We start from the raw sequence: 54,903 nt of genomic DNA on the forward strand, positions 1-54,903 counted from the left end.
GTCGCATCTCGGCCATCGGCAGGCCGCGCAGGCCGTCGTTGGCGCCCAGCTCCAGCACCAGCACGTCGGGTTTGTGGCGGGACAGCGCATCTGGCAGCCGGGACAGGCCGCCGGCGCTGGTTTCACCGGAGATGCTGGCGTTGACCACCTTATGGCGCGGCGCCAGCTCGCGCGACAGCAGCGTGACCCAGCCTTGATTCGGCGCCAGGCCATAGCCGGCCGACAGGCTGTCGCCGAATACCAGCACGGTGGCGGCGAGGGCGGGCAGCTGCCATAGCAGCAACAAGGGGAAAAGCATCTTGCAGACGATTGAACGCATGAACGATCCAGTGAAAAAGACGGCGGTGCTGGCCGCCAATGGTTTGGCCAAGCAAGTCCACTTTCGCGGCGATGTGCTGCACATCCTGCGCAGCGCGACGCTGACATTGTATCCCGGCGAGAGCGTGGCCATCGTCGGCACTTCCGGTTCCGGCAAGTCCACGCTGCTGTCCTTGCTGGCCGGGCTGGATCATCCCAGCGATGGCGAGGTGGCGCTGTTCGGCAAGCCGTTGTCGCGGCTCAGCGAGGATGCTCGCGCGCTGCTGCGGCGCGACAAAGTCGGCTTCGTGTTCCAGAACTTCCAGCTGATGCCGCAACTGACGGCGCTGGAAAACGTCATGCTGCCACTGGAGCTGGCCGGACGCAACGACGCGCGCGAGGCTGCGCGGCAGATGCTGGAGCGGGTGGGGCTGGCGGCGCGGCTGGGCCACTATCCGCGCCATCTGTCCGGCGGCGAGCAGCAGCGCGTGGCGCTGGCGCGCGCCTTCGTCATCCATCCCGGACTGCTGTTCGCCGACGAACCCACCGGCAACCTCGATCCGCAAACCGGCCGCCAGATCATCGACCTGCTGTTCCAGTTGAATGCCGAGCAGGGCACCGCGCTGGTGCTGGTGACGCACGACAACGAGCTGGCCAGCCGCTGCGACGCCATCTACCGGCTGGTGGACGGCAAGCTGAACGGAGCGCGCGCGGCATGACCCTGCTCGGACGCTTCCGCCTGGTGACCCGCTTCATCCGCCGCGAACTGGCCGCCGGCGAGCTGACGATACTCGGCCTGGCCCTGCTAGTGGCGGTGGCGGCGATGAGCAGCGTCGCCTTTTTCTCCGACCGGGTGGAGAAAGCGCTGACCACACAGGCTACCCAGCTGCTGGCGGCCGACCTGGTGCTCAGCGGCAATCAGCCGGCGTCGGACGCGATACGCGCCGAAGCGCGGCGGCGCGGCCTGCAGACGGCCGACAACATCACCTTCCCGTCCATGGCCTTCGCCGGCGGCCAGGCCACGCTGGCGCAGTACAAGGCAGTCAGCGCCGGCTACCCCTTGCGCGGCGAGACCACCGTGAGGCTGGCGGACGGCAGTGAACAGAGCGGCCAGCTGCAGCCGGCGCCGGGCAGCGCCTGGGCCGACGCGCGGCTGATCGGGCGGCTCAAGCTGAAGCTCGGCGATGAGATCGGCGTCGGCAATGCCCGGCTCAAGCTGTCCGGCGTCATCGTGCGCGAGCCGGACGGCAGCATGGATATCTACAACTTCATTCCACGGCTGATCTTCAACAGCGCGGATCTGCCGGCCACCGGACTGGTGCAGGAAGGCAGCCGCATCCGCTGGCGCCTGCTGTTTGCCGGCGAGGATCGCCAGATCGCCGATTTCCGCGGCTGGCTGCGCCAGCACAAGCCCAAGGGCACGCGGCTGGAGAATGTGGAAGAAATGCGGCCGGAAATCCGCACTGGCCTGGAGCGCGCGCGCCGCTTCCTGGGCCTGACCGCCATGCTGACGGTGGCGCTGGCCGCGGCGGCGGTCGCCCTGGTGGTGCGCCGCTATCTGCAGCGGCACTGGCAGCAGGTGGCGGTGCTGCGCTGTCTGGGCCTGGGCTCCGGAGAGGTGTGGGGGCTGTTCGTCAGCCTGTTCCTGCTGCTGGGCGCGCTGGCTGGCCTGCTGGGCACGCTGGCGGGCTTTGCCGTGCAGCTGGGCCTGATGCGGCTGTTCAGCGGCTATGTCGGCGAGGTGTTGCCGGACCCGGGCTGGCTGCCATGGCTGATCGGTCCGCTGGCCTCGCTGCTGTTGCTGGCAGGCCTGGCGCTGCCGCCTCTGATGGGCATACGCGATGTTTCCCCGGCCGCCGTGCTGCGCAATGAGTTGCCGCCGACGCGGCAAGGCGTGGTGGCGCCGGTGCTGGCGCTGGCCACGCTGCTGGGGCTGGCGTCGTGGCAGGTGGGCGAATGGACGCTGGCCGCCTGGCTGCTGTTGGCGATGCTGGGTTTCCTCGCCGTGTCCGGCGGGCTGGCGATGGGGCTGGTGCTGCTGATGCGCCGGCTGCCGCGCGGCGGCCAGATAGGCTGGCGCTTCGGCATCGCCAATATGGCGCGGCGGCGCTGGCTGGCCGTGCTGCAAATCGCCTCGCTATCGGTGGGGCTGATGGCCTTGCTGACGCTGACCGTGGTGCGCGACGACCTGATCGGCGCCTGGCAGCGCAGCGTGCCGGCGGACGCGCCCAACAAGTTTGTCATCAATATTCAGGGCAATCAGCTGGATGACGTGCGCGACGCTTTTGCCGTGGAAGGCCGGCCGCAGCCGGAGCTGTCGCCCATGGTGCGCGCGCGGCTGATCGCCATCAATGAGCAGCCGGTGCGGCCGGCCGCGTATGATAGCGAGCAGGCGCGCCGTCTGGCCGAGCGCGAGTTCAATCTGTCCTGGCGCGCCGAGCTGCCGCCGGGCAACCAGGTGGTGTCCGGCAAATGGTGGGAAGACGGCAAGCGGGTGAAGCCGCAGTTCTCAGTGGAGCGCGGCCTGGCCAATACCCTGGGCATCCGGCTGGGCGACACGCTGGCCTTTGATCTGGCCGGCACTACCTACCGCGCCAAGGTGACCAGCCTGCGCGAAGTGCCGTGGGACAGCTTCCGCGTCAATTTCTTCGTGATCGGCACGCCGGGGCAGTTCCGCCAGCAGCCGGCCAGCTGGATCACCAGCTTCCGGCTGGCGCCCGCCGACGAGGCCTTTGCCGACCGGCTGGTGCAGCGCTTCCCCAATTTGACGGTGATCGACGTCGGCAGCATCCTGGCCGAAGTCCGGGCGATGGTGGACAAGCTGACGCGGGCCATCGAGGCGATGTTCCTGTTGGCGCTGGCGGCCGGCGTGCTGGTGCTGTGGGCCTCCTTGACCGCGACCCGCGACGAGCGGCTGGCCGACATCGGCCTGATGCGGGCTCTTGGCGCGTCGCGCGCGCAGGTACGACGCGTGGTGCTGGCCGAATTGATCTGGCTGGGCGCGGTGTCCGGCCTGCTGGCGGCGCTGGGCGCGATGGGCATAGGCGTGCTGGCGGCGGTCAAGCTGTTTTCCTTGCCGCTGTTGTTGAACTGGTGGCTGCTGCCGATAGGCATGGCCAGCGGCGTGCTGGTGGTGACGCTGGCGGGGTGGCCGCTGGTGGGCAAGGTGACGCGCACGCCGCCGCTGACGGTTTTGCGGGCCATTGCTTAAGCAGCTGGTAAACCACCGCTGCTTGGGGCTGTTGACGTTTGGTGAGCGGTCGCGCCGGGATGCATTTTGCGACGAATCGAGGCGTTTCGCGCGCCGCATAGTCATTCTCTGCCAGCGCGGAACAACGAAGAGTCGGCGCGAAAGGCGCCCGGCCCTGCGGGTTTGGCGGAGCGCAAACGCGATCCACTCACAAAACGTCAACAGCCCCTAGGGCAAACGATGGATAATGAACAAGCGGGGCCACCCGCGGGAGGAGAACGATGGACGCAATAGTATTGGCCGCAATGGCCAAATGGCCCAATGTGCCGGCGGTATTCGGCTGGCTTAGGCTGGACGCGCGCGGGCAGTGGTGGATCAAGGATGAGCGGCTGCAGCACGAGGGCATGGCGGAGTTCTTCAACCGCAACTACAGCCGCGACGGGCAGGGGCGCTGCTATGTGCAGAACGGCCCGCAGAAAGTGTACGTGACGCTGGACGCCGCTCCGCTGGTTGCCAGGCGCACGCCCAAGGGATGGAGCACGCAGCCCTACGACGACGATGTGCCGGCGCGCTCGGCCTGGCTGACGCCGGATGGCGTGCTGCTGCTGGAAATCGGCGGCGAGCTGGCCGTGGTGGACGATCGCGATCTGCCGTCGCTGCTGGATGAAGGCTTGCCGGGCTGGGATGGCGACATGGCGGCGCTGCCTACGACGCTGAAGCTGGCCGAAGCCGTGCTGCCGCTGGCGAGCGAAACCTTGCCGGTGCTGCAATCGCGCTATGGCATCGTCGCGCGGCCCAAGTGAGGGGATGGCCGCCGCAAGACAAAGCCCGCCTGATGGCGGGCTTTGTCATGGCGGGATCGCTCCGGTCAGATGGGCTCGGCTTTGACGCCCACCAGCCGCTTGCGGCCGGCCATCATGCCCACGCTGAACGCCGCCGCGGCGATCAGGCTGAACAGCAGCGCCAGCGGCCACGTCGCATGGCTATGGCTGCGGATCAGGCCGACGGCGAACGGGCCAAGCGAGGCCAGCATATAACCTATGCCCTGCGCCATGCCGGACAGGTGAGCCGCCACATGTTGATCCGGCGAGCGGTGCGCAAGCAGGCTCAGCGCGGTGCTGAACAGGCCGCCTTGGCCGAAGCCGAGCAGCACCGCCCACAAAACCAGGCTGTCGGTGGGCGCGTACAGCATGCCCAAGAGGCCGCTGATCACCATCAGCAGGGTGGCGACAATGGGCGGGCGCTGGTTGCGGCAGCGATGCGCCAGCATCGGCACTAACAGCGAGGCCGGCACCTGCACCATGGTGGACAGCGACAGCATCAGGCCGCCCTGCATCGGCGTCAGGCCGCGGTCGATCAGAATGGACGGCAGCCAGCCGAACACGATATAGGCCAGCGACGATTGCAGGCCCATGAACAAGGTAACCTGCCAGGCCAGCGGATCGCGCAACAGGCCGCGCACCTGCCACTGGCCCTGTGCCGCGGCGTGGCGGGTATTCAGCTGCGGCCACCATACCGCCAGCGCCAGCACGGCCGGCAGCGCCCACAGCGCCAGCGCCGGCCGCCAGTCATGGTCGAAATGCTCGGCCACCGGCACAGTGAAGCCGGCCGCCAGCGCCGCGCCCAGGCACAAGGCCATGGTGTAGACGCCGGTCATCAAGCCGGCGCGGCTGGCGAAGTCGCGCTTGACGATGCCCGGCAGCAGCACGCCTATCACGCCGATGGCGGCGCCGGCCAAAGCCGAGCCGGCAAACAGGCCGAAGGTGCCAAACACGGTGCGCAGCACGATGCCGGCGGCCAGCGCCATCAGCACCAGCGCGATGGTTTTCTCGCTGCCCAGCCTGCGGGCCAGGTGCGGCGCCAGCGGGCCGAACAGCCCTAAGCAGGCCACCGGCAGCGTGGTCAGCAGGCCGGCCAGCGTCGGCGTCAGGCCAGTGTCGCGGCTGACCATGCCCAGCACCGGCGCCAGGCTGGACAGCGCCGGGCGCAGGTTGAGGCCTACCAGCACCAATCCCAACAGCAGCAACAGCGTGCGGACGCGGCTGCCCTCCAGTGCGGCGGCAGGCGTGTCGTCGTCGATCAGCAGTTCATCGGCGATCGGTTTGGACCGATTCGTGTTCTCTTGCATGGTGCTTCCTTATCGTTGCTTGTGCAGCAGCCGGTCCAGCGTGGCCAGCAGCGGACGGGTGATGGCGGCGGCGGCCTGGCCGGCATGTTCCGGCTTGCGGTCGCGTATGGCCTCATAGATGGCGGCATGGGCGGCGAAGCCCGGGTCGGGCAGGGCCTCGTCGCGTATCGAGTCCTGCACGCTCTGCAGCACCGCGTCGGAGAAGTAGCGGTACAGGCTGGCCAGCGCCTGGTTGCCGCAGGCGTCGGCGATGGCAACGTGGAATTCCAGGTCGCGCTCGGCATAGCGTTCCGGCGTTTCGCCATCCTGCGGCCGCAGCTGCTCCAGCGTAGCGGCGATTCGGGCCAGTTCGCCTGGTCCGGCGCGTTCCGCCGCCAGTCTGGCCGCGCTTTCTTCCAGCAGGCAGCGCACCTCCAGGTGTTCGCGCAGGCTGGCGCGGCTGATGGAGCGCATCGCCTCGCCGGGATTGATCACGGCGCGCACATAAGTGCCATCGCCCTGTCGCACTTCCAGCAGGCCTGCGTACAGCAGCACGCGAATCGCTTCGCGCACGGTGTTGCGGCTGATGCCGAGTTCCTCGGCCAGCTCAGGCTCCGTTGGCATGCGGCTGCCCAGCGGCCAGCGGCCGGCGGCGAGTTGTTGGCTCAGATTTTCCAACGCGATGTCGACTAGCGAGCGTTTGGCGGCGGCGGGGAGCATAGGGCGTGTCCAATACATCCAATCATCCGATGAATTGTAACGCGAAAAACGCCGTCGATGAAAGCGGGGGGAACTCAGGCAGTGGCGGAGAAACTACCGGATGTGGACAGGCCCAGCCCTTGGCCGACCAGCAGCGACTCCAGCGCGTAAGGCGCGCCGATCGAGTAAATCAAAGCATAGGTGGCAAGGCCGCTGATCTGCTGGGCCGTCAGAGCTGAATTGCTGGAGGGGTAGCTCAGCAGGTTTTGCAGATTGTAGGGGAAGGTGTTGTTGGGCAAGGGGGATTGCGCGCTCAACTGGTTGCTAATGTCCTGGTCCTGCAGCGAGTTCATTTCCTGCACGATGGAGCCATTGCCGTAAGAGGCGAAGCTGTTGGACAGCGTGTTCAAGGCCTGGGCAGCGGTGTATACCAGATTGGCGGTGCCGGTGGAGTCGCTATTGTAGGCGGTTTGCAGCGAGTTGACGTCAAGAGTCAGCGAACCGCCCAGGCCGTACTGGCTGGGGGATTGGTAGTTCAGGCCGATCTGGCTGAGACTCGTCAGCAGCGAGCTGCCATTGCTGAAAGTGTTTTGTACTTCCTGGTTCAGCAGCAGGGGCAATTGCGTGGCAATCGGATCCGTTTGCAGGGTGGCGCCGTTGCCTAGCAACCCATTAATGCCGTTCTGCACGGTATTGAAAGCATTGGATAGTGCCTGCGCGTTGCTGTTGAGCTGCCCAAAGTCCACATTGACCGAAATAGTGCTGCTGCCGGTGGTCAGTAGATTGGCCGACACGTTGCTACCGAGCTGAATGCCCAGGTTGCTGCTGCTGGAGGCCGATGCGCCATTGACCGTATAGCTGGCATTCAGAGCGCTTTGGGTTTGCGTCAGATTCTGGCCGCTGCCGACTGCCAGCGTCTGGTCGAATGCCAACCTAGACAGGCCGTTCTGGTCTGTGTTGTTGCCGTCGTTGTCGCTGACCGTGATGCGGAAATCGTTACCGGTTCCCGTGTTGGCTGAGCTGAACTGCAACTGGTAGGCGCCCGATGCGTTCTGGATCACATTGGCCACTACGCCGGTATTGGCGCCGTTGACGGCGCTGGCGATGCCGGACAGGGTGCCGTTGGTGATGCTGACCGTCACCGGGGTGTCGTTCGGGGTGAAGCCGGTGGCCGAGGTGGGGCTGGTGTAGGCATAGCTGCCGGTGGTGATGGTCAGGCTGCCGGTGCCCACCGAGGTGCTGCTGGTGTCGGGCAAGGTAAAGCTGGTAATGGCGCTTTGGGATTGCGCCAGTTGCGATACCGTCAGCTGATAATTGGCGTTCTGCGCGCCGGTGGAGGTGCTGACGCTGGCTACAGCAGGATTGCTGCTGGTGGCGGTGCCGCCGCCATACTGGATGGCTGGGGCATAAATCTGCTGCAGGCTGCTTTGGAAAGTGTTCAGCACGGATAATAACTGGCCCAGGCCCGATAGCTCGACCTGGATGGGGTCGGTGGAGCTGGCGCCATTGGCCGCGCTGCTGCTGGCATTGCTTGCCGAGCCAAGTAGCAGGCCGCCAGACAATAAACTGCTCAAGTTCGGCAGCAAACTGTCGAAAGACGAGAGAGTAGAGTTGTATCCTGACAGGGAGTTCATCGCCAATACGCGCAAGCCATGCCTTGTACAAGTGTAGACCATTGTCGCCAAGTCATTGGCGACTAAGTGGTTTTTTGCGTGCCGCCCGTGGTTTGCTTGCTTGGCGCAGTAAAAACGGCATGGCCTTGGCCATGCCGTTTCGATTGTGGCGGGGGCTTACTTGGCCATCGCATCCTTCACGCATTTCTTGGTAAAACTTTGCTTGGCGGCGCCGGCCAGTTTTTTGTCGGCGGCCTTGGCGTCGCAGCTGGCCTGTGCGGCGGCGGTGTCTTTCTCGCACTTCTTCAGGAAGCTTTGTTTGGCGGCGCCGGCCAATTTCTTTTCGGCGGCCTTGGCGTCGCAGGCGGCGTCGGCCAGCGCTAGGTTGGCGCTGAACAGGGCGAGGACGGCAAGAAGCAGGGGTTTGCGCATGTTTCTATCTCCGGAGTGAATGCCCGTTTCAAGGGCTAAGTCTAGGGGCTGTTGACGTTTGGTGAGCGGTCGCGCCGGGATGCATTTTGCACCGAATCGAGGCGTTTCGCGCGCCGCATAGTCATTCTCTGCCAGCGCGGAACAACGAAGAGTCGGCGCGAAAGGCGCCCGGCCCTGCGGGTTTGGCGTAGCTCAAACGCGATCCACTCACCAAACGTCAACAGCCCCTAGTGTTCCGCGTTTTTCTGTCTGGCGTTCAGCCAGTAGACCAGCGACAGGGCCGCCAGCGAGAACAGCAACAGCATCAGCGCCAATTGATGGGCTGAGGCGTAGTCGGCTTGCTCAACCTGATTGTACAGCGCGATCGATATCACCCGGGTTACGCCGTCAATATTGCCGCCTATCATCAGCACCACGCCGAACTCGCCTACGGTATGGGCAAAACCCAGGCAGGCGGCGCTGAGCACGCCGGTGCGGCAGGATGGCAGGATCACGTGGCGCATCCGCTGCCAGGCCCCGGCGCCCAATAGCAGGGCGCTTTCCAGCTCTTCCTGCCGCACCGCGCGGAAGCTGGCCAGCAGCGGTTGCAGCACGAAGGGCAGCGAGTACAGCACCGAAGCGATCACCAGGCCGGCAAAGGTGAAGGCCAGGCCGGGCAGGCCTAGCGACGAGGTCAGCCAGCCTACCGGCCCATGAGGGCCGAAGGCCAGCAGCAGATAGAAGCCCAGCACGGTGGGGGGCAGCACCAGGGGCAGCATGGCTGCCGCCTCCGCCAGCGGCCGCAGCCGCGAACTGCCGCGCGCCAGCCACCAGGCAAGCGGGATGCACAACGCCAGCAGCAGCAAGGTGCTGATGCCGGCCAGGCGCAAAGTCAGCGCGATGGCGCTCCAGTCTTGCGAGGTCACGGTTTGAAGCGGTAGCCGGCCTGAGCCATCAACGCGCGCGCCTGTTCGCCCTTCAGGAAAGCCATCAGCGCGCCGGCTGCCGGCGTGGGCTTGATCTGCAGCGCATCCTGGCGGATGGGTTGATGCAGTTTTTCCGGCACCAGCCAGTAATGGCTGTGTATGCCTTGTTCCAATAGTTGCGAATAGGCGACAAAGGCGAAGTCGGCCCCGCCGACCTGGGCGAACTGCATGGTCTGGCCGATATTGTCGCCGGTCAGCAGCTTGGGCTTGACCGCGGCGTCCAGCTTCAGCGCGGCCAAGGTTTCCATCGCGGCGCGGCCATATGGCGCGGTGGTTGGGTTGGCCACCGCCAGCTTGTTGAAGTCGCCGCGGCGCAGCGCGCCCTCGCCGGCGTCGTCGCGCTGCTTGCTCCACAGCGCCAGCTGGCCATAGGCATAAGTGAACTGGCTGGACGGCACGCCTACGCCGGCTTTCGCCAGCTCGGTCGGCCGCTCGTCGTCGGCGGACAGAAACACGTCGAATGGCGCGCCTTGGCGAATCTGCGCCGCCAGCTTGCCGGAGGCGCCCGCGCTGACCTTGATGTCATGGCCGGTGGCGGCCTTGAAGGCGACGGCGATCTTGTCCAGCGTTTGCTGGAAATTGCTGGCCACCGCCACCGTGACCGTATCGGCCAGGACGATGGGGGAGAGGAACAGGCAAAGCACGGCGAGGCGAAGGCGCGGCATGGCGGATTCCAAGGTTTCTGTTGAGCTGCCTGTCATTATGCCGCCAAGCAGCGCATGCTAGCCAGCGGCCAAGGCGCTTTCGCCCGCTTGCAGCAAGCGCGGCCAGTCGCAGGCCAGCAAGGCCTGCCAGCTGCCGGCTTGCGATGGTTCCGGCGGCAGCCGCACGTCCAGCAGATTGACGCCGCCGCCCAGCAGTTCTCCGCTTTGCGCATCGGACAGCTGAACCACGCTGGCCACTTGTTCCAGATAGGGCGCGATGCCGCTCAGCAAGGGCGAGCGGGCATCGATGGTGCGCGGCGGGCGCAGGAAGGGCGGCGGCGCGCCGATGTCGACCAGATAGCCGCGCACCGCGAGGCGCATCCGCATGACACCCGGCCCGGCTTCCTGCGCCAGCGGCATCTCCGGCAGCCAGGCGTGCAGCAGCGTCTGCAGCCGCAGGTTCAGCCCGTTGCCCAGCGCGGTGGCTGTCAATTGCCAGCGGCCATTGACGTTATGGTTCAGCAACCAGATCGGCTCCAGCAGCAGCGAACCGTAGCTCGCCAGCCGCGGCGCGGTTTCGTGGCAGATGAATTGCCGTTTGTCCCGTCCTTGCTGGAATGGCAGCGGCGTGGCGCCTTCCGGACGGCCGCGGGTCCGGCTGATCCGGCACAATTCGTTCCAGGCGACCAGCGCGCATCCTAGATTGAAGAAAGGTTTCATTTCGGGCCGTGCTCGCAGTGGTTAAGATGGCCGGTCGTGGGGGCGACGCGGCGGCGCCTGCCGAAACGGCATGCTGTCAGCTGGAAAATAGGCAAAACCGCGGCGCTTGCTGTTGATGTGGGACAAACTATGAGAATTCCGGCGCGATGGGCCTGTCATGTCGGACAGGGCTGCTTGCTGGTATGATTCCGCCTTTGCCGCCTGGACGGCTGTGAAACCGATCATCGTTGCTGAGCCTTATGAAAAGATTACCCGGCATTCTGTTGTTGCTCCTGTTGTGCGCCATCGGCTGGCTGGGCTGGGCCGCGCTGATGCCGGTATCGCTGCCGGATGCCGGCTACCGGCTGCTGGTCGGACCTAACCGCACCATGAAGCAGATCGCCCGCACGCTGGGCGAGGATGGCGCAGTCCGCAGCCCGCAGTTGCTGGTGGCGCTGGCGCGGCTGTCCGGCTCGGACCGCAAGATCAAGGCCGGCCTCTATCGTTTCCAGGGGCCGCAATCGCTGCTCGACGTGTTGCAGAGGCTGCGCGAAGGGCGGCCGGACGAGGCCAGCCTGACCACGATTGAAGGCTGGACCTTCCGCCAGTTCCGCCAGGCGATAGACCGCAGCCCGGACTTGAGCCATGACGCTCAGAAGCTCAGCGACGCCGAATTGATGAGCAAGCTGGGCCTGCCGGGCGCGGACCCGGAGGGCTTGTTCTTCCCCAGCACCTATCTGTTCACGCCGGGCGCGTCCGATATGGATCTGTATCGCCTGTCGTTCGAGAAAATGCAGCAGCAACTGTCTGCGGCCTGGGAATCGCGCAAGCCTAATCTGCCCTACCGCACGCCGTACGAGATGCTGATCATGGCCAGCCTGATCGAAAAGGAAACCGCCAACGAGCTGGACCGGCCCATGGTGGCATCGGTCTTCGTCAACCGGCTGAAGCTGGGCATGCGGCTGCAGACCGACCCCTCGGTGATCTACGGCATGGGCGACCGCTACCAGGGCAATATCGGCAAGGCGGACCTGCGCCGCGATACCCCGTACAATACCTATACCCGCGCCGGCCTGACGCCGACGCCGATCGCGCTGCCTAGCCGGGCCGCGCTGTATGCCGCCGCCCAGCCGGCGGAGTCCACCGCGCTGTATTTCGTCGCCCGCGGCGACGGCAGTTCGCAGTTTTCCAGCACCCTGGAAGAGCACAACCAGGCGGTGCGCAAGTACATCCTGAAGAAAGGCAAGCAATGAGCAGTCAGCAGCAGGCCCCGCGCGGCCGATTCATCACGCTTGAGGGCATAGACGGCGCAGGCAAGAGCACCCATCTGGCCTTCATCCGCGATTGGCTGGCTGGCCATGCCATCGAGGCGGTGTTCACGCGCGAACCCGGCGGCACGCCGCTGGGCGAAAAGATCCGCGAGCTGCTGCTGGCGCCGGAAACCCTCGTCTCGCTGGACGCGGAGGCGCTGCTGGCCTTCGCTTCGCGCCAGCAGCACATCGCCGATGTGATCGAGCCGGCGCTGTGCGCCGGACGCTGGCTGGTGTCGGACCGGTTCACCGATTCCACCTACGCCTTCCAGGGCGGTGGCCGCGGCGTGTCGTTCGAACGCATCGGCGTTCTGGAGGACTGGGTGCAGCGCGGCTTGCAGCCGGACCTGACATTGCTGTTCGACCTGCCGCTGGAAGTGGCCGCCGGACGCATGGCCGGGACCCGCCAACTGGACCGCTTCGAACAGGAAGCCGCCGATTTCCATCAGCGCGTGCGCGAGGCCTATCTGCGGCGGGCGGATAGCGAGCCGCAGCGCTTCGCGGTGCTGGATTCCAGCCGCGGCATCGCCGAGATTCAGGCCGATATCGCCGGCCATCTGCAAAAACTGCTGGAGCGCGGCTGATGCTGTACCCGTGGCAGAGCGAAGACTGGCAGCGGCTGAACGCCGAGCGCGAACGGATGCCCGGCGCCTGGCTGCTGACCGGCGGCGCCGGCATCGGCAAGCTGGCCTTCGCCGAGCATCTGGCACAGTCCCTGCTGTGCGAAAACCCTGGCGCGGGGCATCAGCCTTGCGGCCAGTGCCAGGCCTGCCGCTGGTTCGCCAGCGGCACCCATCCGGATTTTCGCCGCCTGTCTCCATTCTCCGATGAAGACGAGGAGGGCAAGGAGAGCAAAAGCACCCGCAAGCTGCCGCAAATCAAGATAGAGGCGGTGCGCGAGGTGATCGACTTTGCGCACCTGACCGCTCATCGCGCCGGACGACGCGTGATCCTGGTGGAGCCGGCAGAGAACCTGAACCTGGCCGCCGCCAACGCCTTGCTGAAAATCTTGGAGGAGCCGCCGGAGGCGGTGCTGTTCCTGTTGGTATCGCATGCGCCGCAACGCTTGCTGCCCACCATCCGCAGCCGCTGCCGCCAGTTTGCGCTGACCCGTCCGGCCGAGGCTGCCGCGCTGGCCTGGCTGAGGGAGCAGGGCATTGCCAACGCCGAGGTGGAGCTGGCGCACAACGGCGGCGCGCCGCTGTTCGATCACGATCCGGATTTGGCGGCGCTGCGCGCCCAGTTCGTCCGCGGCTTGGGGCAGCCTAGCTTCGCCGGCATGCTGCAACTGGCCGAGCTGGTGGACAAGAACAAGCAGTTGTCGCTGCTGCAGCCCTTGTCCTGGCTGCAGAAATGGCTGCATGACCTGGCCGCGCTGTGCCTGGCCGGCCGGCTCCGCTATTATCCGGATCAGGAGCGCGCGCTGTCCGCGCTGGCGGCGCGCTGCGACACGACGCAACTGATGGCCTGCCAGAGAGGCTTGACCGAGCTGGCGCCGTTTGCGCAACATACGCTGAATAACCGCCTGCAGCTGGAGGCGGTGCTGATGGACTATCTGAAGATCTTCGCCGGCGCCAAGGCCGGTTAAAGACGGAGAGGGCAAGCCCCGCTATGGACGCCGCGAATTCTCGGCCGGATCTGACCAACCCCAATCGCCCTGGCGTGCTGTCGCTGCACATCAAGGAGCGCAGCGCGCTGTTCGCCGCCTATATGCCCTTCGTCCGCAATGGCGGCATTTTCATCCCCACCAGCAAGGAAATGCAGCTGGGCGAGGAAGTGTTCCTGTTGCTCACGCTGATGGACGATCCGCAACGCATCGCAGTGCAGGCCAAGGTGGTGTGGATCACGCCCAGCGGCGCCAACAACAGCCGGGTGCAGGGCGTAGGCGTGGAATTCGTTTCAGGCGACGCCGGCAAGCAAGCCAAGGACAAGATCGAAACGCTGCTGGGCGGCGTGCTCAATTCCAGCCGCCCCACGCACACGATGTAACGCGGCCGCGCGGCAAGGCGGTCCGCCGGCATGGTATGCTGTAGTCTGTTAGACAGATTCACCATCCGCCATGCTGATCGATTCCCACTGCCACATCAATTTCCCCGACCTGGCCGAGCGCCTGCCCGACGTGCTGGCCAATATGCGCCAGAACCAGGTCACCCACGCGCTGGTGATCGGCGTGAGCCGTCCCAAGTACCCGCAGGTGCTGGCGCTGGCCGAAGCGCATCCCAATCTGTACGCCACTGTCGGCGTGCATCCTGACGATCCCGATGCCGAGGAGTATTCCGAGGAAGAGCTGGTGCAGCTGGCTGCCCATCCGCGCGTGGTGGGCATAGGCGAAACCGGCCTCGACTACCACTGGTGCAAGGGCGATCTGGAATGGCAGCACGAGCGCTTCCGCACCCATATCCGCGCCGCCAAGCGCATGCAGCTGCCCTTGGTGATCCACACCCGCGAATCGGCCGCCGACACCATACGCATCATGCAGGAAGAGCATGCCGAGCAATGCGGCGGCGTGATGCATTGCTTTACCGAAACCTGGGAAGTGGCCGAGGCCGCGCTGGCGCTGGGCTTTTATATCTCCTTCTCCGGCGTGGTGACGTTCAAGAACGCCAAGCAGGTGCAGGAAGTGGCGCAGAAAGTGCCGCTGGAGCGGATGCTGATCGAAACCGACTCGCCGTATCTGGCGCCGGTGCCGTTCCGCGGCAAAACCAACGAGCCGGCCTATGTGCGGCATGTGGCCGAATTCATCGCCCAGCTGCGCGGCATCCCGTTCGAACAGGTGGCCCAGGCCACCACGGACAATTTCTTCCGCCTGTTCGCCAAGGCGGCGCGCTGAAACGGAGGCTGCCATGCGGCTTGTCGCCTTGTGTCTGACCGGCATGCTGGCCGCCGCGCCGGCTTTGGCCAATTGCGTCAACCTGGCCGGGCGCAGCTTTTGCGCGCCGCCGGGCGGACAGGCGGTGCTGCACCAGGGCCAGGCCTATTGCAGCGCCGGCGCCTGCGTGGTGGATTCGTTCGGCAATCTGTTCTGTTCGCCGTATCCCGGCGGCGGCGCCATCTTCGCCAATGGCAGTTTCTATGCCGGTCCGGGCCTTTGCCTGCTGGGGCCGGATGGCGCCCCGCATTGCGCGGCCGCGCCTAATGGCAGCTGCAATGTCGGCCCCGCGGGCCAGGTGGTGTGCGAGGGCGGGTCTACGGTGGTGCCGGCGGTGCGGCCGCCATTGTGCCAATGAACGACAAGGGACGCTGTGGATAAGCTAGAAGTCACCATACTTGGTTGCGGTTCCAGCTCCGGCACGCCGGCCATAGGCTGCCGCTGCGAAACCTGCGTTTCGACCGATCCGCGCAACAAGCGCACCCGCGCCAGCGCCTATGTGCGCGTCGGCGAACTGGGTTTTTTGATCGATACCGGACCAGACCTGCGCCTGCAGGCGCTGCGCGAAGGCTTGGACAGGCTGGATGCCGTGCTGTACACCCATCCGCACGCCGATCACCTGAACGGCATCGACGATCTGCGCGCCTTCTGCTACCTGAAGAAAGGGCCGATCTCGCTGTATGGCAACGAGTTCACCATGGCCAATATCCGCGAGCGTTTTGGCTATGCGCTGCAAGCGCCGTCCAAGATGTGGGACAAGCCGGTGCTGCTGCCGGAGACCGTGAGCGGACCCGTTCAACACCAGGGCGTGGCGTTGACGCCGATTCCGCTGCTGCACGGCAGCTGGCCCTGCCTGGGCTGGCGCGTCGGCAATATGGCCTGGCTGACCGACCTGTCGCACATCCCGGATAGCAGCCTGCCGCTGCTGGAGGGGCTGGACCTGCTGTTCCTCGATTGCCTCAATGCCGATCCCTATCCGTCCCACCTGTGCGTGGCCCAGTCATTGGAGTGGGCGGCCCGTATCGGGGCCCGCCGCACCGTGCTGATCCACATGACGCACAAGCTGGAGTACCAGGCGCTCAGCGCGCAATGCCCGCCGGGCGTGGAAGTCGGTTTCGATGGCTGGCGGGCCGAGTTACCCATTGCATGATGGCCATCATGTTTAAAAAGATCATGACTATCAATAACTTGGCTTAATCACTTTTTCAGCGGGATTTTCTGGTCCAGCACGGCCACGGCGGTGATGGCGTTGTCCGGGCTGCCATCCACCAGCTTGTCAGAGTAAGTCAGGTAGGTCAGCACATTGCGCTTGGCGTCCACCATGCGCACCACCCGCACATGCTTGAACACGAAAGACGCGCTTTCCTTGAACACCTGTTCCTGTGGCGGCAGCGGCTGGCTGAAGCGGATGGGGCCAACCTGGCGGCAGGCGACGGAAAAGCGGGACGGGTCCTTGGCCAGGCCCAGCGCGCCCTGATAGCCGCCGGTCTTGGCGCGCGACACATAGCAGGCCACGCCCTGCACCGAAGGATCGTCAAAGGCTTCGACGATGACCTTGTCGTTGGGGCTGAGCAGCTTGAAGGTGGTGGATACCTCGCCCACTTCTTCGGCGTGGGCGAGGGAGGCTAGGCTGGCGAGCAACAGCAGCGCGATGGCTTTCATCGGTAGATTCTCCAGTGCGGAATGGGGCGAGCCGCCGCCGGGCTGCGGCGATGCCGTAGGCATTGTAGGGAAGCCGGCCCATCGGCTCAATCGATACGCGGCTGTTGCCTGAGGCGAAACACCGCCATTTCGTCGGCGACGAAGTATTCGATCATCGTACGATAGACTGCCGCGGTCAGCGCGGCGTCCGCGCCCAGCTCGCCAGCCAGCCGCTCCACCCGGCGCATCACTTGGTCCACTCGCTTGCCGCCTTCCACCTCGTCCCGGCTATGTTTGAACGCCGCGGCCTGGCGCACATAGAGGCCGCGTTCGGCAATCAGCGCAACCAGGGCGCGGTCGATGCGGTCGATTTGCTCGCGCACTTCGGGCAGGGTCTGGCATTGATAGAGCTGTTCCATGTCTGCCTCCCGCTCAGTAGTAGTTGAGGCCCATCGCCGCCTTCACCTCGGCCAGCGTGCGCGCGGCCACGTCGCGGGCACGGCGGGTGCCGGTTTTGAGCATGTCCAACACCGCGGCCGGGTCTTGCGCATAGCGCTCGCGGCGGGCGCGTATCGGGGCCAGCATCTCCTGCAGGCAGTCTTCCAGATGCTGCTTGATCACGGTGTCGCCCAGGCCTCCGCGCTGGTAATGCGCTTTCAGGCCCTGCACCAGCTCCTGGTCTGGGTGGAAGGCGTCCAGATAGGTGAAGACGACATTGCCCTCCACCTGGCCGGGATCGGCCACGCGCAGGTGGTTCGGGTCGGTGTACATCATTTTCACCGCCTGGCGGATCTCGTCCGGACTGGCGGACAGCGTCAGCGTATTGCCCAGCGACTTGGACATCTTGGCCTTGCCGTCTATGCCGGGCAGGCGCGAACCGACTTCCGGCACCACGGCCTTGGCTTCCACCAGCACCGCCTGTTCCACGCTGGCGTTGAAGCGGCGCACGATCTCGTTGGTCTGCTCTATCATCGGAATCTGATCGTCGCCCACCGGCACAATGGTGGCCTTGAAGGCGGTGATGTCGGCGGCCTGGGCGGCGGGGTAGGTGAGGAAGCCGGCCGGGATGTCGCGCTCGTAGCCGCGCTGCTTGATCTCGTCCTTGATGGTGGGGTTGCGTTCCAGCCGCGCCACCGTCACCAGGTTCAGGTAGTAGGACGCCAGCTCGGTCAGCTCCGGCACCAGGCTCTGGATGAAGATGGTGCTCTTGGCCGGATCGATGCCGACGGCCAGATAGTCCAGCGCCACCTGCAGCACGTTGTCGCGCACCTTCAGGTAGTTGCCCATATTGTCGGTCAAGGCCTGGGCGTCGGCCAGCAGCAGGAATTGGGTGCAACGATCCTGCAGGATGACGCGGTTGCGCAGCGAGCCCACATAATGGCCCAGGTGCAGTTGGCCGGTGGTGCGGTCGCCGGTCAGGATGATGTCTTGGCTGGTGATGGTGTCCAGATTCATATCGCTTTCCGTGTAGTTCGGGGAGGGAGCCGACAGGGTGGACTGGGGGAGGTGAGGCTAAAAAACAAACCCGGTGCGCCTTGTCGGCAGCCTCCGGGTTTTTGCGTGCGCGTTCGCCGGTGCCGCCTAGAAGAGGCGCCACCACCAAAATCGGATTGCGAATGCGGATGCGGTATTCATGAAACCATCAAACCATGGCTGCGGCCGCGCCGTCAAGCCTCGGTTTGCAGCAGGGTGCCGACGGTCGGTCTGGATGAGGGCGAATAGGCACGCGCCGCGGAGCGGGCCTGCGACGGCGATGGGCGCGAGGAACGGGTTTGCGGCTGGCTCAGCACGGCAGGCGGCAGGAAGGCTGGCGCGAGCGCCGGCAGGGTATGCGCTGGGTTCTGCAGCACGCTGCGGTACAGCATCTCGGCGAACTCATGCTGCGGCTCGGCACTGCTTCCCCGGCTGGATTGCACGCCGGCTAGCTGTTGCGGCCAAGGCCGGATCAGCTGGATCGGTGGCAGGTTGAAGTCGGGGATGTTCATGCAAGCGCTCTCAAATAGGGTTGATTGTTTGAGAGCGAATAATTGCTTTTGTTCGGTAATTTTCACAAATTTTACATATTGACAATGTTATTTGTGTTTTGTGAGTTTTTATGAATTTTGTTGGGGTGGCTTAATCCGGTCATGCTTGGCATCCAAATCAAAGCAATCGGGGCGCGGCGTGCCCGCTTTCTCTGCTTGTCCTGATGCGGCTTTGACGCGACCATGGCGTCTTTGCAGGAGAGCGCTGACGATGAAAGCAAAACAAAGCGGCGGGCTGGTGTACTCGACCGAGCATGGCCGGATGTGCCCCGCTTGCCGACAACCTATAGACCAGTGTCAATGCGGCCAGCCGACCGTGCCCGCAGGCGATGGCATTGCGAGGGTCTCGCGCGAGACCAAGGGCAGGGGCGGCAAGGCGGTGACGGTGGTGAAGGGCGTGCCGCTGGCCGGCGAGGCCTTGGCCAAGCTGGGCAAGCAGCTGCGGACGCGTTGCGGCAGCGGGGGCACCGTGAAAGAGGGCGTGCTGGAGATACAGGGCGACCACGTGGAAACCGTGGTCGCCGAATTGGTCAAGCTGGGATTCAAGACCAAGCGGGCCGGGGGCTAGTGGCGCTTGGGACTTGTTCACGATTGAATCCGCTGCGCGGATTGCCGTTTTCATTGCAGGGCTGCCGGCGGCAGGGAGGGGATATTTGCTTGGCCAAATATCCCCTCCACCCCTAAAAGCCACCCTGCAAGCCTGGCCTGCGGCTTCCCGCCGGTTCCCGTCAGGCCCGAGGCGCGGCTGAACTCGCGATTTGCTAACGTCAAATCGCTCGAACATGCAGCCGCTTAAGACCTCGGGCCTGCCACCCGACGGCAGGCTTGAAGGGATGTGGGTGCATCGAAAACGTGTTTGTTTTTCACAAATCAGGTCTAAAAGCCAAAGATCGTGAACACGTTCTTAGAACTTCCTGCCCAGCGCCGCCTTGTGCATGATGGTGGAGGCGATTTCCTCGATCGACTTGTGCGTGGTGCTGATGAAGGGCACGCCGTGATGGCGGAACATCGATTCCGCCTCGTTCACCTCGCGCCGGCAGTTGTCCATGCTGGCGTACTTGGAGTCGGGCCGGCGTTCGGAGCGGATGTGGTGCAGGCGGTTCGGGTCGATGGTAAGGCCGAACATCTTGTCCTTGAACGGCAGCAGGATCTTGGGCAGGGTGGGGCTGTCCAGGTCTTCCGGCGTCAGCGGGTAGTTGGCGGCGCGTATGCCGTACTGCAGCGCCAGGTACAGGCAGGTAGGCGTTTTGCCTGAGCGGGAGACGCCGATCAGGATGACATCGGCCTCGTTCAGGTCTTTCAGCTTCACGCCGTCGTCGTGGTTCAGCGAGAAATTCACCGCTTCGATCCGGTGATCGTATTTCTCCTCGTTGATCATGCCGTGCGCCTTGCCCACCGTCAGCGAGGCTTTCTGGCCCAGCTCCAGCTCCAGGTGGCCGATGAAAGTCTCGAAGAAGTCGATCAGGATCACATTGCTGAGCCGCAGCGCCTCGCGCACTTCCGGATTGACGATGCTGGTGAAGACCAGCGGGCGCAGATGATCGCGCTCGGCCACGGCGCTAATGCGCTCGGCCAGCGTTTGCGCTTTTTCCACGGTGTCGACGAAGGGCACGGTTTCGCGCTGGAAGTCCAGGCTGTCGAACTGGGTCAATAGCGTATGGCCCAGCGATTCGGCGGTGATGCCGGTGCGGTCGGAGATGAAGAAGGCGGAGCGATGGTGCGGCATGGAAGACCTTGCTTGCTATGGGTTTGTCTGTGCAAAGTGTATACCGGCGCAGGGGCGGATGGTATCGGCTTGGCAGGGATTCGTTTTCTTCATGTAATCACAACATTACATGACATTTTCTTACTTTGGCCGCCTGGGGCTTCGGCAACTGATTGATTCTGCTGGTTTTGACATTCCGTCTGTCGCAAAAAATCTTGTGCGCTGCAAAAGTTGCTACGCAATCGGCGCGTAATTCGGCTAGAATGCGGCGCATCGTCCCAATCCCAACACAGGAAGTGAAGTGATGGCAGAGAACTACGTCATCTGGTTCGAGAAACTGCGCATGACCGATGTGGAAGAGGTAGGCGGCAAGAACGCCTCCCTTGGTGAAATGATCAGTCAGCTGGCCGGTTCCGGCGTGCGCGTTCCCGGCGGTTTCGCGACGACCGCGCAAGCCTACCGCGATTTCCTTCAGCATAACGGCCTGGCGGACAAGATCAATGCCGCTTTGGCCAAGCTGGACATTGAAGACGTAAGCGAGCTGGCTCGCATCGGCAAGGAAATCCGTCAGTGGATTATCGATACGCCGTTCCCTGCCAAGCTGGATGCCGACATCAAGGAAGCCTGGGACAAGATGGTGGCCGATGCCGGCGGCGCTGACATTTCCGTCGCCGTCCGTTCCTCCGCCACCGCCGAAGACCTCCCCGATGCCTCGTTCGCAGGCCAGCAAGAAACCTTCCTGAATATCCGCGGCCTTGACAATGTCAAGGATGCGATGAAGCACGTTTTCGCTTCCCTCTACAACGACCGCGCCATCTCCTACCGCGTGCACAAGGGCTTCGCCCACGACGTGGTGGCCCTGTCCGCCGGCGTGCAGCGCATGGTGCGTTCCGATATGGGCGCGGCTGGCGTGATGTTCACCATCGACACCGAATCCGGCTTTGAAGACGTGGTGTTCATCACCGCCTCCTACGGCCTGGGCGAGACCGTGGTGCAGGGCGCTGTGAACCCGGACGAGTTCTACGTGCACAAGCCGACGCTGAAGGCCGGCCGCCCGGCCGTGCTGCGCAAGACCATGGGTTCCAAGCTGATCAAGATGGAATTCACCGACGCGTCGCAAGCCGGTCGCTCGGTCAAAACCGTGGACGTGGCGCCCGAGCTGCGCAAGCAGTTCTCGATCAGCGACGCCGAAGTGGCCGAGCTGGCCCAGTACGCGCTGATCATCGAAAAACACTACGGCCGCCCGATGGATATCGAGTGGGGTCGCGACGGTCTGGACGGCAAGCTGTACATCTTGCAAGCGCGTCCGGAAACCGTTAAGTCGCAGGAAGACCGCAAGGACACCCTGCGCCGCTATCGCCTGAACAGCAAGTCCGAAATCCTGTGCGAAGGCCGCGCCATCGGCCAGAAGATCGGCCAGGGCGTGGTGCGCACCATCAAGGACGCGTCCGAGATGGATCGCGTCAAGCCGGGCGATGTGCTGGTGACCGACATGACCGACCCGGATTGGGAACCGGTGATGAAGCGCGCCGCCGCCATCGTGACCAATCGCGGCGGCCGTACCTGCCACGCCGCCATCATCGCGCGCGAGCTGGGCATCCCGGCCGTGGTTGGCTGCGGCGACGCCACCCAGGTGCTGAAGGAAGGCATGCAGGTCACCGTGTCCTGCGCCGAGGGCGACACTGGCAACATCTACGACGGCCTGCTGGACGTGGAAGTCATCGATCTGGAACTGGATAAGATGCCGAAGGCGCCGGTCAAGATCATGATGAACGTGGGCAACCCGGAACTGGCGTTCGATTTCGCCCAGCTGCCGAACGAAGGCGTGGGCTTGGCGCGGATGGAGTTCGTCATCAACCGCCAGATCGGCATCCACCCGAAGGCATTGCTGGAATTCGACAAGCTGAGTCCGGAGCTGAAGGAAACCATTTCCGATCGCATCGCCGGCTACGCCAGCCCGGTGGACTTCTACGTCGACAAGATCGCCGAAGGCGTGTCCACGCTGGCCGCGGCGTTCTATCCGAAGAAGGTCATCGTGCGCATGTCGGACTTCAAGTCCAACGAGTACGCCAACCTGATCGGCGGCCAGCTGTACGAACCGCACGAAGAAAACCCGATGATCGGTTTCCGCGGCGCGGCGCGCTACGTGGCCGAGTCGTTCCGCGATTGTTTCGAGCTGGAATGCCGCGCCATCAAGAAGGTGCGCGACGTGATGGGCTTGACCAACGTGGAAGTGATGATCCCGTTTGTCCGCACGCTGGCCGAAGCCGAGAAAGTCGTCGAGATCCTGGCCGAAAACGGCCTGAAGCGCGGCGAAAACGGCCTGCGCCTGATCATGATGTGCGAGCTGCCGACCAACGCCGTGCTGGCGGAGAAGTTCCTGCAGCACTTCGATGGCTTCTCCATCGGTTCCAACGACATGACCCAGCTGACGCTGGGCGTGGACCGCGACTCCGGCGGCCCGATCGCCAGCACTTTCGACGAGCGCAACGAGGCGGTCAAGGCCATGCTGCACATGTCGATCCAGGCTTGCCGCAAGCTGGGCAAGTACGTGGGCATCTGCGGCCAGGGCCCGTCCGACCATCCGGACTTCGCCAAGTGGCTGGTGGAAGAGGGCATCGAAACCGTGTCGCTGAACCCGGACACCGTGGTGGAAACCTGGCTGTACCTTGCCAAGGAACTGAACAGCTAAGGCTGACGGCCATCCATCAGTGAATGAGAAACCGCCCGGAAACGGGCGGTTTTGTTTTATCTAAGCTTCAGCGGTTGCCGTAGCTGGTTTTGGGCGGGGTTTGCTCGATCTGGCGCGCTTTCTCCACCAGCCGCTCGGTGCCCAGCTCGCGCTCCGCCAATTGCTGTTGCCGCGCTTCCTCGGCGGCGCGCTCGGCTTCCAGCGCCTGCTGCTCGCCCTGTTGCAGCAAGGCATCGATGGCGTCGAAGTCGAACATGGCGCGGGTATCGACCAGCCGTTCGGTGTAGTGCGCCACATTGTTGGCATCAGCCAGGATGATGGCCGGCGCGGTGTAGCCGCTCAGCGGAAATTCCGTGATCAGCACGCCGTAGCGTTTGTGGAAGTCGCGTCCGCGCAGGGTGGACAGCAGCGTGGTGTGGGGCAGGCCGTGCTCGTGGCGCGCCCGGGCCAGCGAAGATGGCGAGTCCACGGTGATGACGATCAGCTTCAGGTGCGGCCAGCGATCCAGGCAGCGGCGGGTTTCGCGCAGCAGCAGAATGCCGCCGTGCTCCTCCTCGTCCACAGACAGCAGCGTGACGATGACCTTGGGGCCAAGATAGCTTTCCAGCGCCGCGTCGCGTTTTTGGTCATCCACCAGCATGAAACTCGGCAGATAGTCGCCGACCCTGGGAAAGTCGCCTATCACCGGCAGCATCTCGTCGCCGTATTGCAGCCAGAAATCAGTCATGATGTGACCCCTCCTCAGTATTCATCGTGGACGCGGGAAGGGCAAAATCAAGCATTGATTCTAATGCCAACAAAAACCCCCGCCTTGGCGGGGGTGGGGTGTTGCGTTTAGCTCAGTTGCGGCGCCGGCTGCTCGCGCGGTTGCGGCGGCGGCTCGGATGGCTGGTCGCCGGCCAAGACACGGTTCATTTGCTCAACGTCCAGCGCTTTTTCCCACTTGGCAATCACCACGGTGGCGACGCCGTTGCCGATCAGATTGGTGATGGCGCGCGCTTCGGACATGAAGCGGTCGATGCCGATCAGCAGCGCCAGGCCTTCCACCGGCAGCTTGCCGCCCAGCGTGGCCAGCGTGGCGGCCAGCGTGATGAAGCCGCCGCCGGTCACTGCAGCCGCCCCCTTGGAGGTCAGCAGCAGCACGCCGATGATGGCCAGCTCCTCGCCCAGCGTCAGGTTCACATTGGTGGCCTGGGCGATGAAGATCGCCGCCATGGTCAGATAGATGGAAGTGCCGTCCAGGTTGAACGAGTAGCCGGTGGGCACTACCATGCCGACCACCGGCTTGGCGCAGCCCAGGTTTTCCAGCTTCTTCATGATGCCCGGCAGCGCGGATTCCGACGACGAGGTGCCCAGCACCAGCAGGATTTCTTCCTTGATGTAGACCAGGAAGCGCCACAGGCTGAAGCCGGAGAAGCGGGCGATGGCACCCAGCACGATGAAGACGAAGGCGAAGCAGGTCAGATACACGCAGGCCATCAAAAAGCCCAGCTGCTTCAGCGAGCCTATGCCGTATTTGCCGATGGTGAAGGCCATCGCGCCGAAGGCACCGATCGGAGCCAGCTTCATCAGCATATTGATCACGCCGAACAGCGCGTGCGAGAACTCGTCCAGGATGTGGACGATGGTCTTGCCGTTGTCGCCCATCTTGGTCAGGGCCAGGCCCAGCAGCACGGAGAAGGTCAGCACCTGCAGGATTTCGCCGCTGGCGAAGGCGCCGACGACGGTATCCGGAATGATGTGCAGCAGGAAGTCTACCGTGTTCATTTCCTTGGCGCCGGCGGTGTACTTGGCGATGTCCTTGGCGTGCAGGGTGTGCGGGTCGATATTGAGGCCGGCGCCGGGCTGCAGCAGGTTGACCACGATCAGGCCGATCACCAGCGCCAGCGTGGTGACGGCCTCGAAGTAGAACAGCGCCTTGACGCCGACGCGGCCCACTTCCTTCATGTCGCCCATCTTGGCGATGCCGACGACGACGGTGGCGAAGATAATCGGCGCGATCATCATCTTGATCAGCTTGATGAAGGCGTCGCCCAGCGGTTTCATCTTGGCGCCGAGGTCCGGCGCGACGGCGCCGAGCGTGACGCCCAGCGCGATGGCGATCAGCACCTGCACGTACAGGCGCGAAAAGAATGGGGTTTTGGTTTGCATGGTTCTCCCGACTGGCGTTGGTTGCTTCGGATGCGGACTCTATCGGTCCATTTGAATCCGATGCTAACAACTGTCGTCAGCTGGGGGCATAGGCGATATCCCTATCCGGGATAACCCTGATGCGATATCTGCTTTGCATGATAAAAAGCCATTTGCCACGAACTCCACGAAAGACACGAAACAAGGGAGCTTGGATTGTGGTGAGCTGCGAGAGGCCTTCGTGTTTTTAGACCCGCTAACAAAACCCCTGATCCTGCGTTGCGCCTCCTTGCCGTACTCAAGTACTGTCTGCGTCGGCGCGCCTTGGCTCAGGTTCTCTAACGAGGTTTCGTTAGCGGCTCTATAGTGGGTTTCGTGGCGAAATCGGTATTGCTTAGTGCAGCTGCTTCCAGTAGGACGCGAAACCGCTGAGCAGCATCTCGACAGAGATGGCGGTCAGCACCAGGCCCATCAGGCGTTCCAGCGCGGTGATGGCCTGTTCGCCCAGCAACTTCTGCAGACGGCTGGAGAACAGGAAGACCACGGTGGTGACCAGCATGCAGATGGTCAGCGCGCCCATCCATTCCAGCATGCGGCCCGGCTCGCGGGTGGACAGCAGAAGCACAGTGGCCATGGCGGACGGGCCGGCGATCAGCGGAATGGCGATCGGCACGATGAAGGGTTCGCCGCTCATTTTGTCGCCGCCGAACACGCTGCCCTCGCCGGGGAAGATCATCTTGATGGCGATCAGGAACAGGATCACGCCGCCGGCGATGCGCATGGATTCGTCGGTCAGGTGCATCAAGTCCAGGAAGTTGCGGCCGAACAGCATGAAGATGGTCAGCACCAGGAAGGCGATCAGGCATTCGCGGTAGACCACCCGTTTGCGGCGCTCCGGCTTGACCTGCTTCAACGCGGCGATGAACAGCGGAATATTGCCCAGCGGGTCGGTGATCAGGATCAGCAGGATGGTGGCGGACAGGAAGGAGGTTTGCATGGGTATTGCCAGGTGGGTGGAGCAGCCGGCGATTATCGCATGCCGATGGGGTTCCGGCGAGCGGCGGCACATGATTTGTCCAACTTCATTATTTGCCACGAAACCCACGAAACGACACGAAAAAATATCGGTGGAGTGCCTGTTGTTTCGTGTTTTTCGTGCGTCCCGTGGTAAAAAGATGGTGCTGTGCTGCGGCGCGCAGCATCGTGATTCGCGCCACGAAACCCACGAAACGACACGAAAAAATATCGGCGGAGTGCCTGTTGTTTCGTGTTTTTAGTGCGTCTCGTAGTAAAAAGATGGTGCTGTGCTGCGGCGCTCAGCATCGTGATTCGCGCCATGAAACCCACGGAACGACACGGAAAAATATCGGCGGAGTGCCTGTTGTTTCGTGTTTTTCGTGGGTTTCGCGGGTTTCGTGGCTGAAACGGTTGTGGCTTACTGCTCGTCGTCGCCGCTTTCAACGTCGGCGGCTTCTTCGCCGTCCTTCTGCTTGCGCGCGCTGCCCTCCACCATATTGATCACGAACAGCCGGCATTGCAGCGAGCCGTTGAACAGCGGGGTGCGGCGCTTCGGCGCCAGGCGGATCAGCTTGCCCAGGCGCAGGTCGCCGCTGAACAGGCAGGCGGTCCAGCCGGCGAAGTGGGCCTTCAGCCAGTCGCCCAGTTCCGGATACCAGGTAGCCAGCTGATCCTGTTCTTCCAGCCGCACGCCATACGGCGGATTGGTGACGATCAGGCCGTGTTCGGCATGCGGACGGGTGTCCGCCACGTCGGCCGCCTTCACTTCCACCAGGTCGCCCAGGCCGGCGCGTTCCAGATTGGCGCGGGCGATGTTGACCATGGCTTGCGAACGGTCCGAGCCGCGGATGGGCAACGATGCCGCCGGCAGCTCGGCCTTGCGCGCGTCCAGCTGCAGTTTTTCCCATGACGCGGAATCGAAGCTCGACAGCGCCTCGAATCCGAAGCGGCGGCTGCGGCCCGGCGCGCGGTTCAGCGCGATGTCGGCGGCTTCCACCAGGAAGGTGCCGCTGCCGCACAGCGGGTCCAGCAGCGCCTGGCTGCCGTCATAGCCGGCCAGCAGCAAAATGCCGGCGGCCAGGTTTTCGCGCAGCGGCGCCTCGCCGGTTTCCTCGCGCCAGCCGCGCTTGAACAGCGGCTCGCCGCTGGTGTCCAGGTAAACGGTGGCGGTGTCGGCGGTCAGGAAGACATTGATGCGGACGTCCGGATTGCGGGTGTCCACGCTGGGGCGGCCCAGCTGCGCTTGGCGGAAGCGGTCGCAGATGGCGTCCTTCACCGTCAGCGCGATGTAGTCCAGGCTCTTGACGCGGGCGGCGATGCCGTCGGCCTTCAGCTTGATGGTGCGCGATACATCGAACCAGCGCGGCCAGTCCACGCCCATCGCCAGCCGGTAGATGTCCTGCTCGGCATGGTAGCCGCCGTGGGCCAGGCGCAGCAGGATGCGGCTGGCGGTGCGGCAATGCAGGTTGGCCGCCATCATCAGGCGCGCGTCGCCGGCAAAGGCCACGCCGCCGTCGGCGGCCGCGATGTCGCCAGCCCCCAGGGCCAGCAGTTCATCGGCCAACACCTGCTCCAGGCCGCGCGGGCAAGGCGCGAACAGCGACAATCTGCTGTCCAGGCGGCCGGTGATGCTGCGTTCGATGCGCGGCGCCTGCTCCTGCTCTTGCTGGCGGTCAAACGAGCGCTGCTCGAAGCGGCGTTGCGGGTTGTCCAGGCGGTGGTTGTCCTTCAGCGGCTGAAGGCCGCGCGCTTCGTCGCGGAAGCGGTTGTCGCGCGCCTCTTCTCCCGTCTTGGAAAACAGCTTGCGCGGAGCGTGCTGTTCGCGAGCCGGGCGGTCTTCGCGCGGGGCGCGATCCTGCCACTGCGGCTTGTCGTCGCGACGGAAGCGGTTGTCGCGTTCGCCGTCCTCGCGCTTGGAGAACATCTTGCGCGGGGCATTTTCGTCGCGAGCCGGGCGGTCTTCGCGCGGGGCGCGATCGTGCCATTGCGGCTTGTCGTCGCGGCGGAAACGGTTGTCGCGTTCGCCGTCCTCGCGCTTGGAGAACAGCTTGCGCGGGGCGTTGTCATCGCGCGGCGGGCGGTCTTCGCGCGGGGCGCGATCCTGCCATTGCGGCTTGTCGTCGCGGCGGAAGCGGTTGTCGCGTTCGCCGTCCTCGCGTTTGGAGAACAGCTTGCGCGGGGCGTTTTCGTCGCGCGGCATGCGGTCTTCGCGCGGGGCGCGGTCTTGCCATTTGGCCTGATGCGTTTCGCCCTCGGCGCGCGGCTTGAACGGACGCGGCGCCGCGTCTTCGGTGTGCAGCGGCTTGCGGCCGGAGGGGCCGCGGTCACGGCTGTAGCGCTTGTCCTGAGCGGGGCCGTCGCGGCGGAAGTCCGGCGCGCGCTCCGCGCCTTCCGGCAGCGGTTTGCGGCTGGACGGACCTCGGTCGCGGTCGTAACGGCGCTCCTGGCCGGCTTCCGGCGGGCGTTTGTCGAAGCGGCGGTCGTCTTGGCGCGGCTGCCAGTCCGGTTTGCCGGCGGGGCGGTCGAAACGCTTGTCCTGTCCTTGCTCCGGGCGCGGGCCGCGCTTGTCGAAGCGGCGGTCGTCCTGGCGCGGCTGCCAGTCCGGCTTGCCGGCCGGTCGGTCGAAACGCTTGTCCCGCCCTTGTTCCGGGCGCGGGCCGCGCTTGTCGAAGCGGCGGTCGTCCTGACGCGGCTGCCAGTCCGGCTTGGCCGCGCCGGGGCGCGGGCCGGAGTACGGCGCGCGCGGCGGCTTTTCGCCATCCCGCGGCGGCTGGTTTCCGCCTGCCGGCGAGTTGGCCGCGCGTTCGCGGCTGGTTTGATCGCGGCGCTGGCTGGCGCGTTGGCGGGAGCGGAAACTGGACATTGAAACGACCTCGAATTGAACAACTAAATAAGTAATCTTTTAATTTTACCGCATTTGGCCTCCGCCTGCTTGGTGACGCTGCGGCTTTCCGTTACCATAACCGGTTCGATTGGATACTGGATCGCGATGTTGCACAGCAGTTTCGCCCCCCGACTGGTGGCCTGGCAGCGGCGGCACGGCCGCCACGATCTGCCCTGGCAGGTTAGCGACCCCTACCGCGTATGGTTGTCAGAGATCATGCTGCAGCAGACGCAGGTCAAGAGCGTGCTCGACTACTACCCGCGTTTCCTGGCCCGTTTCCCGGATGTGGCGGCCTTGGCGGCCGCGCCGGTGGACGACGTGCTGGCGCAATGGAGCGGTTTGGGCTACTACAGCCGTGCGCGCAATCTGCACAAGGCGGCGCGAATGGTGATGGGCGAATTCGGCGGCGTCTTCCCGGCCGAGCGCGAACAGCTGGAGCGGCTGCCGGGCGTGGGACGATCCACCGCCGCCGCGATCTCCGCCTTCGCCTTTGGCCGCCGCGAAACCATACTGGACGGCAACGTCAAGCGGGTGCTGGCCCGTTGTTTCGGCGTGGAGGGCTTCCCCGGCGAAAAGACGGTGGAGAAGCGGATGTGGGCGCTGGCGGAGCAGATACTGCCGCGCGACGCCGCCGACATCGGCCCGTATGTGCAGGGCTTGATGGATCTGGGCGCCACGGTATGCAGCCGCGGCAAGCCGGCCTGCACCGTCTGCCCCATGGTGGATGGCTGCGTGGCGGCGCGCGACGGGCGCACCGGCGAGTTGCCGACGCCGCGGCCGAAGAAAGCGGTGCCGACCCGGCAAACCGTGATGTTGCTGGCGCAGCGCGGCAATCAGGTATGGCTGCGGCGCCGTCCGCCGACAGGCATTTGGGGCGGACTGTTGTCTTTGCCGGAGTTCGCCACCACGTTCGAGATCGAAGACTGGCTGCGCGCTGCGGGCGAGGGCGATATGCTGCCCGCCTGGCCGGAGCTGGAGCATGTGTTTACGCATTTTCGCCTGATCATCACGCCGCAGCCGGTCCGCATAGACCAGTTTAGGGCCGCGGGCGTCGCCGAGGCCGATGGCCAGTGGCTGGACATCGATCAGGCGGTGGACGCCGGCGTGCCGGCGCCGGTTCGCCGCTTGCTGTTGAGGCTGGCGCAAGTTTGAAGAGGGCGGGGCGCATCCCGCCCATGTGGCAAATCCGATGGCCGGGCCCGCCCGGCCGTGGCTAAGACGGCAGGTCCGTCCAGATAGACAGATATGGTTTCCGTAGTCCGCACCGTTGCCGATACCCTGGCCGACGCCGCCGATCCGGCGCGCTGGCTGGAGCGCTTGTCCGCCGCTTATCCCGCGGAGGACGGCGCCCTGCTGGCCCGCGCCTTCGAGGCCGCCCGTCAGATGTATGCCGGCAAGACCGTCCCCTCCACCGGCGAAGACCTGTTCAGCCATGCGGTGGCCGCCGCGGCCATCGTAGCCGACCTGCACCTGTTGCCGGACGCCATCGCGGCGACGCTGCTGTTCTCCGCGCCGGATTACCACCCGGAATGGCAGCAGTGGCTGACGGAAACCTTCAATCCCACCGTGGCCATGCTGGTGGACGGCGTCGGCGGCGTGCGCCGCATCACCGAATTCGCCCGCATCGACAAGATGGCCACGCCGGAAGACTGCGCGCGCCAGGCCGAAACCATGCGCAAGATGCTGTTGGCGATGGTGGCGGACATCCGCGTGGTGCTGATCAAGCTGGCCTGGCGCACGCAAACCATGCATTACCTGGCCAATGTGGCTGACGAGGCGGTGCGCCGCCGCATCGCCGGCGAGACGCTGGAGCTGTTCGCGCCCTTGGCCAACCGGCTGGGCGTATGGCAGATCAAGTGGGAGCTGGAGGACTTGGGCCTCCGCCACACCGAGCCCGACACCTACAAGAAGATCGCCAAGTTGCTAGACGAGCGGCGGCTGGAGCGCATCGACTATATCGAGCGCGTGCTGAACGTCCTGCGCGAAGAATTGAGCAAGGCCGGCGTCAAGGCCGAAGTGGCCGGCCGGCCCAAGCACATCTATTCCATCTGGAAGAAGATGAAGAAGAAAAAGCTCGACTTCTCCGAGCTTTACGACATCCGCGCGGTGCGCATCCTGGTGGACAAACTGCCGGACTGCTACACCGCGCTCGGCATCATCCACGGCATGTGGCAGCCGATACGCGGCGAGTTCGACGACTACATCTCCCATCCCAAGGCCAATAACTATCGCAGCCTGCACACCGCGGTGATCGGCCCCGAGGACAAAGCGCTGGAGGTGCAGATCCGCACCTTCGAGATGCACGAGCATGCCGAATTCGGCGTGGCGGCGCACTGGCGCTACAAGGAAGGCGGCAAGGGCGACGCGGCTTACGAGGAGAAAATCTCCTGGCTGCGCCAGCTGCTGGATTGGCGCGAGGAGATGTCGGACCGCGAAGGCCTGGCCGAGGCGTTCAAGACCGAGCTGTTCGCCGACACCATCTACGTGCTGACGCCGCAGGGCAAGGTGCTGGCGCTGCCGCAGGGCGCCACGCCGATCGATTTTGCCTACGCGATTCATTCCGGCCTGGGCAACCGCTGCCGCGGCGCCAAGGTGGAAGGGCAGATCGTGCCCCTGTCCACGCCGCTGCAGAACGGCCAGCGCGTGGAAATCCTGGCGGCCAAGGAAGGCGGCCCGTCGGTCAACTGGCTGCACGACGGCTGGGTGAAGAGCCATCGCGCCATCTCCAAGATCCGCCAGTACATCCGGCTGCAAAACGCCGACACCGTGCGCGAGACCGGCAAGGCGCTGTTCGAGCGCGAGCTGGCGCGGCGGCCGCACATTCAGCCCAATCTGCAGCAGCTGGCGGAGAAGCTCGGCTACGACAAGCTCGACGAAGTCTACGGCGCGCTGGGGCATGGCGAACTGACCATGCGCGCCGTCAGCAACGCCATCACCAGCTTCGCGCCGCCGCCGGCGGTGGAAGTGCTGCCGGAAAGCCTGGTCAAGGCCAGCAAGGGCGGCCACGATGCTGGCGGCGTGCTGATCGAGGGCGTGGACAACCTGATGACGGTGCTGGCCAAGTGCTGCAAGCCGGCGCCGCCGGACCAGGTGATGGGCTTTGTGACCAAGGGCCGCGGCATCTCCATCCACCGCAGCAGCTGCATCACGCTGAAAAAGCTGTCGCAGGAAGTGCCGGAGCGTTTGATCGCGGCGGAGTGGGGCGACCAGAAAAACAGCGTGTTCCCGATAGACATCGAGGTGATCTCGATGGACCGGCCTGGCCTGCTGCGCGATCTGTCCGATGTTTTGTCGCGCGAGAAGCTGAACCTGATCGGCGTCAATACGCTGGCGCGCGACCATCGCAGCCGGCTGCGGCTGACGGTGGAAGTGAGGCAGGTGCAGGATATCAGCCGCGTGTTGTCTCGTTTGATGGAGTTGTCCGGCGTGCAGGAAGCGCGCCGGGTGTAAGCCAAACAGTAAAGGAAGCCGGCTGAAAGGACCGCGTGGCGGGCGTTTCAGCCGGTTTGGTTTTTTAGATGATGCTCGCGCCAAGGCCGCCGGTTTGCGTTTAAGCAAGTCCGCGCGATTCGCGATTTGCTTTCACGTGAAGAAATTTTCATAATCGCATCCAGTGGCTCGGACAAAACGCCGTCATGTCGACGGGGGCTAGCCGGGGCCGAGCGATGCCTTTCTAGAGAGAATGACCATGTCTGCATTGATTGAAGCCGCGCGCCGCGCGCTGTCCCTGATGGACCTGACCACCCTCAACGACGACGATACCGACGCCAAGGTGATCGCGCTGTGTCAGAAAGCCAAGAGCCAGGACGGCACCGTGGCCGCCGTGTGCGTGTTTCCGCGCTTCGTGCCCATCGCCAAGAAAACGCTGCGCGAGGCCGGTTGCCCGGAAGTGCTGGTGGCCACCGTCACCAACTTCCCGCATGGCAATGACGACGTCGCCATCGCCGTGGCCGAGACGCGCGCCGCCATCGCCTACGGCGCGGACGAAGTGGACGTGGTGTTCCCGTACCGCGCGCTGATGGCCGGCAACCGTGATATCGGCTTCGAACTGGTCAAGGCCTGCAAAGAGGCCTGCGGCGACAAATTGCTGAAAGTCATCATCGAAAGCGGCGAGCTGAAAGACCCGGCGCTGATCCGCGCCGCCAGCGAGATTTCCATCCGCGCCGGCGCCGATTTCATCAAGACTTCCACCGGCAAGGTGCCGGTCAACGCCACGCTGGAAGCGGCGGACGTGATGCTGAACGTGATCAAGGAAACCGGCGGCAAGTGCGGCTTCAAGGCTGCCGGCGGCGTGAAGAGCGCGGCCGAGGCCGCGCAGTACCTTGACCTGGCCGGCCGCCTGCTGGGCGATGCTTGGGTGACGGCCGCGCACTTCCGCTTCGGCGCGTCCAGCCTGCTGGCCAATCTGCAGATCGAGATCGCCGGCGGCGTCGCCAAGCCGAGCAGCGGCTACTGATTATTTAGGAATTCGCGGGGGTACCGCACTCTGGCCGGGCGATTTCCCGGCCGCATCGCCCATTGCCGTTTCATTCTGCAGCGCAGTGGGTATCAGGCAGGGAGAATGCCATGTTTTTGCCGCAGGAAATCATTCGCAAAAAACGCGACGGCGTGATGCTGTCGCAGCAAGACATTCAACAATTCGTTGCCGGCATCACCGACAACAGCGTGGCGGACAGCCAGATCGCCGCGCTGGCGATGGCCATCTACTTCAACGGCATGGAGCTGGAAGAGAACGTCCACTTGGCGCTGGCCATGCGCGATTCCGGCCGTCGCATGCACTGGAAGGACTTGAACCTGCCCGGCCCCATCGTGGACAAGCACTCCACCGGCGGCGTCGGCGACGTGGTGTCGCTGATGCTCGGGCCCATGGTCGCCGCCTGCGGCGGCTTCGTGCCCATGATTTCCGGCCGCGGCCTGGGCCACACCGGCGGCACGCTGGACAAGCTGTCGGCGGTGCCGGGCTATAACCCGTTCCCGGACCCGGAGCTGTTCCGCAAGGTGGTGAAAGAAGTCGGCGTGGCCATCATCGGCCAGACTTCCGACCTGGCGCCGGCCGACCGCCGCTTCTACGCCACCCGCGATGTCACCGCCACCGTCGAATCCATCGCCCTGATCACCGCTTCCATCCTATCCAAGAAGCTGGCGGCGGGCCTGGACGTGCTGGTGATGGACGTCAAGGCCGGCAGCGGCGCCTTCATGCCGACCATGCAGAAGTCCATCGAACTGGCCGAACGCATCGTCAAGGTAGGCAACGGCGCCGGCGTGGCCACCACCGCGCTGATCACCGAGATGAGCCAGCCCTTGGCCTCCACCGCCGGCAACAGCATCGAAACCCGCGAAGCCGTGCGCTACCTGAAGGGCGACGAGCGCAACCCTCGCCTGCACGAAGTGACCATGGCGCTGTGCGCGCAGATGCTGATCGGCGGCAAGCTGGCCAGCGACGAGGCCGATGCCCGCGCCAAGCTGCAGGCCGCGCTGGATTCCGGCCGCGCCGCCGAGATCTTCGGCCGCATGGTGACCGCGCTGGGCGGCCCGGCCGACTTCCTGGAAAACTACGACCGCCATCTGGCGCCGGCGCCCATCGTGCGTCCGGTATTCGCCGATAAGGCCGGTTTCGTCGGCGCGATGGATACCCGCGGCATCGGCATGGCCGTTTGCGCGCTGGGCGGCGGCCGCCGTCTGGCCAGCGATGAGCTGGATTTCCGCGTAGGACTGTCGCAGTTCGTCGAACTGGGCCAAAATATCAGCAAGGACACCCCGCTGATGATGATCCACGCCGCCGACGAGGCGAGCTTCGAAGACGCGGCGCGTCGGGTCAAGGCAGCCATCCGCATCGATGAAATCGCGCCGGCCACGCTGCCGCAGGTTTACCAGATCATCCGTGGCGAATAAGGCCAGGGAGGCAGCATGAAACGCGCAATTATCATTATTCTCGATTCGCTGGGCATAGGCGCCGCGGCGGACGCCGACAAGTTTGGCGACGCCGGCAGCAACACGCTCGGCCACATCGCCATGGAAGCGGCCGCCGGCCGCGCCGACGTGGGCCGCAGCGGTCCGCTGAAGCTGCCCAATCTGTCCAAGATGGGCCTGGCGCATGCCTGCCAGCTGTCGTCCGGCTACTTCCCGGAAGGGATGGACCCGGCCGCGCCGCTGGCGGCCTACGGCTACGCCCGCGAAATCTCCAGCGGCAAGGACACCCCGTCCGGCCACTGGGAAATCGCCGGCGTGCCGGTGCTGTTCGACTGGGGCTATTTCAGCGATCACGACAACAGCTTCCCGCAGGCATTGCTGGACGCCATCGTCGAGAAGGCTGGCCTGCCGGGCTATCTGGGCAACTGCCACGCCTCCGGCACCGAGATTCTGGACCGCCTGGGCGAAGAGCACATGCAGACCGGCAAGCCGATCTTCTACACCTCGGCCGACTCGGTGTTCCAGATCGCCTGCCATGAAGAGACCTTTGGCCTGGACCGGCTGTACGAGCTGTGCAAGATCACCCGCGAGCTGCTGGAGCCGTACAATATCGGCCGCGTGATCGCCCGTCCGTTCATCGGCGAGGGCAAGGGCAAGTTTGCCCGCACCGGCAACCGCAAGGACCTGGCGGTGGAGCCCCCGGCGCCGACCGTCCTGAAAAAGCTGGCCGACGCCGGCGGCGACGTGGTGTCGATCGGCAAGATCGCCGACATCTACGCGCATGTCGGCATCACCCACAAGCACAAGGCCACCGGCTTTGACCAGCTGTGGGACGCTACGCTGACCGCCATGCATCAGCATCGGGACAAGCCGGCCATCATCATGGCCAACTTCGTCGATTTCGACTCCAGCTACGGCCATCGCCGCAATACTGCCGGCTACGCCGCGGCGCTGGAAGAGTTCGACGCGCGCCTGCCCGAGGTGATGAACGCGCTCGGCGACGACGATATCCTGATCCTGTCGGCCGACCACGGCTGCGATCCGACCTGGCCGGGCACCGACCACACCCGCGAGCACATCCCGGTGTTGTGCTACGGCAAGTCGGTCAAGCCGGGCAGCGTGGGCGAGCGAACCACCTTTGCCGACATCGGTCAGAGCGTGGCCAGCCATCTTGGCCTGCCTGCCATGGATTACGGCACGTCCTTCCTGGACTGAGTCCTACCTGCGGGCCGCTTGGCGGCCCGCTCACCGCATTTGAGCGGCCCGGATCACGGGCTGCCGCCAGACTATTGCATATCGCTTAGAGGAGACTTTCAATGGCTACCCCGCATATCAACGCCAAGGATGGCGCTTTCGCCGAAACCGTACTGATGCCGGGCGATCCGCTGCGCGCCCAGATGATCGCCGAAACCTTCCTGGAAGGCGCGGAGCAGGTGACCAATGTGCGCAATGTGTTCGGTTACACCGGCACCTACAAGGGCAAGCGCCTGTCGGTGATGGCCCACGGCATGGGCATCCCGTCCGCCAGCATCTACACCACGGAGCTGATCAAGGACTACGGCGTCAAGAACATCATCCGCATTGGCTCCTGCGGCGCGGTGACGCCCAACATCAAGCTGCGCGAGCTGTTCATCGCCATGGGCGCGTCCACCGACAGCAAGGTGAACCGCATGCGTTTCAACGATCACGACTACGCCGCCATCGCCGACTACACCCTGCTGCGCACCCTGGTGGACACCGCCGCGGAGCAGGGCAAGAAAGTGACCGTCGGCAATGTGTTCTCCGCCGACTTGTTCTACGGCGTGCAGCCGAACATGCTGGACGTGCTCTCCAAGATGCAGGTCAATGTGATCGAGATGGAGCTGGCCGGCATCTACGCCGTGGCGGCCCAGTACGGCGCCCGCGCTGCCGGCATCCTGACCGTGTCGGACATTATTCCGACCGGCGAAGCCACCAGCGCTGAGGAGCGCCAGACCTCTTTCCGCGACATGATGGAAGTGGCGCTGGACGCGGCGATCAAGCTGTAAATCGCTGATTTGCCGATGAAACGGGCGCCGGCGGCGCCCGTTTCGCCTTGCTGTGGCAAGGGTGTCTCATTGGCGCACATCATTTATCGTGCAGTGCACAAAAATTGCTTGCCTAATCCCGGTGGGATACTGATAATCGGTATTGCATCAGGGCGTTACGCACTGTGGCACCCTGATGTTGTCTCCTCCATCCTCCTTCTCAAAGGTGGAACTTGGCGCAACACGCAGCAGCGTTGCGCTTTTTTTTTTGACCATATTTACCACGCCTCGCACAGTTTCCCGCCCTCCGGAAATCTGTTGTGTCACAAGGGTTTGACAGCGACCCGGCCATTGCTCTAAAATCCGTAACTTTCAAGAATTACGATGGAAGAGTTCCATGAAGACCTTTTCTGCCAAGCCGCATGAGGTAAAGCGCGAGTGGTACGTGGTCGACGCCGCCGATAAGGTGCTGGGTCGCCTGGCTGCCGAAATCGCCCGCCGCCTGCGTGGCAAACACAAGCCGGAATTCACTCCGCACGTAGATACCGGCGACTTCATCGTTGTGGTGAACGTCGAAAAACTGCGCGTGACCGGTACCAAGGCCCAAGACAAGAAGTACTACCGTCACTCCGGCTACCCGGGCGGTATCTACGAACGCACTTTCACCGAACTGCAAAACCAGTTCCCGGAACGCGTTCTGGAGAAAGCCGTCAAAGGCATGCTGCCGAAGGGTCCGCTGGGTTACGCCATGATCAAGAAGCTCAAGGTGTACTCTGGTTCCGAGCATCCGCACTCCGCCCAACAGCCCAAAGTGCTGGAAATCTGATTTTAAGGCATAACAATGAACGGTAAATACTACTACGGCACCGGCCGTCGCAAGAGCTCCGTCGCTCGCGTGTTCATGCAAAAAGGTTCCGGCCAGATCATCGTTAACGGCAAGCCGGTTGACGAGTATTTTGCCCGCGAAACTGGTCGCATGGTCATCCGCCAGCCGCTGGTCCTGACCGAAAACCTCGAATCCTTCGACATCAAGGTAAACGTGGTTGGCGGTGGTGAAACCGGCCAAGCCGGCGCAATCCGCCACGGCATCACCCGCGCCCTGATCGACTTCGACGCCGCTCTGAAGCCTTCCCTGTCCGCCGCTGGTTACGTTACCCGCGACGCTCGTGAAGTTGAGCGTAAGAAAGTCGGCCTGCGCAAAGCACGTCGCGCCAAGCAGTTCTCCAAGCGTTAATCGCTCGGTTCTGCATGGAAAAAAACCGCCTGGCCTTGGCCCGGCGGTTTTTTCTTTTCTTTATGTGTTGCCGCGGTCTTGCCGCGACAGCTTTCACTGCCTAAACTGTCGCCTTTGCGACATTTTTTTATATAAAGGGCTGGCCATGATCAAGGTTGGGATCGTCGGAGGAACCGGTTACACCGGGGTGGAATTGTTGCGCTTGCTGGCCAAGCATCCGCAGGCCCGGGTAACGGCAGTGACCTCGCGCAAGGATGCCGGCATCCGCGTCGACGAGATGTTCCCCAGCCTGCGCGGCCGCATCGACCTGGCGTTCACCACGCCGGATGAGGCCAGGCTGCAGGATTGCGATGTAGTGTTCTTCGCCACGCCTAACGGCATTGCCATGCAGGAAGCGACGGCGTTGCTGGATGCCGGCGTGCGGGTGATAGACCTGGCGGCGGATTTCCGCATCAAGGACGTCTACGAGTGGGAGAAGTGGTATGGCGTCAAGCACGCCGCGCCGCATCTGGTGGCCGACGCCGTTTACGGCTTGCCGGAAGTGAACCGCGAGGCGATCCGCAGCGCGCGGCTGGTGGCCAACCCGGGCTGTTACCCGACCGCGGTGCAACTGGGCTTCCTGCCGTTGATCGAGGCGGGCGTGGTCGATGCAGGCAGCCTGATCGCCGACTGCAAGTCCGGCGTGTCCGGCGCCGGCCGCAAAGGCGAGATCGGGGCGCTGCTGGCCGAGGCCGGCGATTCCTTCAAGGCTTATGGCGTGGCCGGCCACCGTCACCTGCCGGAAATCCGCCAGGGTCTCTCCCATATCGGCGGCAAGCAGGTCGGCCTGACTTTTGTGCCGCACCTGACGCCGATGATACGCGGCATCCATGCCACACTGTATGCGCGGCTGACCAAGGATGTCGATCTGCAGCAGCTGTTCGAGCGCCGTTACGCCGGCGAAGGATTCGTCGACGTGCTGCCGGCCGGCAGCCATCCGGAAACCCGCTCGGTGCGCGGCGCCAACCTGTGCCGCATCGCCGTGCATAGGCCGCAGGGCGGCGACACCGTGGTGGTGTTGTCGGTGATAGACAATCTGGTCAAGGGCGCGGCCGGCCAGGCGGTGCAGAACATGAATCTGATGTTCGGCCTGCCGGAAACCGACGGCCTGGATGTGGTGCCCTTGCTGCCCTGATGGCGGGTATGGGGCTTGAAGGCTCGCCATTCGCCCCGATATCCGACTAAAATAGTGGGTGAATGGCCGCGAACCGGCCCGACTGAATGCGAGGTTACACATGACAGAAGCTGCTACCGAAATGCCGAGCCCGATCAACTTCACCGACAGCGCCTGCACCAAGGTGCTGGACTTGATCGCGGAAGAGGGCAATCCCGACCTGAAGCTGCGCGTCTTCGTGACCGGTGGCGGCTGTTCCGGCTTCCAGTACGGTTTCACGTTCGACGAGATCGCCAACGAGGACGATACCGCCATCGAGCGCCAGGGCGTGACTTTCCTGGTAGACCCGATGAGCTACCAATACCTGGTCGGCGCCGAGATCGACTACCAGGAAAGCCTGGAAGGCTCGCAGTTTGTGATCCGCAATCCCAACGCCACTACGACTTGCGGTTGTGGTTCTTCGTTCTCGGTGTGATACTGAGCGAAGGTGAGAACCAGGCTCGGGCACTTGCCCGGGCCTTTTTGCTGTGGAATCCACGACATGAACAAACTGCCGCCAGTGGTATTGCCCAAGATAGAATTCAACCGAGAGTTCACTTTCACTGACGCCGATTTCGAACGCATCCGCAAGCTGATCTACAAGGAAGCGGGGATTGCGCTCAATCCATCCAAAAAAGACATGGTGTACGGCCGGCTGGTGCGCCGCATCCGCGAGCTGAAGCTGCCCGGCTTTGCCGCCTACGTCGATTTTCTGGAGTCGATAGGCGGCAAGCGCGAGTTCGAGCAGTTCGTCAACGCGCTGACCACCAACCTGACCTTCTTCTTCCGCGAGGAGCACCATTTTCCCATCCTGTCGGAGCATCTGAAGAAGCGGGCGGCGGCCGGCGGCGAGTTGTCCATCTGGTGCGCGGCGGCTTCCACCGGCGAGGAGCCGTACTCGCTGGCGATCACCGCGCTGGAGGCCTTCCCCGGCATGTCGCGGCCGAATGTCACCGTGCTGGCCACCGATCTGGATACCAGCGTGCTGGAAACCGGGCGCACCGGCATTTATTCGGCAGACAAGATCGCCCGGCTGCCGGCTGGCCATGCGGTCAAGTATTTCGACAAGCTGCCGGACGGCAGTTACCAGGCCAAGCAGGCGCTGCGCAATATGATCACCTTCCAGCGGCTGAATCTGGTGGAGGGAAACTGGAGCGTGCGCAAGCAGTTCGACGCCATCTTCTGCCGCAATGTGATGATCTATTTCGACCGCGATACCCAGTTCGGCGTGCTCAAGCGCTTCGCCCCGCTGTTGAAGCCGGATGGCCTGCTGTTCGTCGGCCACTCGGAAAACTTCTATTTCGCGTCCGATTATTTCCATCTGCGCGGCAAGACCGTGTACGAGCACGCCAAGAAATAGGCGGTTTGTCCGACAAAATAGTCGCCGCCGCGCGCATTTGGCTTTAACATTCCGCCATAACGGGCAAGCGTGTCTTGCCCGTTGTCTTGTCTGATGGAGGCGGAATGCGTGTGGCAGTACTTGGGGCCGGCGTGGTGGGCGTGTCCACCGCTTGGTTCCTGGCCAGAATGGGCCATGAGGTGGTGGTGCTGGAGCGCGCCTGCGGCGCGGCGCGCGAGACCAGTTTCGCCAATGGCGGCCAGTTGTCGGTCAGCCAGTCCGAACCGTGGGCCAATCCGCGCGCGCCGTGGCAGGTGCTGCGTTGGCTATGGCGCGACGACGCGCCCCTGCTGTTCCGGCCCCGGCTGGAGCCGGCGCAATGGCGCTGGATCGCCGATTTCCTGCTGGAATGCCTGCCAGGGCGCGATCACGGCAATACGCGGCAGATGGTGGCCTTGGGGCTGTATAGCCGCGATGCGATGCGCCAGCTGCGCGAGGAAACGGGCATTGCCTACCGTCGCCTGTCGCGCGGCATTCTGACCTTGCATTACACGGCCGGCCAGTTGGCCCTGGCCGAGCGCGCCGCCGTCAGGATGCGGCGGCTGGGGGTGGATAAACGGATTCTGGCACCCGATCAGCTGCTGGCGCTGGAGCCGGCCTTGGCGTCGGCGCTGCCGCAGCTGGCCGGCGCCAGCTGGTGCCCGGACGACGAGTCCGGCGATGTCCATCTGTTCACGCGCGGCCTGGCCGAAGCGGCCGCCGGACTGGGCGTGGAGTTCCGCTACAATACCCGGATCAATGCCTTGGAGACGACGGCCGGCGCAGTCAGCGCGGTGTCGGTGACGGGGCCGGACGGCAGTTACCAGCGGGTGACGGCCGACGCTTACGTGTTGGCGCTGGGCAGCCATTCTCCGCTATTGACTGCGCCGCTGGGTCTCAGGCTACCCATTTATCCGGCCAAGGGATATTCGGCGACGGTGCCGGTGAAGAGCCTGGTGGCCGCGCCCATGGTCAGCATTACCGACGAAGCGCATAAGCTGGTATTCAGCCGCCTGGGCGACGAGCTGCGCATCGCGGGCACGGCTGAGTTGTCGGGCTATTCGTCCCATCTCCATCCGGCCCGCTGCGCCGCCTTGCTGCGGCGAGGGCAGGCCCTGTTTCCCGGCGCCTGCGACTGGGATGCCGCGCGTTTCTGGACCGGTCTGCGGCCGGCCACGCCGGGCAATGTGCCGCTGATCGGCAAGAGCGGCATCGGCAAGCTGTATCTGAATACCGGCCACGGCACGCTGGGTTGGACCGAAGGCGCGGGCTCGGGGCGGGCGCTGGCGGAAATCATCAGCGGCCGCAAGCCGCAATTGGATTTTGCCTTCCGCGGCGTTTGAAATACCGCCGGCGCATTGGGCCGGCATCTGGAGCAAGAATGAGCGAAGTGCAGGAAATGACGCCGTACCAACTGCTGGGCGGCGAAGGGGTGGTGCGTTGGCTGACGGACCGGTTCTACGACATCATGGACAGCGAACCTGCGGCAAAGCCGCTGCGCGACATGCATCCAGCCGATTTGTCCGGCTCGCGCCAGAAGCTGTTCATGTTTTTGTCCGGTTGGCTGGGCGGCCCGTCTCTGTACATGGAGGCTTTTGGCCATCCGCGCCTGCGCATGCGCCACATGCCCTTTGCCGTCGACGAGGCGGCGCGCGACCAGTGGATGCTGTGCATGCGGCAGGCGGTGAGCGAACTGGTGGTGGAGGATTGGCTGAAGGACAAGTTGCTGGAGGCGTTCTACAACACCGCGGACTTCATGCGAAACCGCTGATTTACAAGCGGTTCTTGACGGCTGCGCGGCTTGGTCCATGATTAAATTGTCAATGGATGGAGTCGTGGCATGGTCGGCCGTCTGCTGTTCTCGCTTGCCATCTGGCTGCAGTGCGCAGCCGCGCTGGCGGCTTGCCTGCCGCAGGCCTTGATGTGCGCTTCGCCGCGAGATGCGGCCGTGCAGAAGCAGGATTTGACGCCGCAGGGGCTGCAGCTGGGGCCGGTGCGGCTGGAGCAGGATGCCGACGGCCATACATTGCGGCTGGTGCCCAATGTGGACCTGGGCAAGCGCACCCATCTGAGCGTCAAGATGCACAATAAGGACGTCGGCCTGAAGCTGCGCTTCAATACCGACTGATCCGGTCTCAGCGCGGCCGGTGGCCGCGTTCTATCTGCACGCCTACCCGTTTGACGCCAGGCAGAATGCCCAGCTTGGTCACGGCTACCCTGACCCAGGGCGCGCCGAATTCCTCGCGCACCATTTTGGCGATATGCTCGGCCAGGGCCTCCAGCAGCAGGAAGTGCTGTTCCTCCAGCGATTGGCGCAAACGTTCCACCACGACGCCGTAGTGTATGGTGTCGCCGATATTGTCGCTGTGGCAGGGCGTGTCGCTGGGAATGCCGATTTCCAGGTCGATTTCAATGGTCTGGGCGGCTGTGCGCTCCCAGTCGTACACGCCGATCACGGTGTCGGCGCGCACTTCGCGCAGGAATATGATGTCCATCAGTCCTAGGAGGTTGGGCTTTGGCGCCCGATACCGTAAAATCCGAAACCTCCTATTCTAATCTAACGGACACACCACCACCATGACCACGACCGCATTTGCATTTGTCCTGGCGGCCTATCTGATCGGTTCGCTGTCTTTCGCCGTGATCGTCAGCAAGGCGATGGGCATGGCCGACCCGCGCAGCTACGGCTCCGGCAACCCCGGCGCCACCAATGTGCTGCGCAGCGGCAAGAAGCTGGCGGCGGTGCTGACGCTGCTCGGCGACGGCGCCAAGGGCTGGGTGGCGGTGGCGCTGGCCGCCTGGCTGGGGCCGCGCTACGGCTTGAGCGAGCAGGGCATCGCCATGTGCGCGCTGGCCGTGCTGTTCGGCCATATGTGGCCGGTGTTCTTCGGTTTCAAGGGCGGCAAGGGCGTGGCCACCGCGGTAGGCATTCTGTTCGGCATCAGTCTGCCGCTGGCGCTGGCGGCGATCGCCACCTGGCTGTTCATGGCCTTCGTTGTGAAGATTTCCTCGCTGTCCGCTCTGGTCGCCTGCTTGTTGGTCCCGGTTTATGCCTACTTCATCCTCGGGCCGCAGAGCGTGTTCTTCGGCACCTGCATCATCATCGCCATCGTGGTGATCCATCGCCACAAGTCGAATCTGATCAAGCTGATGACTGGCCAGGAAGACAAGATAGGCGGCAAGAGCGACGCCAGCTGACGCCTGATTTTCGGCCAAGAAAAAGCCGTCCCGGATGGGACGGCTTTTTGTTTGGCGATGGACGATCAGTGGAAATCGCTGGCAAAACGCTCCCAGCGCGGCATCCAGTTGCCGGTGATGTCGGCGGAGGCGATGATTCCGACGGCGCGGCCGATGAGCAGATTGCGCGGCACCAGGCCGAAGTAGCGCGAGTCGGCGCTGTCGTCGCGGTTGTCGCCCAGCATCATGTACTGCCCCGGCGGGATCGTGATTGGACCGAAGCTGCTGCGGGCGTTGACGCCTGCCAGCCATTGCATGCGGTGCGGCGGCAGCACGCCGCTTTCTTGCAAGCGCAGCGCAGGCAGCTCCACATTGTCCGCCACGGTCTCCGTCAGTTGCTGCAGCGGTTGGTAATGGGCGGTGCGGCCGTTGATGATCAGTTCCTCATTGCGCATTTCCACCATGTCGCCGGGCACGGCCACCAATCGCTTGATCAGCCGCGTGCCGTCCTTGGGCGATGCGAAGGTGACGATGTCGCCGCGCTGAGGTTCGCCGGTGCGATGCAGGATGACGTTGCTCAAGGGCAGCTTCAGGTCGTAGGCCAGCCGGTTGACCAGCACCACGTCGCCTTCCAGCACGGTGGGACGCATCGAACCGGATGGGATCGGGTTCCAGTCCGCCACCGCGGTGCGGAACAGGCCGAATACCAGCAGGAAAACCAGAAACCCGCGATTATTTTGGAACCAGCGCTTCATTTCAGTCCTTTGTCAGTGAGATTGGCGTTCAGCCATCTGACAGCACCCGGATATGGGCGGCGACGCTGCGGCCCAGCGCCGACAGGTCGTAGCCGCCCTCCAGCACCGATACGATGCGGCCAGCGCAGTATTGGTCGGCTATCTGCAGCAGATGGCGCGTCACCCATTCGTAGTCGGCCTCGGTCAGGCCCAGCGAACCCATGTCGTCTTCACGGTGGGCGTCGAAGCCGGCGGAGATGAACAGCATCTGCGGCTGGAAGTCGTGCAGCAGCGGCAGCCAGACGTTTTCCACCGCCTCGCGGAACTCCCGTCCGCCGCTGCCGGCTTTCAGCGGCACGTTGTGCATGTTCGGTCCCTGCGGCTTGTCGCCACAATAGGGGTAGAACGGGTGTTGGAAGATGGACACCATCAGCACGCGCGGATCGTCGTGCAGGATTTCCTCGGTGCCGTTGCCGTGGTGGACGTCGAAATCCACCACCGCCACCCGCTCGAACTTGTATTGGGCCAGCGCGTGGGCGACGCCGACGGCGATGTTGTTGAAGAAGCAGAAGCCCATTGCCTTGTCGCTCTCGGCATGATGGCCGGGGGGGCGGATGGCGCAGAAGGCGTTGGGCGCCTTGTCCTCGGCCACCAGCTCCACCGCCTTCACCACGGCGCCGGCCGCGCGGTGGGCCGCCTTCAGCGTGCCGGGAGACATCGCGGTGTCCGGGTCCATGCGGAAGGTGCCGACGCTGGGCGCGCAGGCTTCCAGGTATTCGACGTAACGGGGTGGATGGACGCGCGCCAGCTGTTCATAGGTGGCTTCCGGCGCTTCGACTTCCTGCAGGGCGTCGAAGATCTGCGAGGCCATCAGCTGGTCGCGGATAGCCGTCAGCCGTTCCGGGCATTCCGGGTGGCCCACCCCCATATTGTGCAGCAGGCAGTCGGGATGGGTGATGTAGGCCGTCAGGCCGTTGCGCTGCAGGCGGTTTTTCAGCCAGTTGAACACGTACGCTCCCTACGCGCTTACAATGGATGGCGATTATGTGATTTTGATAAATACTGCGCGCAACCGGGGTCAAATGCAATCTCTCTCCCTTGCCTACCGGCAACTGAACACGCTTATCCTGGGCAAACCGCAGCCGATCCGGCTGGCCTTCGCTTGTCTGATCGCGCGCGGCCATCTGTTGATCGACGATGTGCCCGGCGTCGGCAAGACCACGCTGGCGCACGGCCTGGCCACCGTCTTGGGCCTGGATTACCGTCGGGTGCAGTTCACCAGCGACTTGCTGCCGGCCGATATCCTGGGCGTCAGCATCTATCAGCGCGATGGCGGGCGCTTCGAATTGCACAAGGGGCCGGTGTTCACCCAGGTGCTGCTGGCCGACGAGATCAACCGCGCCTCGCCCAAGGTGCAGTCGGCCTTGCTGGAGGCGATGGAGGAGCGCCAGGTGTCGATAGACGGCGAGACCCATGCGCTGCCGTCGCCGTTTTTCGTCATCGCCACGCAGAACCCCGGCGAGCAGATGGGGACGTTTCCCTTGCCGGAATCGCAGCTGGACCGCTTTCTGATGCGGATTTCCCTCGGCTATCCGCCGCGCGAGGCGGAACGGGCGCTGCTGATGGGCGAGGACAGGCGCGACCTGCTGGCGCGATTCCAGGCGGTGATGTCGCCGGGCGAGCTGCAGGCGCTGCAGCAGCAGGCCGCCGCCGTGACGGTGTCGCCGGCCTTGGCCGATTATCTGCTGGCGCTGCTGGAAGCCACGCGGCGTCCCGGCCTGTTCGTCACCGGGCTGAGTCCGCGCGCCGGGCAGGCCCTGGTGGCCGCCGCCCGCGGCTGGGCCTTGCTGGCTGGGCGCGATCATCTGTTGCCGGAGGACGTGAAGGCGATCTTTCTGCCGGTGGCGGCGCACCGGCTGCAGTCGGCGTCCGGCGCGGACGTCGGCCAGGAACTGGAGCGGCTGCTCGCCCATGTCGCCATTCCGTGATCGCTTCCGGCATTGGTGGCTGGCGCGGCTGCCGCTGCAAGAGCGCTGCGAACTGACGCAGCGGAGGATTTATCTGTTGCCCACTCGTTTCGGCCTGCTGCTGTTGGCGGTGGCGCTGGCGGTGTGGGTGGGGGCGCTGAATTACCAGGTCAGCCTGGCCTATGCCCTGGCGTTCTGGATCGTGGGCCTGGCGCTGGTGGCGGTGCTGATGGCCTATCGCCAGTTGTCCGGCCTGGTCGTGTCGGTAGAGGCCGGCGCGCCGGTGTTTGCCGGCGACCCTGCCGGTTTCCGCCTGCGGCTGGACAGTCCGCAGCCGCAGGCGAGGCAGCTGTCGCTGCATCTCTTGGGCCAGGACGATGCCCTTATTCCCTGCGTTTTCGATGGCCATGGCGGCGAGGCCGTGCTGGCGGTGCCGACCACCCGGCGCGGCTGGCTGGCGCTGCCGCCGTGCGTGGCGCAAAGCGACGCGCCATTCGGCTTGATCCGCGCCTGGGCAGTGTTGCGCCTGGACGCGCGGGCGCTGGTCTATCCGGCGCCTTTGCCCGATGCGTCGCGCGGCGCCGGCGAAGGCGATGGCGGGGAGGGGGGTGACGCTCGGCCTGGCGGCGACGACTTCTCCCACCTCGACGCCTACCGCCATGGCGATACGCCGCGGCAGATCGCCTGGAAGGTGCTGGCGCAGCGCGACACCTTGGCCAGCAAGCGTTTCGTCGGCGAGGCGGGCAGCGCGCTGCGGCTGATCCGCTGGAGCGATTACGGCCAGGAGACGGACGCGGAACGAAGATTGTCGCGGATGGCCTGGCGGGTGGAACAGTGCGAGCGGCAACGCCAGCGCTACCGGCTGTGCCTGCCCGATGCCGAGATCGGTCCGCAGCCGCGGCAGCGCGATCTGGCGCTGGCCGCGCTGGCCTTGTTCGGGAGCCGCGGATGAGCGGGCCGGGGCAGGCCATGCGCCATGGTCCGGTGCTGCTGGCATTGGCCTGGGTCATGCTGCCCTTGGCATGGTTTCTGCCGCTGTGGTTGATGGCCCTGGGCGGCGCGGCCTTGCTCGGACGCGGCTGGCTGGCCCGTCGCGATGGGCGCTTGCCGTCGCGCTGGTTGCTGTTGCCGCTGCTGATGCTGTCCATAGGCGCGGCTTGGCTGCAACTGGGCACCTTGATCGGCCGCGAGGGCGGCGTGGCGCTGCTGGTGCTGCTGACGGCGTTCAAGGCCTATGAAACCGCCACGCTGCGCGACTGGCGCGTGCTGCTGGCGCTGGGTTTTTTCCTGGCGGCGATGCCGCTGCTGTTCAACCAGTCGCCGCTGATGGCGGCCTGGCTGGTGGCCGCCTTGCTGTTGCTGACCTGGGCCACCGCCATGCTGGCCGGCGGCTTGCCGCGCGGCAGCTGGCGCAGCGCGGCGCAGGCCTTGCTGTTGTCGCTGCCCATCATGCTGGTGCTGTTCGTGATGATGCCGCGCCTGCCGGAGCCGCTGTGGAGCATGCCGCAGCAACAGCCTGCCGCCGGCAGCGGCCTGGGCGAGGACATGGAGCCCGGGAGCATCAGCAAACTGATTCTGAATCGGGAGCCGGCATTCAGCGTGGTGTTCGACGGGCTGCCGCCGCGCCAGGATCAGCTGTACTGGCGGGTGATGCTGTTGGACGCGTTTGATGGCCGGCGCTGGCATCGAGGGGCCGAGGAGAGCGTATCGCCGCTGGCGCTCTCGGGCGGACGTGAGTTGGCATACAGCCTGACGCTGCGCGCCGACCAGGGACGTCTGCCGGCGCTGGAGATGCCGCAGGCCGCCGCGCCGGGCAGTCATATGGCACCCGGCGGCTTGCTGCGGCAGGATCGCAGCCAGGACGATCTGGCGCGCTATCCGCTAGTCAGCATGGTTGGGGCGCGCGTCACGGAGCCGCTATCGGCCGGCAGGCGCGCCTTTTATCTGCAACTGCCGGCCGGCAACGCCAGAAGCCGGGCGCTGGCATGGCAACTGCGGCAGCGCGGCGGCGGCGAAACCGGCTTTGTGCGGGAGGCGTTGCAATATCTGCGGCTGGGGGGCTTCCGCTACACCTTGCAGCCGCCATTGCTGGGCGAGCAGCCGGTGGACGCGTTTCTGTTCGGCTCGCGGCAGGGATTTTGCGAGCATTACGCCTCGGCCTTCGCTTTTCTTGCCCGCGCCGCCGGCATGCCGGCGCGGGTGGTCATCGGTTACCAGGGCGGAGAGTTCAATCCGCTGGGCCGTTTCTGGCTGGTGCGTTCCTCCGACGCCCATGCCTGGGTTGAGGTCTGGCTCGCGGATCAGAGGCAATGGCTGAGAGTGGATCCGACCTCGGCGGTTTCTCCGAATCGGCTGGAGCAGGGGGCGGAACAGTCACTGCCGGCTTTGCGCGGCGCGGACGGCGCGGGCGCGGTGCTGCCGCCGCAGTGGCTGCGCCGGTGGCGGCAACAATGGCAGGCGGCGGATTTCGCCTGGCAGCAGTGGGTGGTCGGTTACGATGCCGCCCGGCAGCGCGGCCTGTTCCAGCGTCTGGGCTTGGGAGACGATGTCGATGGCGGCAGCGTGGTGCGCGGCCTGCTGATCGGTATGGCGCTGGCGCTATTGCCGCTGGCTTGGTGGTGGCGTAGACGGCCGCGGCAGCCGCCGCTGGCCGAAGGATGGATGAGGCTGCGGCAGCGGCTGGCGCAGCGTGGCGTCGCAGTCTCGCCCGCGCTTGGGCCGATTGAGCTGCTGAAGGCGGCCCAGGGCCTGCCGCGCGATGATTTTGCTCGTCTGCAGCGGCTGGTGAAGGAGTATGTCGAGTTGCGCTATCGCCAGCCGCAGGCCGATGCGGCGGGGGAGCGGCGCTGGTTGCGCCAGGCGCGGCGCTGGAAATGACAAGGCCCGGCATGGGGCCGGGCCGATGCGCGAGGTTTGCCGCGCTTAGAGCAGGAAGTCGCGAGAGATGCCCTTGCGGCGCAGGATGCGGCGCAGCTGTTCCAGCCCTTCGATCTGGATCTGCCGCACGCGCTCGCGGGTCAGGTTCAGCGAGGCGGCCAGCTCTTCCAGCGTGCAGATCTCGTAGCCGTTCAAGCCGTAGCGCCGTTCGATGACCAGCCGCTGTTTTTCGTTCAGCTGGCCCAGCCAGTCGTGGACGAAGGTTTCCAGCTGGCTGTTGTGCAACTGCAGCTCCGGCTCCTCATGCTGCTCGTCCGGGATCGATTCGCCGATGGACAGCATCGGATCGATGTCCAGCGGCGCATCCAGCGAGGCCATGCGCTCGTTCAGGTTCATCACCTTGCGCACGTCGTCCACCGGTTTGCCGACCAAATGGGCGATTTCGTCCAGCGTGGGTTCGCGGCCGATCTGGCTTTCCAGATGGCGCGAGGCGCGCAGGTAGACGTTCAGCTCCTTGATCACATGCACCGGCAGCCGGATGGTGCGCGACTGGTTCATGATCGCCCGCTCTATGCTTTGGCGTATCCACCAGGTGGCGTAGGTGGAGAAGCGGAAGCCGCGCTCCGGATCGAACTTTTCCAGCGCGTGCATCAAGCCGATATTGCCTTCCTCGATCAGATCCAGCAGCGCCAGCCCGCGGTTGATGTAGTGTTTGGCGATGTTCACCACCAGCCGCAGATTGTGCTCGATCATTTTCTGGCGAGCTTCAAACTCCCCGGCGACTACGCGCCGCGCCAGCGCCAGTTCTTCCTGCGGGGTCAGCAGCGCGTTGTTGCCGATGTCGTTCAGGTAAATCTGGGTGACATCGGCGACCACGTCTTCAAAGACCGCGGTGCTGTCCGCGCTTTCTTCGGCTTCGGCCTCCGCTGCGCCTTCTTCGGCGGCTTCCTCGTCGAGAATCTCGCTCTCGTCCAGAATGTCGATTTCGTTGCTCATGACTCTACCCCCGTCGCTGTCTGGTCCCGGCGGGGGCTGAGCCTACCCGCTAGGACTTGTGTTCAAGATACTGCATCGGATCCACAGGCTTGCCGAAACGGCGCACCTCAAAGTGCAGCTTGACTTGGTCGGCATCGGTATTGCCCATCTCGGCAATCTTCTGCCCTTTCTTGACAGACTGTCCCTCCTTGACCAGCAGCTGGCTGTTATGCGCGTAAGCCGACAGGAAAGTCTTGTTGTGCTTGATGATGATCAGCTTGCCGTAGCCGCGCAGCCCGGTCCCGCTGTACACCACCTTGCCATCTCCTGCCGCGAGCACCGGCTGGCCCATGCGCCCGCTGATTTCAATGCCTTTGTTGCTTTCCGAGAAACCCTTGATGAGCTTGCCCTCGGTCGGCCACAGCCATGCCACCGCGTCTTCTTCCTGCTTGGCCGCGGGGGCGCTGGCCTCCTGCGCCGGCGCGGCGGCAACTGCCGTGCTGGCTTCCTGCTTTTTCCCCGGGGCGGGGGAAGGGGTCGAGCTTGATGCCTGAGCGTTGTTTTTGACGCCACCGCGGCCCTCGCTCTGAGCCGCGATGTCCTTGGCCGCTTCGCCGCTGTAAGGCAGCTTCAGCGCCTTGGGATACGTCTTGACCGCGCCGCCGGTCGCCGCGGCGGCGGCGGGTTCCACTGGCGCCGGCTGCGCCGCTGCCGCCGTCGTAACCGGCGCCGGGCTTGCATCGCCGCCTGGCGGCGTCAGCCGCAGCACCTGTCCCACCTTGATGCCGGTATCCGGCAGGTTGTTCCAGGCGGCGACATCCTTGTACTTCAAGCCGTGGTTCAACGAGATCCGGAACAGATTGTCGCCCGGCTTCACCACGTAAGTCTGTTCGCCTGCGGCAGGCGCAGACGCTGCCGGCGCTTGGCCCACGGGCTGCATATTCAGGTTGCCGGCGTCCCGGTAGGGCATGGCTTCCGTATTGGCCGCATGGTTGGCGTTGGCTGCCACCGGGGCCGGCTTGTTGCTGCTTATCGTCGAGGGCGCCGCGGATTCCACCGGCGCCGCCTGCTGTACCATGCTGCTGCAGCCGGCCAATGCGGTGGCGGCTAGCGCAGCTAATATATGGGCATACCTGCAATGCATTTTTAGCATGTTTTTGTGTAGAAACGTTTAAGTTGGGGTCTTGCTCGATTGTCTGACAGTGATAGTGTTGCGTTTTTGCAGTTTTAACTGCGTCCATTCAGCAGTGGAACAAATTTCACTGGATCGAGCCTAGTCTTTTGCAAACCTTGCGCTGTTTTCTCCAACAGCCATAAATGTTGCTCGCCCTCTCCCAGCGGCAGCACCATTCTGCCGCCGTCGGCCAGCTGATCCACCAGGGCGGTCGGCACCGCGCGCGCGGCGGCGGTGACGATGATGCCGTCGAAGGGAGCGGCCTCGGCCAGGCCGGTATTGCCGTCTCCGTGCACCAAGCGGGCATGGACCAGCTTGGCGGCGCGCAGATTGCGTCTTGCTTGGTCCAGAATCGTGCCCAGTCGTTCCACTGAATAAACTTCGGCGCCAGCCTTCAGCAGCACCGCCGTCTGGTAGCCGCAGCCGGTGCCGATCTCGAGGATCTTGCCCGGCGGGCGACCCTGGATCAGCAGTTCGGTCATTCTGGCCACTGTCAGCGGCTGCGAGATGGTCTGGCCGTGGCCGATGGGCAGCGACACATCGTCGTAGGCGCGGGTGGCCAGGGCCTGATCGACGAACAGATGGCGAGGCACTTCATGCATGGCAGTCAGCACTCGCTCGTCGGCGATGCCATGCTGGCGCAGACGGTCGGTCATGCGCCGGCGCGTGCGCTCGGAAAGCATGCCGTAAGCCTGGCTGTTCTGTGTCAGCGGTGAAGCCATGTGGAAATCCTGTCCAATTGCCCGTAGGCGGTCAGATCCAGCATCAGCGGCGTCACCGAGGGCTGGTTCGCCGCAATGCAGCCGAAGTCGGTTCCGGCCCCGGCGTCCTGCACTGCGCCGACCGGCCCTACCCAGTATATCGTCTCGCCGCGAGGATTCTGAGATTTGATCACCGGCTGCGCGGCGTGGCGGCGTCCCAGCCGGGTCACTTGCATTGCGCCGAGTTGTTCCGGCGGCGCGTCCGGTACGTTCACATTCAGCAGAACCGGCTGGGCAAACGGCTGTTCCAGGCAACGTTCGACCAATTGTTCCACCACTTTTCCGGCGGTGGCGAAATGCTTGCCGCTATGCCCGGCCAGCGAAACCGCGATGGACGGGATGCCCAGCATGAAGCCTTCGGTGGCGGCCGCCACCGTGCCGGAATATAGCGTGTCGTCGCCCATATTCGGGCCGTGGTTGATGCCGGTGAACACCATGTCCGGCTTGAAATCCAACAGCCCGGTCACCGCCAGGTGCACGCAGTCGGTGGGCGTGCCGTTGACGTAGTAAAAGCCGTTGTCCGCCGAGCGCACCGTCAACGGGCGGTCCAGCGTCAGCGAGTTGCTGGCGCCGCTGCGGTCGCGGTCCGGCGCCACGACCACCACCTCGCCATAACGCCGCAGCGTTTGGGCCAGCATGGCGAGGCCAGGGGCGGCGTAGCCGTCATCGTTGCTCAGCAGAAACTTCATACTGTCTTTCCGTATTCATCGCGTGATTGTAGCGCCGCCATCATGACAGCGAATAGTGCCGCGAGGCGGCGGCGGCCCGTAAAAAAACCCGCGTCGGGCGGGTTGTGCGGCCTGGCTCAGGCGTAGTAGCGTTTGCTGAATTCCAGCATGCGTTCGATCGGCACGCGCGCGGCGTCCATCTGCTCGGCGCTCAGGTAGTCGATCACCAGACCTTCGCCTTGCTGGGCGCGCTTGACCGCTTCGATGCTGTTCATCTTCATGTACGGACAGGAGTTGCACTGGCAGCCGGCATAGATCGGCGCCTGGCGCAGGTCCAGGTCCGGGCGGGCCAGCCCCATGTTGTACAGGATGCCGTCCTCGGTGGCGACGAAGATCACCGCCTTGGTATTGCCCTGATAGTTTTTCACCCAGTTCAGCATGCCGGAGGTGGAGCCGACGTAATCGGCCTTCTTCAGCACCGGCAGCGGGCTTTCCGGGTGAGCGATCAGGTATTTGTCGCCGGACGCGGCGGCGAAGGCCTCGTTCAGCGCGGCCTCGTTGAATTTGTCGTGCACTTCGCACACGGCGGACCACAGCGGCATGTCGTAGCCGTACTGGTCGTTCAGGTAGCCGCCCATATTGCGGTCCGGCGAGAAGATGACTTTCTTACCTTCGGCATACAGATGCGCGATGATGTCGTCGACATTGCGGCTGGTGACGATCCAGTCCGACACCGCCTTGTGTTCGGCGCTGGAGTTGATGTAAGCGACGTGGACATGGTCCGGGTAACGCTTGCGCCACTGGGTCAGCTCGACGACGTCGGTTTGCGTCACCAGCGAACAGGTGGAGCCTGCGTCCGGCAGGATCACCGTGGCTTCCGGGTTCAGGATCTTCGCGGTCTCGGCCATGAAACGCACGCCGGCGAACACGATGATGTCGGCCTGGGCTTCCTTGGCGTACAGCGACAGTTCCAGGCTGTCACCCACCTTGTCGGCCATCTGCTGGATTTCCGGCTGGGTGTAATAATGAGCGAGTGTGACGACGCGTTTCGTCATGGTGTGTCGGCTCCTGCCTGGCCGAGGGTTTCCCGGCCGGTTGCGTGCTGCGGCGCAAAATACGTTTATTGCGAAACTGTAAAGGTTAGCAATATTGTAAAGGCTGCGCCACTAGCTCGATATGGCGGGCGGCGAAATTCAACCGTTGCGGACCAGCTTACCCACATGTGTATGGTTTGCCGGAGGTCAATATGACGCGCAGGTTTGCTCTGCATGATGGCAAGGGCTGGCCGCCGCATGACGGCGGCTACGCCGTCCTTCCTTCCCGCTTTGGCAGCCGATGCTGTCGCGCGCATTTCGCATGGATCACGTAATCTTGCAGGTGGCGTGGCTGCAGCCAACGCCTGCCGGCAGGGCGCTACTGATTGATATTGTTTCCGAGGACACGCACGCATGAGGCCACATTATCTGACCCCGCTGTTTTCCCCGCGCACTGTCGCCGTGGTCGGAGCCAGCGATCGTCCCGGCTCCATCGGCCAGGCCGTCTTCGCCAATCTGCTGGCCGGTTCTTTCCAGGGCAAGCTGTTTCCGGTCAATCTGAACCACAAGGTGGTCGGCGGCATTCCGGCGGTGTCTTCGGTGCGGCAGATCGAGGAGCCGATAGACCTGGCCGTGGTGGCGACGGCGATACGCTCGCTACCGGGCATCGTCAAGGATTGCGGCAAGAAGGGCGTCAAGGCCGTGCTGCTGGCCAAGGAGTTTTCCGACAGCGAACAGCTGGAGCAGGAACTGATCAATGAGGCGCTGTCCATCGCCCGCCACTTCGGCATCCGTCTGCTCGGCCCGAATGTGCTGGGCCTGATGCGGCCAGTGGCCGGCTTCAACGCCAGCAATTACAACGGCAAGGTGCGGCCGGGCAATCTGGCGCTGGTGTCGG

57 protein-coding genes (1 of these 57 only partly in view) are annotated in these 54,903 nt (G+C 64.4%); 32 read left to right on the plus strand and 25 right to left on the minus strand.

Features of this window, described 5'->3' with window-relative positions:
• Positions 1-319 (minus strand): GDSL-type esterase/lipase family protein (locus JHD59_RS02860; RefSeq protein WP_233163870.1); only part of this gene is annotated, 319 nt, incomplete at its 3' end.
• On the opposite strand from JHD59_RS02860, the gene JHD59_RS02865 reads away from it, so the two are divergent.
• The 3 genes from JHD59_RS02865 to JHD59_RS02875 all read left to right on the plus strand — a co-directional run bounded on the left by JHD59_RS02865 (position 318) and on the right by JHD59_RS02875 (position 4,290).
• Entirely contained in the window at positions 318-1,016 is a 699-nt protein-coding gene (locus tag JHD59_RS02865; RefSeq protein ID WP_071109130.1) for an ABC transporter ATP-binding protein, read from the plus strand. The two genes, JHD59_RS02860 and JHD59_RS02865, sit on opposite strands and share 2 nt — an antisense overlap.
• The gene (locus JHD59_RS02870; RefSeq protein ID WP_199153078.1) at positions 1,013-3,508 is read left to right on the plus strand and encodes an ABC transporter permease; all 2,496 of its coding nucleotides are present in this window, start codon (positions 1,013-1,015) and stop codon (positions 3,506-3,508) included. Before JHD59_RS02865 ends, JHD59_RS02870 begins: the two co-directional genes overlap by 4 nt.
• Positions 3,509-3,768: 260 nt before the next feature.
• Entirely contained in the window at positions 3,769-4,290 is a 522-nt protein-coding gene (locus tag JHD59_RS02875) for a DUF2946 family protein (RefSeq protein WP_199153079.1), read from the plus strand.
• A gap of 65 nt (positions 4,291-4,355) precedes the next feature.
• On the opposite strand, the gene JHD59_RS02880 is transcribed toward JHD59_RS02875, so the two are convergent.
• The 7 genes from JHD59_RS02880 to JHD59_RS02910 all read right to left on the minus strand — a co-directional run bounded on the left by JHD59_RS02880 (position 4,356) and on the right by JHD59_RS02910 (position 10,667).
• Positions 4,356-5,615, minus strand: a complete 1,260-nt coding sequence (locus tag JHD59_RS02880; protein WP_199153080.1) for an MFS transporter — start codon at positions 5,613-5,615, stop codon at positions 4,356-4,358.
• Between the two features lie 9 nt (positions 5,616-5,624).
• Positions 5,625-6,314 (minus strand): FadR/GntR family transcriptional regulator, encoded by a 690-nt coding sequence (locus tag JHD59_RS02885; RefSeq protein WP_199153081.1) that lies wholly within the window; start codon positions 6,312-6,314, stop codon positions 5,625-5,627.
• A gap of 74 nt (positions 6,315-6,388) precedes the next feature.
• Positions 6,389-7,867 (minus strand): flagellar filament capping protein FliD, encoded by a 1,479-nt coding sequence (gene fliD, locus JHD59_RS02890; protein WP_199153082.1) that lies wholly within the window; start codon positions 7,865-7,867, stop codon positions 6,389-6,391.
• 216 nt (positions 7,868-8,083) lie between these two features.
• Positions 8,084-8,338 carry a hypothetical protein gene (locus tag JHD59_RS02895; protein WP_199153083.1) on the minus strand — a complete coding sequence of 85 codons (255 nt, stop codon included), beginning with the start codon at positions 8,336-8,338 and terminating at the stop codon, positions 8,084-8,086.
• Between the two features lie 227 nt (positions 8,339-8,565).
• A complete protein-coding gene (modB, locus tag JHD59_RS02900) occupies positions 8,566-9,243 on the minus strand; it encodes a molybdate ABC transporter permease subunit (RefSeq protein WP_199153084.1) in 678 nt (225 codons plus the stop codon).
• Positions 9,240-9,968, minus strand: coding sequence for a molybdate ABC transporter substrate-binding protein (gene modA, locus JHD59_RS02905; protein WP_199153085.1), 729 nt, complete (start codon positions 9,966-9,968; stop codon positions 9,240-9,242). The genes modB and modA overlap by 4 nt, the downstream gene beginning before the upstream one ends.
• Before the next feature lie 57 nt (positions 9,969-10,025).
• The gene (locus JHD59_RS02910; RefSeq protein ID WP_199153086.1) at positions 10,026-10,667 is read right to left on the minus strand and encodes a hypothetical protein; all 642 of its coding nucleotides are present in this window, start codon (positions 10,665-10,667) and stop codon (positions 10,026-10,028) included.
• A gap of 239 nt (positions 10,668-10,906) precedes the next feature.
• Here JHD59_RS02910 and mltG point away from each other — a divergent pair, with 239 nt between their 5' ends.
• The 7 genes from mltG to JHD59_RS02945 all read left to right on the plus strand — a co-directional run bounded on the left by mltG (position 10,907) and on the right by JHD59_RS02945 (position 15,975).
• On the plus strand, positions 10,907-11,899 hold the full coding sequence (mltG, locus tag JHD59_RS02915) for an endolytic transglycosylase MltG (RefSeq protein WP_199153087.1): 993 nt from the start codon (positions 10,907-10,909) through the stop codon (positions 11,897-11,899).
• Positions 11,896-12,540 (plus strand): dTMP kinase, encoded by a 645-nt coding sequence (gene tmk / locus JHD59_RS02920; RefSeq protein WP_199153088.1) that lies wholly within the window; start codon positions 11,896-11,898, stop codon positions 12,538-12,540. Before mltG ends, tmk begins: the two co-directional genes overlap by 4 nt.
• Positions 12,540-13,544, plus strand: a complete 1,005-nt coding sequence (locus JHD59_RS02925; RefSeq protein ID WP_199153089.1) for a DNA polymerase III subunit delta' — start codon at positions 12,540-12,542, stop codon at positions 13,542-13,544. The genes tmk and JHD59_RS02925 overlap by 1 nt, the downstream gene beginning before the upstream one ends.
• 23 nt (positions 13,545-13,567) lie before the next feature.
• Positions 13,568-13,945, plus strand: a complete 378-nt coding sequence (locus JHD59_RS02930; RefSeq protein WP_043621644.1) for a PilZ domain-containing protein — start codon at positions 13,568-13,570, stop codon at positions 13,943-13,945.
• A gap of 70 nt (positions 13,946-14,015) precedes the next feature.
• Positions 14,016-14,786, plus strand: a complete 771-nt coding sequence (locus tag JHD59_RS02935; protein ID WP_199153090.1) for a TatD family hydrolase — start codon at positions 14,016-14,018, stop codon at positions 14,784-14,786.
• Between the two features lie 13 nt (positions 14,787-14,799).
• Positions 14,800-15,183 carry a hypothetical protein gene (locus JHD59_RS02940; protein WP_199153091.1) on the plus strand — a complete coding sequence of 128 codons (384 nt, stop codon included), beginning with the start codon at positions 14,800-14,802 and terminating at the stop codon, positions 15,181-15,183.
• A 15-nt stretch (positions 15,184-15,198) separates the two neighbouring features.
• Positions 15,199-15,975 carry an MBL fold metallo-hydrolase gene (locus tag JHD59_RS02945; protein ID WP_199153092.1) on the plus strand — a complete coding sequence of 259 codons (777 nt, stop codon included), beginning with the start codon at positions 15,199-15,201 and terminating at the stop codon, positions 15,973-15,975.
• 47 nt (positions 15,976-16,022) lie between these two features.
• Here JHD59_RS02945 and JHD59_RS02950 read toward each other — a convergent pair whose 3' ends face one another.
• The 4 genes from JHD59_RS02950 to JHD59_RS02965 form a co-directional block, all read right to left on the minus strand.
• The gene (locus JHD59_RS02950) at positions 16,023-16,487 is read right to left on the minus strand and encodes a CreA family protein (RefSeq protein WP_199153093.1); all 465 of its coding nucleotides are present in this window, start codon (positions 16,485-16,487) and stop codon (positions 16,023-16,025) included.
• An 86-nt stretch (positions 16,488-16,573) separates the two neighbouring features.
• Complete coding sequence (locus JHD59_RS02955; protein WP_199153094.1) at positions 16,574-16,885, minus strand: chorismate mutase; 312 nt, start codon at positions 16,883-16,885, stop codon at positions 16,574-16,576.
• A gap of 13 nt (positions 16,886-16,898) precedes the next feature.
• Complete coding sequence (trpS, locus tag JHD59_RS02960) at positions 16,899-17,906, minus strand: tryptophan--tRNA ligase (RefSeq protein WP_368671519.1); 1,008 nt, start codon at positions 17,904-17,906, stop codon at positions 16,899-16,901.
• Between the two features lie 227 nt (positions 17,907-18,133).
• On the minus strand, positions 18,134-18,451 hold the full coding sequence (locus tag JHD59_RS02965) for a hypothetical protein (RefSeq protein ID WP_043621668.1): 318 nt from the start codon (positions 18,449-18,451) through the stop codon (positions 18,134-18,136).
• A gap of 250 nt (positions 18,452-18,701) precedes the next feature.
• On the opposite strand from JHD59_RS02965, the gene JHD59_RS02970 reads away from it, so the two are divergent.
• Positions 18,702-19,058: a translation initiation factor Sui1 gene (locus tag JHD59_RS02970; RefSeq protein WP_199153096.1), complete on the plus strand. Its 357-nt coding sequence runs from the start codon at positions 18,702-18,704 to the stop codon at positions 19,056-19,058.
• 336 nt (positions 19,059-19,394) lie between these two features.
• On the opposite strand, the gene JHD59_RS02975 is transcribed toward JHD59_RS02970, so the two are convergent.
• Entirely contained in the window at positions 19,395-20,216 is an 822-nt protein-coding gene (locus JHD59_RS02975) for a pyruvate, water dikinase regulatory protein (protein ID WP_103320905.1), read from the minus strand.
• 283 nt (positions 20,217-20,499) lie between these two features.
• Between JHD59_RS02975 and ppsA the strand changes: the two genes are divergently transcribed.
• Complete coding sequence (gene ppsA / locus JHD59_RS02980) at positions 20,500-22,887, plus strand: phosphoenolpyruvate synthase (RefSeq protein WP_199153097.1); 2,388 nt, start codon at positions 20,500-20,502, stop codon at positions 22,885-22,887.
• A gap of 67 nt (positions 22,888-22,954) precedes the next feature.
• Here ppsA and JHD59_RS02985 read toward each other — a convergent pair whose 3' ends face one another.
• The 3 genes from JHD59_RS02985 to JHD59_RS02995 form a co-directional block, all read right to left on the minus strand.
• Positions 22,955-23,614, minus strand: coding sequence for a redoxin domain-containing protein (locus JHD59_RS02985; RefSeq protein WP_103320903.1), 660 nt, complete (start codon positions 23,612-23,614; stop codon positions 22,955-22,957).
• Positions 23,615-23,721: 107 nt separating this feature from the next.
• Positions 23,722-25,038, minus strand: coding sequence for a dicarboxylate/amino acid:cation symporter (locus JHD59_RS02990; RefSeq protein WP_103320902.1), 1,317 nt, complete (start codon positions 25,036-25,038; stop codon positions 23,722-23,724).
• Between the two features lie 373 nt (positions 25,039-25,411).
• A complete protein-coding gene (locus tag JHD59_RS02995) occupies positions 25,412-26,014 on the minus strand; it encodes a MarC family protein (protein ID WP_043621679.1) in 603 nt (200 codons plus the stop codon).
• Here JHD59_RS02995 and JHD59_RS03000 point away from each other — a divergent pair.
• Positions 26,013-26,294, plus strand: a complete 282-nt coding sequence (locus JHD59_RS03000) for a hypothetical protein (RefSeq protein ID WP_199153098.1) — start codon at positions 26,013-26,015, stop codon at positions 26,292-26,294. The two genes, JHD59_RS02995 and JHD59_RS03000, sit on opposite strands and share 2 nt — an antisense overlap.
• Before the next feature lie 158 nt (positions 26,295-26,452).
• Here JHD59_RS03000 and JHD59_RS23285 read toward each other — a convergent pair whose 3' ends face one another.
• Positions 26,453-28,897, minus strand: coding sequence for a THUMP domain-containing protein (locus JHD59_RS23285; RefSeq protein ID WP_368671515.1), 2,445 nt, complete (start codon positions 28,895-28,897; stop codon positions 26,453-26,455).
• Between the two features lie 129 nt (positions 28,898-29,026).
• Here JHD59_RS23285 and mutY point away from each other — a divergent pair, with 129 nt between their 5' ends.
• From mutY to JHD59_RS03075, 14 genes are all read left to right on the plus strand, one after another.
• The gene (gene mutY / locus JHD59_RS03010) at positions 29,027-30,070 is read left to right on the plus strand and encodes an A/G-specific adenine glycosylase (protein ID WP_199153188.1); all 1,044 of its coding nucleotides are present in this window, start codon (positions 29,027-29,029) and stop codon (positions 30,068-30,070) included.
• A gap of 93 nt (positions 30,071-30,163) precedes the next feature.
• Positions 30,164-32,368: a bifunctional (p)ppGpp synthetase/guanosine-3',5'-bis(diphosphate) 3'-pyrophosphohydrolase gene (locus JHD59_RS03015; protein ID WP_199153099.1), complete on the plus strand. Its 2,205-nt coding sequence runs from the start codon at positions 30,164-30,166 to the stop codon at positions 32,366-32,368.
• A gap of 238 nt (positions 32,369-32,606) precedes the next feature.
• A complete protein-coding gene (deoC, locus tag JHD59_RS03020; RefSeq protein ID WP_199153100.1) occupies positions 32,607-33,374 on the plus strand; it encodes a deoxyribose-phosphate aldolase in 768 nt (255 codons plus the stop codon).
• 110 nt (positions 33,375-33,484) lie between these two features.
• Positions 33,485-34,810: a thymidine phosphorylase gene (gene deoA, locus JHD59_RS03025; protein WP_199153101.1), complete on the plus strand. Its 1,326-nt coding sequence runs from the start codon at positions 33,485-33,487 to the stop codon at positions 34,808-34,810.
• Between the two features lie 15 nt (positions 34,811-34,825).
• Positions 34,826-36,043, plus strand: a complete 1,218-nt coding sequence (locus tag JHD59_RS03030) for a phosphopentomutase (RefSeq protein ID WP_199153102.1) — start codon at positions 34,826-34,828, stop codon at positions 36,041-36,043.
• 101 nt (positions 36,044-36,144) lie between these two features.
• Complete coding sequence (deoD, locus tag JHD59_RS03035; protein ID WP_103320898.1) at positions 36,145-36,855, plus strand: purine-nucleoside phosphorylase; 711 nt, start codon at positions 36,145-36,147, stop codon at positions 36,853-36,855.
• A gap of 376 nt (positions 36,856-37,231) precedes the next feature.
• Positions 37,232-37,660, plus strand: coding sequence for a 50S ribosomal protein L13 (rplM, locus tag JHD59_RS03040; protein WP_043621694.1), 429 nt, complete (start codon positions 37,232-37,234; stop codon positions 37,658-37,660).
• Between the two features lie 15 nt (positions 37,661-37,675).
• Positions 37,676-38,068, plus strand: coding sequence for a 30S ribosomal protein S9 (rpsI, locus tag JHD59_RS03045; RefSeq protein ID WP_103320897.1), 393 nt, complete (start codon positions 37,676-37,678; stop codon positions 38,066-38,068).
• Positions 38,069-38,213: 145 nt separating this feature from the next.
• Positions 38,214-39,242, plus strand: a complete 1,029-nt coding sequence (argC, locus tag JHD59_RS03050) for an N-acetyl-gamma-glutamyl-phosphate reductase (RefSeq protein ID WP_199153103.1) — start codon at positions 38,214-38,216, stop codon at positions 39,240-39,242.
• 100 nt (positions 39,243-39,342) lie between these two features.
• Positions 39,343-39,696, plus strand: coding sequence for an iron-sulfur cluster insertion protein ErpA (gene erpA / locus JHD59_RS03055; RefSeq protein WP_043629032.1), 354 nt, complete (start codon positions 39,343-39,345; stop codon positions 39,694-39,696).
• A gap of 66 nt (positions 39,697-39,762) precedes the next feature.
• Complete coding sequence (locus JHD59_RS03060) at positions 39,763-40,620, plus strand: CheR family methyltransferase (protein ID WP_199153104.1); 858 nt, start codon at positions 39,763-39,765, stop codon at positions 40,618-40,620.
• A gap of 104 nt (positions 40,621-40,724) precedes the next feature.
• The gene (locus JHD59_RS03065) at positions 40,725-41,981 is read left to right on the plus strand and encodes a D-amino acid dehydrogenase (RefSeq protein WP_199153105.1); all 1,257 of its coding nucleotides are present in this window, start codon (positions 40,725-40,727) and stop codon (positions 41,979-41,981) included.
• 38 nt (positions 41,982-42,019) lie between these two features.
• On the plus strand, positions 42,020-42,409 hold the full coding sequence (locus tag JHD59_RS03070; protein WP_199153106.1) for a group II truncated hemoglobin: 390 nt from the start codon (positions 42,020-42,022) through the stop codon (positions 42,407-42,409).
• A 69-nt stretch (positions 42,410-42,478) separates the two neighbouring features.
• Positions 42,479-42,766 carry a hypothetical protein gene (locus tag JHD59_RS03075; protein ID WP_199153107.1) on the plus strand — a complete coding sequence of 96 codons (288 nt, stop codon included), beginning with the start codon at positions 42,479-42,481 and terminating at the stop codon, positions 42,764-42,766.
• Positions 42,767-42,773: 7 nt separating this feature from the next.
• Here JHD59_RS03075 and JHD59_RS03080 read toward each other — a convergent pair whose 3' ends face one another.
• Entirely contained in the window at positions 42,774-43,133 is a 360-nt protein-coding gene (locus JHD59_RS03080; protein WP_043629044.1) for a dihydroneopterin aldolase, read from the minus strand.
• Between the two features lie 82 nt (positions 43,134-43,215).
• Here JHD59_RS03080 and plsY point away from each other — a divergent pair, with 82 nt between their 5' ends.
• A complete protein-coding gene (gene plsY, locus JHD59_RS03085) occupies positions 43,216-43,836 on the plus strand; it encodes a glycerol-3-phosphate 1-O-acyltransferase PlsY (RefSeq protein ID WP_199153108.1) in 621 nt (206 codons plus the stop codon).
• A gap of 65 nt (positions 43,837-43,901) precedes the next feature.
• Here the strand turns inward: plsY and lepB are convergent, their stop codons facing one another.
• Positions 43,902-44,570, minus strand: coding sequence for a signal peptidase I (gene lepB / locus JHD59_RS03090; RefSeq protein ID WP_199153109.1), 669 nt, complete (start codon positions 44,568-44,570; stop codon positions 43,902-43,904).
• 28 nt (positions 44,571-44,598) lie between these two features.
• A complete protein-coding gene (locus JHD59_RS03095; protein WP_199153110.1) occupies positions 44,599-45,558 on the minus strand; it encodes a histone deacetylase family protein in 960 nt (319 codons plus the stop codon).
• 73 nt (positions 45,559-45,631) lie between these two features.
• On the opposite strand from JHD59_RS03095, the gene JHD59_RS03100 reads away from it, so the two are divergent.
• Genes JHD59_RS03100 through JHD59_RS03110 form a run of 3 tightly spaced genes read left to right on the plus strand, consistent with a single transcriptional unit; the run spans position 45,632 to position 49,393 of the window.
• Positions 45,632-46,537: a MoxR family ATPase gene (locus tag JHD59_RS03100; protein ID WP_199153111.1), complete on the plus strand. Its 906-nt coding sequence runs from the start codon at positions 45,632-45,634 to the stop codon at positions 46,535-46,537.
• Positions 46,521-47,468, plus strand: coding sequence for a DUF58 domain-containing protein (locus JHD59_RS03105; RefSeq protein WP_199153112.1), 948 nt, complete (start codon positions 46,521-46,523; stop codon positions 47,466-47,468). The genes JHD59_RS03100 and JHD59_RS03105 overlap by 17 nt, the downstream gene beginning before the upstream one ends.
• Complete coding sequence (locus JHD59_RS03110) at positions 47,465-49,393, plus strand: DUF3488 and transglutaminase-like domain-containing protein (protein WP_199153113.1); 1,929 nt, start codon at positions 47,465-47,467, stop codon at positions 49,391-49,393. Before JHD59_RS03105 ends, JHD59_RS03110 begins: the two co-directional genes overlap by 4 nt.
• Positions 49,394-49,438: 45 nt before the next feature.
• On the opposite strand, the gene rpoS is transcribed toward JHD59_RS03110, so the two are convergent.
• The 5 genes from rpoS to nadA all read right to left on the minus strand — a co-directional run bounded on the left by rpoS (position 49,439) and on the right by nadA (position 54,026).
• The gene (gene rpoS, locus JHD59_RS03115; RefSeq protein WP_103320887.1) at positions 49,439-50,389 is read right to left on the minus strand and encodes an RNA polymerase sigma factor RpoS; all 951 of its coding nucleotides are present in this window, start codon (positions 50,387-50,389) and stop codon (positions 49,439-49,441) included.
• Positions 50,390-50,438: 49 nt separating this feature from the next.
• A complete protein-coding gene (locus JHD59_RS03120; RefSeq protein ID WP_199153114.1) occupies positions 50,439-51,446 on the minus strand; it encodes a peptidoglycan DD-metalloendopeptidase family protein in 1,008 nt (335 codons plus the stop codon).
• A 149-nt stretch (positions 51,447-51,595) separates the two neighbouring features.
• Positions 51,596-52,264: a protein-L-isoaspartate(D-aspartate) O-methyltransferase gene (locus tag JHD59_RS03125; protein ID WP_103320886.1), complete on the minus strand. Its 669-nt coding sequence runs from the start codon at positions 52,262-52,264 to the stop codon at positions 51,596-51,598.
• Positions 52,249-52,992 (minus strand): 5'/3'-nucleotidase SurE, encoded by a 744-nt coding sequence (gene surE, locus JHD59_RS03130; RefSeq protein WP_199153115.1) that lies wholly within the window; start codon positions 52,990-52,992, stop codon positions 52,249-52,251. The genes JHD59_RS03125 and surE overlap by 16 nt, the downstream gene beginning before the upstream one ends.
• A 116-nt stretch (positions 52,993-53,108) precedes the next feature.
• The gene (gene nadA, locus JHD59_RS03135) at positions 53,109-54,026 is read right to left on the minus strand and encodes a quinolinate synthase NadA (protein WP_071109462.1); all 918 of its coding nucleotides are present in this window, start codon (positions 54,024-54,026) and stop codon (positions 53,109-53,111) included.
• Positions 54,027-54,419: 393 nt separating this feature from the next.
• Between nadA and JHD59_RS03140 the strand changes: the two genes are divergently transcribed.
• A protein-coding gene (locus tag JHD59_RS03140; RefSeq protein ID WP_199153116.1) for a bifunctional acetate--CoA ligase family protein/GNAT family N-acetyltransferase crosses the window boundary here: on the plus strand, positions 54,420-54,903 show its start. It continues 2,192 nt past the right edge of the window; 484 of the gene's 2,676 nt are visible here — the first part of the coding sequence; it begins with the start codon at positions 54,420-54,422; its stop codon lies off the right edge, out of view.

Origin of the sequence: Chromobacterium sp. ASV23 (assembly GCF_016428945.1) — a bacterium.
In the GTDB taxonomy this organism is placed as follows: Bacteria; Pseudomonadota; Gammaproteobacteria; order Burkholderiales; family Chromobacteriaceae; genus Chromobacterium; species Chromobacterium sinusclupearum.

What these genes read in the sequence shown, in the direction of transcription:
- JHD59_RS02865 (WP_071109130.1), top strand. Translation starts at nt 318, where the DNA reads ATGAACGATCCAGTGAAAAAGACGGCGGTGCTGGCCGCCAATGGTTTG.
- JHD59_RS02870 (WP_199153078.1), top strand. Translation starts at nt 1,013, where the DNA reads ATGACCCTGCTCGGACGCTTCCGCCTGGTGACCCGCTTCATCCGCCGC.
- JHD59_RS02875 (WP_199153079.1), top strand. Translation starts at nt 3,769, where the DNA reads ATGGACGCAATAGTATTGGCCGCAATGGCCAAATGGCCCAATGTGCCG.
- JHD59_RS02880 (WP_199153080.1), bottom strand. Translation starts at nt 5,615, where the DNA reads ATGCAAGAGAACACGAATCGGTCCAAACCGATCGCCGATGAACTGCTG.
- JHD59_RS02885 (WP_199153081.1), bottom strand. Translation starts at nt 6,314, where the DNA reads ATGCTCCCCGCCGCCGCCAAACGCTCGCTAGTCGACATCGCGTTGGAA.
- JHD59_RS02895 (WP_199153083.1), bottom strand. Translation starts at nt 8,338, where the DNA reads ATGCGCAAACCCCTGCTTCTTGCCGTCCTCGCCCTGTTCAGCGCCAAC.
- modA (WP_199153085.1), bottom strand. Translation starts at nt 9,968, where the DNA reads ATGCCGCGCCTTCGCCTCGCCGTGCTTTGCCTGTTCCTCTCCCCCATC.
- JHD59_RS02910 (WP_199153086.1), bottom strand. Translation starts at nt 10,667, where the DNA reads ATGAAACCTTTCTTCAATCTAGGATGCGCGCTGGTCGCCTGGAACGAA.
- mltG (WP_199153087.1), top strand. Translation starts at nt 10,907, where the DNA reads ATGAAAAGATTACCCGGCATTCTGTTGTTGCTCCTGTTGTGCGCCATC.
- tmk (WP_199153088.1), top strand. Translation starts at nt 11,896, where the DNA reads ATGAGCAGTCAGCAGCAGGCCCCGCGCGGCCGATTCATCACGCTTGAG.
- JHD59_RS02925 (WP_199153089.1), top strand. Translation starts at nt 12,540, where the DNA reads ATGCTGTACCCGTGGCAGAGCGAAGACTGGCAGCGGCTGAACGCCGAG.
- JHD59_RS02930 (WP_043621644.1), top strand. Translation starts at nt 13,568, where the DNA reads ATGGACGCCGCGAATTCTCGGCCGGATCTGACCAACCCCAATCGCCCT.
- JHD59_RS02935 (WP_199153090.1), top strand. Translation starts at nt 14,016, where the DNA reads ATGCTGATCGATTCCCACTGCCACATCAATTTCCCCGACCTGGCCGAG.
- JHD59_RS02940 (WP_199153091.1), top strand. Translation starts at nt 14,800, where the DNA reads ATGCGGCTTGTCGCCTTGTGTCTGACCGGCATGCTGGCCGCCGCGCCG.
- JHD59_RS02950 (WP_199153093.1), bottom strand. Translation starts at nt 16,487, where the DNA reads ATGAAAGCCATCGCGCTGCTGTTGCTCGCCAGCCTAGCCTCCCTCGCC.
- JHD59_RS02955 (WP_199153094.1), bottom strand. Translation starts at nt 16,885, where the DNA reads ATGGAACAGCTCTATCAATGCCAGACCCTGCCCGAAGTGCGCGAGCAA.
- JHD59_RS02965 (WP_043621668.1), bottom strand. Translation starts at nt 18,451, where the DNA reads ATGAACATCCCCGACTTCAACCTGCCACCGATCCAGCTGATCCGGCCT.
- JHD59_RS02970 (WP_199153096.1), top strand. Translation starts at nt 18,702, where the DNA reads ATGAAAGCAAAACAAAGCGGCGGGCTGGTGTACTCGACCGAGCATGGC.
- JHD59_RS02975 (WP_103320905.1), bottom strand. Translation starts at nt 20,216, where the DNA reads ATGCCGCACCATCGCTCCGCCTTCTTCATCTCCGACCGCACCGGCATC.
- ppsA (WP_199153097.1), top strand. Translation starts at nt 20,500, where the DNA reads ATGGCAGAGAACTACGTCATCTGGTTCGAGAAACTGCGCATGACCGAT.
- JHD59_RS02985 (WP_103320903.1), bottom strand. Translation starts at nt 23,614, where the DNA reads ATGACTGATTTCTGGCTGCAATACGGCGACGAGATGCTGCCGGTGATA.
- JHD59_RS02990 (WP_103320902.1), bottom strand. Translation starts at nt 25,038, where the DNA reads ATGCAAACCAAAACCCCATTCTTTTCGCGCCTGTACGTGCAGGTGCTG.
- JHD59_RS03000 (WP_199153098.1), top strand. Translation starts at nt 26,013, where the DNA reads ATGGGTATTGCCAGGTGGGTGGAGCAGCCGGCGATTATCGCATGCCGA.
- JHD59_RS02995 (WP_043621679.1), bottom strand. Translation starts at nt 26,014, where the DNA reads ATGCAAACCTCCTTCCTGTCCGCCACCATCCTGCTGATCCTGATCACC.
- JHD59_RS23285 (WP_368671515.1), bottom strand. Translation starts at nt 28,897, where the DNA reads ATGTCCAGTTTCCGCTCCCGCCAACGCGCCAGCCAGCGCCGCGATCAA.
- JHD59_RS03015 (WP_199153099.1), top strand. Translation starts at nt 30,164, where the DNA reads ATGGTTTCCGTAGTCCGCACCGTTGCCGATACCCTGGCCGACGCCGCC.
- deoC (WP_199153100.1), top strand. Translation starts at nt 32,607, where the DNA reads ATGTCTGCATTGATTGAAGCCGCGCGCCGCGCGCTGTCCCTGATGGAC.
- deoA (WP_199153101.1), top strand. Translation starts at nt 33,485, where the DNA reads ATGTTTTTGCCGCAGGAAATCATTCGCAAAAAACGCGACGGCGTGATG.
- JHD59_RS03030 (WP_199153102.1), top strand. Translation starts at nt 34,826, where the DNA reads ATGAAACGCGCAATTATCATTATTCTCGATTCGCTGGGCATAGGCGCC.
- deoD (WP_103320898.1), top strand. Translation starts at nt 36,145, where the DNA reads ATGGCTACCCCGCATATCAACGCCAAGGATGGCGCTTTCGCCGAAACC.
- rplM (WP_043621694.1), top strand. Translation starts at nt 37,232, where the DNA reads ATGAAGACCTTTTCTGCCAAGCCGCATGAGGTAAAGCGCGAGTGGTAC.
- rpsI (WP_103320897.1), top strand. Translation starts at nt 37,676, where the DNA reads ATGAACGGTAAATACTACTACGGCACCGGCCGTCGCAAGAGCTCCGTC.
- argC (WP_199153103.1), top strand. Translation starts at nt 38,214, where the DNA reads ATGATCAAGGTTGGGATCGTCGGAGGAACCGGTTACACCGGGGTGGAA.
- erpA (WP_043629032.1), top strand. Translation starts at nt 39,343, where the DNA reads ATGACAGAAGCTGCTACCGAAATGCCGAGCCCGATCAACTTCACCGAC.
- JHD59_RS03060 (WP_199153104.1), top strand. Translation starts at nt 39,763, where the DNA reads ATGAACAAACTGCCGCCAGTGGTATTGCCCAAGATAGAATTCAACCGA.
- JHD59_RS03065 (WP_199153105.1), top strand. Translation starts at nt 40,725, where the DNA reads ATGCGTGTGGCAGTACTTGGGGCCGGCGTGGTGGGCGTGTCCACCGCT.
- JHD59_RS03070 (WP_199153106.1), top strand. Translation starts at nt 42,020, where the DNA reads ATGAGCGAAGTGCAGGAAATGACGCCGTACCAACTGCTGGGCGGCGAA.
- JHD59_RS03075 (WP_199153107.1), top strand. Translation starts at nt 42,479, where the DNA reads ATGGTCGGCCGTCTGCTGTTCTCGCTTGCCATCTGGCTGCAGTGCGCA.
- JHD59_RS03080 (WP_043629044.1), bottom strand. Translation starts at nt 43,133, where the DNA reads ATGGACATCATATTCCTGCGCGAAGTGCGCGCCGACACCGTGATCGGC.
- plsY (WP_199153108.1), top strand. Translation starts at nt 43,216, where the DNA reads ATGACCACGACCGCATTTGCATTTGTCCTGGCGGCCTATCTGATCGGT.
- lepB (WP_199153109.1), bottom strand. Translation starts at nt 44,570, where the DNA reads ATGAAGCGCTGGTTCCAAAATAATCGCGGGTTTCTGGTTTTCCTGCTG.
- JHD59_RS03100 (WP_199153111.1), top strand. Translation starts at nt 45,632, where the DNA reads ATGCAATCTCTCTCCCTTGCCTACCGGCAACTGAACACGCTTATCCTG.
- JHD59_RS03105 (WP_199153112.1), top strand. Translation starts at nt 46,521, where the DNA reads ATGTCGCCATTCCGTGATCGCTTCCGGCATTGGTGGCTGGCGCGGCTG.
- JHD59_RS03110 (WP_199153113.1), top strand. Translation starts at nt 47,465, where the DNA reads ATGAGCGGGCCGGGGCAGGCCATGCGCCATGGTCCGGTGCTGCTGGCA.
- rpoS (WP_103320887.1), bottom strand. Translation starts at nt 50,389, where the DNA reads ATGAGCAACGAAATCGACATTCTGGACGAGAGCGAGATTCTCGACGAG.
- JHD59_RS03120 (WP_199153114.1), bottom strand. Translation starts at nt 51,446, where the DNA reads ATGGTACAGCAGGCGGCGCCGGTGGAATCCGCGGCGCCCTCGACGATA.
- JHD59_RS03125 (WP_103320886.1), bottom strand. Translation starts at nt 52,264, where the DNA reads ATGGCTTCACCGCTGACACAGAACAGCCAGGCTTACGGCATGCTTTCC.
- surE (WP_199153115.1), bottom strand. Translation starts at nt 52,992, where the DNA reads ATGAAGTTTCTGCTGAGCAACGATGACGGCTACGCCGCCCCTGGCCTC.
- nadA (WP_071109462.1), bottom strand. Translation starts at nt 54,026, where the DNA reads ATGACGAAACGCGTCGTCACACTCGCTCATTATTACACCCAGCCGGAA.